The sequence below is a fragment of the Nitrospirota bacterium genome (genome assembly GCA_030645475.1).
GTDB lineage: Bacteria > Nitrospirota > Nitrospiria > Nitrospirales > Nitrospiraceae > Palsa-1315.
Window position 1 is genome coordinate 57,672 of sequence record JAUSMA010000068.1, and the last position, 57,671, is coordinate 115,342.

Below are 57,671 nucleotides of genomic sequence, written 5' to 3' on the forward strand. Positions count from 1 at the left end.
CACCCCACAATCGGACCTGGTCGATCTCTCGTTACAGGGCCGAGCAAAAGATCTGGTTCCGTTACTTCTTTGAAGCCAGCACCAGAGGAAGAAGCTCTTCCAACGTTCGAATGACGTGCCCGCCAGACGTCTGAGCGCGGCCGGTACGATCCAGCAACACACCGGTCAGCCCGGCCTTGGTCGCACCCTCCTGATCGTCCCGGACACTGTCACCGACATGTATCGCTTCGTCCGGATCGATGGCATGTTTCTCCAGAGCAATTTCGAAGATTTTTGCCGCCGGCTTCGCTGCTCTGGAGAGGCTCGCAATCGTCACCGTATCGAAGAGCCGGTCGATGCCCAGTCCCCGTATCACCGGAAAAAGACGGGAATCGAAGTTCGACACGATTCCCAGCTCGAACCCCTCTTCACGCAACCTCGTCAGCACGGCATGGGTTTCAGGGAACAGCGTCCAGGAACGAGGATCTTCAAACAGCTGAAAGACCTCCTCGAAGAATTCATCGAATCGCTCGAACATCCCCACGCGATAAAACACGTTATGGACGATGTCGAACCACCAGAGCCGCTCGCATTGCTTTAACTTGAGGGGATCCGTGACGGCAAAAATCGGCGGCGCGGCATCATGAAAGGCACGCTGAAAGGCTTGTCCGATGGATACCAGAGAGTCGGGTTTCTGCCGAAACCCATACTGAAGCGCACGCTGCAAGTAGATGTCCGCCACCGAACCGTTAATATGAAAAAGTGTTTCGGCTGCATCGAAAAAAATGACGTGGATTGGGCTCTTCATGGGTTATAGCGATCCTCTTTCTGTCGAATTAGAGTCAGTCCAAACATTCGAAGTCGCAACAGGTACCGATCATGCGATTTCTTGACAAAGAATACCCCCACTGCTAGCTTCGAGATAGTTCAATAACATTGGAGGGTTAGGTGGCTTCTACCATCTTTATCGTCGACAGTAGCCCCGCTGTCCGTCGGTTGGTCGAGCAGATTTCCACGCCGGAAGGCTGTGATGTCGTGGGATTCCAGGATGCTCCCACCGCCTTAGAAGCGGCACGCCGAATGAGCCCCCATCTTATCATTGCCGACTATCATATAGAGAACATGACCTTTTCGGGATTCTGCAAGGAAATCTACAAGCTGGATAACTTGGCAGAAACCTCTATTGTCTCCCTGATCAGCCCGTCTGACCGCGTCGATGAAACCCACTTACGTTCGCTGGGCGTGAAGCTGTTCCTCAAGAAACCCTTTCAGTCAGAAGACCTCATCGATGTGATCAAGAGTCTGGAAGCACAGCAGGCATCCAGGACGAATGGAACAAAGAAGAAATCTCGTTCCTGGCCGCCGGTCTCAAGCGCGACAGACTCGGATGATGAGGACGAATTCAACGGCGACAGCGCGACCGAAGAAGAAGAGGAACAAGCGATCGCACCCCACCCTCAACCGAAAGAACCCCCTGTGACCACAACCACTGCCGCGCAGGTTTCGACACCCGAGCCTGAAGAGGCGATGAAGGGCCTCTTCGGTCAACTCCTTCAGTCCATATCAGAACGGACGGAAAAAAACATTGCCGACCTGCTTCCCCAGATGGTGGGGAAAGATCTGGCCACCCTCGTGGCCAAGGCCGTGGAAACAGAGGTGCAGCGCAACATGGGCGCGGCGCTCACGAAAGAGCGGCTGACAGAGGTGCTTGAACCGATGCTCATCGCAGCGCTCCCGAAGGTCCTCTCACGAGAAACGGTCTTGCTCGAACCCGTCATTCGACAAGGCATTTTCGATATCGCGAGCCCCCTGATCAAGGAACGCATCGATCAACTCGTCCGGGAACAAGCCAATACCGTGCGCACCCTACTGCCCGATATGATTCGGGAACAACTCGGATCGATTGAGGAACTCGTAAAAGAAGAGATCCAACAGGCTGCCGCTAAGCAAACTGCTGGAATAGTCGACACCCTCGTCAGGACGACGGCTCGAGAGCAGGTGGAAGAGGCTGTTCAGCGTCTGGTCCCCGACCTGGCTGAAGAGCAGATCAAAGCAGAGATCACACGTCTCACACAAGCCGTATAGAACCTTCTCCCCCCGGTCCGACTTAGCCCTTCTTGGTCTTCTTGCCTCGTTTGGCGTTTGCCAAGGCCTTCACGCGCGCCATGCTCTTTAAATGCTTCTTTCTTGTCTTACGGTCTTTTTCACGGCCTGTGGCCATAGTCTCTCCAAATCGTCAAAAGTGGAAGCGGAACGAACCCTTCGCCCTCGCCTTGTGCGAGTCTGTATAACACACGGCTCGGCACCCCTCAAGCTATCAGTGCACCCATCATTCCTTGAGAGGGCACCGTTCGCATGTTAAGATGCGCCTCATTTTACGCAGAATGCTGAAAAAGTCCGCCAGTCCCGCCCCTCTCGTGCGGCGATTGTGCCAACTGAGTTCATCCACAGCCTACTAGGACACCGTGACTGAATGAGCACCCCCCAACTCGACAAAATTTACGATCCCAAGGCAGTCGAAGCGCGCTGGTATGAGATCTGGACCAAACAAGGCTACTTCCACGCCTCGCCGACCCATCCAGGACAGCCCTACTCCATCGTCATTCCACCACCCAATGTCACCGGCTCACTCCACGTTGGCCACGCGCTGAACCATTCGATTCAGGACATCCTGATACGCTGGCGACGGATGCAAGGCCGCAATGTGCTCTGGCTACCCGGCACCGACCATGCCGGGATTGCCACGCAAAACGTCGTAGAAAAACAACTCATGGCCGAAGGCGCTTCTCGGGAATCTCTGGGGCGAGAACGCTTCATCGAGCGCGTCTGGCAATGGAAAGCCACCTCCGGGGATACCATTATCCGTCAACAAAAACGGCTGGGTGAGTCCTGCGACTGGGAACGTCTACGTTTTACGATGGACGAAGGACTCTCGAAAGCGGTGCTCGAAGTGTTCGTCCGGTTACATCAGGAGGGACTGATCTATCGGGGGGAACGGCTGATCAACTGGTGCCCCCGCTGCCTGACCGCCCTCTCCGACATCGAAGTCGAGCACGAAGATATTAAAGGCAAACTGTACTCGATTGAATACCAACTGGAACAGGACCCGACAATTCGCCTCACGGTGGCCACGACCAGACCAGAAACCCTGTTCGGCGACACCGCCGTGGCCGTGCATCCTGAAGATCCACGGTACAATCGTCTGATCGGGCAACGAGTCCGGCTCCCCCTCACCAATCGCACGATTCCTATCGTCGGCGATGCGATCCTCGTTAACCGCGAGTTCGGCACTGGGGCGGTGAAGATTACGCCGGCACACGATTTCAACGACTTTGAAGCGGGCGAACGGCATAACTTGCCAAGACTTCCCATCTTCGACTATCAGGCCTTGCTCGATCGACAAGGCCTGGTCGCCGCCGACGTCGAACCAACCGTCATCGACGCCATCGCAACCCTTCCCGCCATCAAAGCCAGGGCCAAGACAGAGCAACTGCTGAAAGACCGTGAGCTCCTTACAAAAGTCGACGACCACAAGATGGCCATTGGAAAATGCTACCGCTGCAAGACGGTGGTCGAGCCATACCTGTCGCCGCAATGGTTCGTAAAGGTCAAACCGCTCGCCGAGCCTGCCATCCAGGCAGTGGTCGACGGCCGCATCCGTCTCCTCCCTGAAGGCTGGACGAACAACTACCTGGGATGGATGAGGGACATCAAAGACTGGTGCATCTCACGCCAGATCTGGTGGGGGCACCAGATTCCCGCCTGGTATTGCCGGACGTGCAACAAGGACTTGATCGTTGGAGGAGCCGCTGCGACGGCTTCAGCGACGCTAGCCCCACGACTGACGATTCTCCAAGGCGCCACACCGATTGTCGGAAAATCTGCGCCCACGACCTGCCAGACATGTGGAGGCGATGATTTCATCCGCGACCCCGACGTCCTCGACACCTGGTTCTCATCGGCGCTCTGGCCCTTCTCGACCCTGGGATGGCCCGAACAGACGGTGGAGCTCAAAACCTACTACCCGACCTCGACGCTCGTGACAGGGCTCGACATTCTCTTCTTCTGGGTTGCGCGCATGATCATGATGGGTCTGAAATTCATGGGCGATGTGCCCTTCCGGGATGTCTATATCCATGCCCTCGTGCGGGATGCCGAAGGGCAGAAGATGAGCAAATCGAAAGGCAACGTCATCGATCCTTTGCATGTAATGGAGCAATTCGGCACCGACGCCCTCCGCTTCACGTTGGCCGCGATGGCCTCACCAGGTCGAGACATCAAACTCGCGGAAGAACGGATTGAAGGCTATCGCAACTTCGCCAACAAGATCTGGAATGCCGCTCGTTTCAGCCTCATGAATCTCGATGGGCCACGAACGGCCAACGCACCGATAGAACGGACCTTCCCCGACCGCTGGATTTTGAGTCGTCTCAATCAAACGATTCAGCTTGTGACATCAGAGTTAGAGGCCTATCGGTTCGATCGCGCGGCCAATGCCCTGTACCAATTCATCTGGCACGAGTACTGCGACTGGTACCTCGAACTGATCAAACCGACATTGCAAAACCCCGCGAGCCCGGACGCGCCAGGGACCAGGCAAACGCTCGTCGACACATTTGAAACCACGATGAGGCTTCTGCACCCGTTCATGCCTTTTCTGACGGAAGAGATCTGGCAGACGCTTCCACACCAGGGTGAGAGCATCGTGGTTCAGCAGTACCCCACCGCTGAAGCGACCTGGACTGCGCCGGAAATGGATCGCCGGTTTACGTTGCTCGAACAGACCATCGGTCTGGTCCGCTCGTCCCGCATGCTCTTGAACTATCCACCGGGACAACAAATTACGTTCTACGTCGCGCACGATGAACCGACGCGGCAGGGACATCTGGATCAACTCCGGAGCTACCTCGCCCATCTCGGTCGCGGCACGGTCGATCTGACACCGGCTACGACCTGGCCGACCAACAATCTGCTCCGGCTCATCACCGAAGGCTTATCCGTCGGCATCGTGGTGGCAGGCGATGTGGATCTCAACAAAGCACTGGACCGTCTGCTCAAGCAACAATCAGAGCAGACGAAGGAGATGGATCGGCTGGAAGGAAAGCTGCGCAATCAGGAATTTACTGCCAAGGCTCCACCGGAGGTGATTACCGATCACCAGGATCGCCTGGCAAGCCTGCGCCGGGATCAAGCCATGCTCGCCAACAGCGAACAGCAATTGCGCGCCATGTTGGGAGCATAACCCATGGTCAGGCCTCCGGTTGCCGACATACGGCGCGCCGTTCGACTAGCGCTCCAAGAAGACCTCCCGCACGGCGACGTCACGACCGCCGTCCTCTTTCCCTCTGAGGTTCCGGCGCGCGCACGCATCGTCGCTCAGCAATCGCTGGTGGTCGCAGGCCTCGCCGCGGCCATTCATGTGTTTCGCGCCATCGACCCGACGCTCGTCCTCTCCATCCACCGCCAGGATGGGGACCGAGCACAGGATGGAGACTGCCTCCTCCAGATCGAAGGCGATGGGCGATCCATCCTCACGGCGGAACGAGTCGCCTTGAACTTTCTCCAACACCTCTCAGGCATCGCCACCTTGACGAGCCAATTTTGCGATGCCGTTCTCGGATACCCCGTGACGATCCTCGATACAAGAAAAACCACCCCTGGGTTACGCGCCCTACAGAAATGGGCGGTCCTCCTCGGCGGAGGCACGAACCATCGCCCGTCCCTGAGCGACGGCATCCTCATCAAGGACAATCATCTGGCGCTCCTCAGCCGAACGACCATGCCTATCAAAACTGCCTGCCGCAAGGCCAACGCCAAGGCCCCCAGCGGCATGACGGTGATTGTGGAAGTGGAATCATTAGAGGAGGTGAAACAGGCCCTCGCAGAGCCAGTCGATATCATCCTGTTGGATAACATGACCCCGACCATGGTGCGTCGCGCCGTCAAGTTGATCAAGAGTCATGCACTGGTGGAAGTCTCCGGTGGAATCACCTTGAGCAATGTGCGGGCGATGGCAGCGGCAGGCCCGGACCGCATTTCCATCGGAGCCCTCACCCATTCAGCTCCCGCCGCAACACTCAGCCTGGAGCTCGAACTTCGCAGAGCTAGCAAGCTAAGCAAAATCCATGATAACAAGCGAGCTCGCTGAAGGTCTGAACCTGTGCAGCACAAGAAGTTCTCACTGGATGCTCAAAACGTTCGTCCAACAAGGCCGCAGGCGAGTCGAAACCGGCGGCGTACCCTCAAGGGTACGTTGAGGATTTCGATGAGCCGAGAACGACGTTGGCTGGCGTTTTCAGCATCCTCTTAGGTGACCAGTGCAACCCTCGCCGCCCCTCACTCGCAATACGATCCACAGCACCCTGTCGACCACCTGGCTGGGGCGTCGCATCGAACTGTTCGACGCCATACCTTCAACAAATCGAGAAGCGGTTCGCCTCGCACAGGCAAACGTGGAACATGGTACGGTCGTCGTCGCCGACAGTCAGTCCGCTGGCCGCGGGAGGCTCGCCCGAACCTGGTTTTCTCCGGCTGGATCGAATCTCTATTGCTCTGCCATCCTCAAAGCCGCCCGCCCACCGGAACGCCTCACAGAATGGCTCTCCTGGCTCCCGCTCATCTCCGCGCTGGCCGCCGCCGAAGCGATTGAAGCCGTCTCGTCCCTCCACGTCTCCGTGAAATGGCCGAACGATCTCCTCATCTCGGAACGGAAAGTCGGCGGAATTCTCTGTGAGAGCGGCGCAGGGACAGGCTCAGCGCCATTCCAGGTCATTGGGATCGGGCTCAACGTCAATGTCGAACAGCAGGATTGGCCGGAAGAACTTCGCGAAACGGCCACGTCGATCTGGCACGAGCAACAACGAGTCGTCGACCGCAATCGGCTCCTTGCCCAACTCCTCCTCGAACTTGAACATTGCATTGAGGAATTGGCGCTCCACGGAACCAGTCGGCTTTTGTTGGCCTATCACCAGCGCTGCTCGACCATCGGACAGCGAGTCAAGGCCATCTTGGCCAATGGAGACCTCTGCGTGGGAGTCGCCGAAGGGATCGGCCAGGACGGAGCCTTGATGCTACGGCCGGACGAGACCCAACCAGGCTCAAAGGAGCCGGCAATCCTGCATCTGCGCGTCGCTGACATTATCCACGTAAGAACCTAACAGGCTGCTGAAAAAGTCCGCAGCTTCGTTCTCGCAACGTTCAGACCCTCCACGTACCCCAGAGGGTACGCGCCGCCCCTTCACTCGCTGCGGCCTTGTTGGACGAACTTTTTGAGCAGCCTGAAAATCGTCTCTCGATATCCAAACATACAAACTTTTGAATTTCAGGCAAACCGGCATTGTTTTTTTCGCAACCTGCTAGCCAAATCCATTACCCCAAACGTACAATAGGCCCATGCTCCTCGTCGTCGATATCGGCAACACCAACATTGTCTGGGGGGTCTATGAAGACCGCACCCTGGCAGCGCATTGGCGAATCGCCACGGACGTCAAAAAAACGTCCGACGAATACGGCATTCTCTTTGCCAGTCTCCTCGCGGCAGCAGGAATTCCTACGCAACGTCTCACCGGCGCCATCGTCTCCAGCGTCGTCCCGGCGTTGACCGGAACTGTCGAACAGATGCTGGAAGAATACTTTTATCAGCGCGCCCTGGTGGTCTCCTCGAATACGGACACGGGCCTCACCCTCCGTTACGATAATCCAAAAGAAATAGGCAGCGACCGGCTGGTCAACGCCGCCGCCGCCTATCATAAATATCGCCGAGACCTCATCATCGTCGACTTTGGAACCGCCACCACCTTTTGCGCCATCACGGCAGAAGGCCAATACCTCGGAGGCGTCATCGCCCCCGGCCTCGGAATCTCGGCGGAAGCGCTCTTCGCACGCGCCGCCAAACTGGCCAAAGTAGAATTGATCAGGCCCAAGACCGTGATCGGTACCGACACCGCCAGCAGCATTCAAGCAGGGCTCTTGTTCGGCTATGCCGGACTGGTCGATACGGTCGTCCGGCGAATGGAACAGGAACTCGGACGGTCGGCCTATGTCATCGGCACCGGAGGGCTTAGCTCCATTCTGGCTTCGGAAACGACTTCAATCCAAAAAATCGAACCACTCCTCACGCTAGAAGGCCTTGAACTTCTTTATCGACGAGCTCAGGGTGCTCCATTGCCTTCCCTGCCGGTCTAACCGCCATCCCATGCACAAGTAATTAATTTTTCTGGGCCCCGTTGACTTTATGGGGCCTGTGGCTATCTCCAGACGGACAGAGGAGTCTTTCATGGCTGAAGAACAGCAGAACGTGAATACAATCGACGACTTGGATCCTTTCTCTGAGGGCACCGCCTCCACCGCAGAGAAACCCATCTCAGTCGCAGAGCTCCAGCAGGCGCTCACGGCAAAGGCGGAAGAGGCGAAGGGATTGAATGACAAGTATCTTCGGCTCGCAGCCGAGTTCGACAACTATAAGCGGCTGACCCAGCGGGACCAGCGGGACCAGATCCGGTTCGGCCATGAGTCCTTGCTCAAGGAACTCTTACCGGTTGTCGATAATCTCGAACGGGCCATCAAGGCCTCACGAGAGGGGGGCAGCAGTGATGTTCTCATCCAAGGCGTGGAGCTTACCCTCAAGCAGTTGACAGGAGCCCTGACGAGATTTCATGTCACACCCATTGAGACGATCGGCAAGCCGTTCGATCCCGCCACTCATCAATCCGTGACCTCCGTCCCGTCCGAGAAAGTTCCGGAGCAGCATGTGGTCGATGAGTTTCAGCGGGGTTACCTCCTCCACGACCGTATTTTACGGGCGGCCATGGTGAGCATCTCGACGGGACGAGCCGACAGCTGAACGGAAACAGACGAGACCATCAATTCATCGTAACCACATCATCAAAGCCAGACTTAGTTAGGGAGGAGTAGGCACATGGGCAAAGTGATCGGCATCGACCTTGGAACCACAAACTCCTGCGTATCCATCATGAGCGGTGGCGAACCGGTTGTGATTGCCAACGCAGAAGGCGCCCGCACGACACCGTCCGTCGTCGCCATCACCGAGAAGGGCGAACGTCTCGTCGGACAGATTGCGAAGCGGCAGGCGATTACCAATCCGGAGAACACGATTTTCTCCGTGAAACGCCTCATGGGCCGCAAGTTCAACAGCAAGCAGGTGGCTGACGCCGCCAAGCGCCTGCCCTATAAAGTGATCGAGGGGGACAACGGCGACGCCTACGTCGAATTGCGCGGCAAGCGCTACAGCCCGCCGGAAGTCTCCGCCATGATTTTGCAAAAGATGCGGCAGACCGCAGAAGACTATCTCGGTGAAAAGGTCACCGAAGCGGTCATCACCGTCCCGGCCTATTTCGACGACAGCCAACGTCAGGCCACTAAAGATGCGGGCCAGGTCGCAGGCTTGACCGTCCTCCGCATCATTAACGAACCGACCGCCGCAGCCCTGGCCTACGGTCTGGACAAGAAGAAAGACGAGCGGGTTGCCGTCTACGATTTGGGCGGCGGGACATTCGACGTCTCCATCCTTGAAATCGGCGACGGTGTCTTCGAGGTCAAATCCACCAACGGCGATACCTACCTCGGTGGCGACGACTTCGATCAGCGAGTCATGGACTGGCTGGTCGATGAGTTCAAAAAGGATCAAGGCATCGATCTCCGGAAGGACCGTATGGCCCTTCAACGCCTGAAAGAGGCGGCGGAACGCGCCAAGATCGAACTCTCCTCGTCACAGGACACCGAGATCAATCTGCCGTTCATCACGGCCGACGCGACCGGCCCCAAGCACCTGGTCATGAAGCTGACCCGTGCAAAGCTTGAGCAATTGGTCGACGATCTGATTAAGCGGTCCATCGAGCCCTGTAAAAAGGCGCTCTCCGACGCCGGTGTTTCGGCACGCGACATCAACGAAGTCGTCCTCGTCGGCGGCATGACCCGCATGCCGAAGGTCATTCAGGCCGTCAAAGAATTCTTCGGAAAAGAGCCACACCGGGGTGTGAACCCTGACGAAGTGGTCGCCATCGGCGCCGGCATTCAAGGCGGCGTACTCAAAGGCGAAGTCAAGGACGTGTTGCTCCTCGACGTCACGCCGCTCTCGCTGGGCATCGAAACCCTCGGCGGTGTCTTCACGAAGTTGATCGAGCGGAACACGACCGTTCCGACGAAAAAGAGCCAGGTCTTCTCGACGGCGGCCGACAATCAAACGGCGGTGACCATTCGAGTCTTCCAAGGCGAACGCGAGATGGCGAACGACAACAAACTCCTGGGACAATTCGACTTGGTCGGCCTGCCTCCTGCGCCCCGCGGGATGCCGCAAGTTGAAGTGACGTTCGACATCGATGCGAACGGCATCGTCCATGTCTCGGCCAAAGATTTGGCGACACAGAAGGAACAGTCCATCAAGATTACGGCCTCCAGCGGCTTGAGCAAGGAAGAAGTCGAGAAACTGGTGAAGGATGCCCAGGCCCATACGGATGAGGATAAGAAGCGGCGGAAGACCGCGGAAGCTAAAAACCAGGCCGACACTCTGATCTACCAGACGGAAAAGAACCTGAGCGAACATGGCGATAAAATCGCCGCTGAGGACAAGACCAAAGTCGAGGAAGCCGTGACCGCGCTGAAAAAGGCGATGGAAGGAACGGACCCCGAGGCGATCGAGTCTGCCACCCAGGCCTTGACGACGGCATCCCACAAGTTGGCTGAGGAAATGTACAAAGCCGCCTCGGCATCGGCGGCAGCCGGAAGCGGCGCCAGCTCCGAAGGCGGAGCCGGAGCCGGCGAAACCAAGACGGATGAAAAGGTCGTCGACGCAGAATTCGAAGAAGTAGACAAAGAAAAGAAGTAAGTTAGACTATCGTCGGTGAGACCGAGCTTCGTCGAACACGAGGCTCGGTCTTGCTGTACGTTCACCCAGAGAGATCGCGACCGTGTCCAAGCGTGACTACTACGAAACCTTAGGCGTCGAACGAACCGCCTCCGAAGACGAACTCAAGAAGGCCTACCGCAAGATGGCCCGTCAGCATCACCCCGATCTCCAGACGGGAGACGCTCAGAAGAAAACCTCAGAAGAGAAGTTCAAAGAAGTCAACGAGGCCTATGAGACGCTGAGCGACCAAGAGAAACGCAAACGTTATGACATGTTCGGCCATGCCGGGGCACAACAGGGCGGCGGGCCTGAAGGATTTGGCGGAAGCGGATTCGGCGACGCCTTCAACGATATCTTCGAAGATTTCTTCGGGGGCCAGCGAGGCGGCAATCGAGCGGAGCGCGGCAACGACCTCCAGTACAATCTGGAACTGACCTTCGAAGAAGCCGTCTACGGAAAAGAGGCCAAACTTAAAATCCCTCGTTGGGAAGTCTGCTCCGACTGTAAGGGAAGCGGCGCCAAAAGTGCAGCCTCGGTCAAGACCTGCCCGAGCTGTAAAGGGGCCGGCCAGATGCGGTTCCAGCAAGGCTTCTTCAGCATCAGCCGTCCCTGCGGTCAATGCGAGGGAGCGGGACGGATCATCACAGAGCCCTGTCCCGCCTGCCAAGGCCGTCAACGCACCTATCGAGAACGCACCATCGCCGTCCATATCCCTGCCGGCATCGAGTCAGGCATGCGCCTACGCCTCTCGAATGAAGGGGAACATGGAGTCAACGCAGGGCCTCCCGGCGACCTCTATGTGGCAATCACCGTTAAGCCACACCCGGTCTTTCAACGCCAAGGGCACGACATCCTCTGCGACGTCCATATTCATGTCGTCACCGCCATGCTCGGAGGAAAGATCGAAGTCCCCACGCTCAAAGGCAATACCATCATCAAGATTCCTGCCGGCACACAACAAGATAAGATTCTGCGCCTCAAGGGCTTGGGCATTCCCAGCCTCAAGAGCCAGAATACCGGCGACCAGCTCTTTGTCATCAAGATCCAAATCCCCACCAAGCTGACCGCTCGTCAGAAAGAATTACTCACGGAGTTTGCCAAAGAGAGCGGCATGACGATGGAAGAAGACGGCGACGGATTCTTCGACAAGATGAAAACCTTCTTCGAATAGCGCCGGCGGTTATCGCCCGGCACCTGCACTATGTCCACGTTCTTCGTCGCTCCTGACGCCGTCACTCCCCCCACGATCCGCATGACCGGTGATCTGCTCCATCATCTGCGCGATAGTCTTCGCTTGCATCCTGGCACCCTGCTCACCCTGAACGACGGATGCGGAACCCGCTATCGCGTAGAAGTGACCCAGGTCTCCTCGCAGGCCATCGACAGCCGCATCATCGACCAACACACCGAATCGGGTCGCAAGATCTCGCCGATCGTGCTCGGGCAGGCCTTGATCAAAGGCGACAAGATGGACTGGGTGATTCAGAAGGCAACCGAGCTCGGAGTCGATACGATCGTACCCATCCAAAGCGCACACAGTGTCATCAAGCTCAACCCGGAACGTCTTGAGCATCAACGATCCAGATGGGAACGCATTGCGCGAGACGCGGCACAACAGTCGGAGCGGTGGACGATTCCCACCGTCGCAGACCCTCTAGACCTCGCACAGATCTGCCGCCACTACGCCTCGGCATCTGTGAAAGGCCTACTCGCGGAACGCTCCAGCGGCCCTTCGCTCGCCACCATCCCGTTGCCACAGGACCATCAGCACCCGATTGTTTTGTTGATTGGACCGGAGGGAGGATGGGCGCCAGAGGAGCAACGTCTTGCACAAGAGCAGGGCTTCATCCCGCTCACCCTTGGGCCACGAATCTTGCGGGCCGAGACCGCAGCGATCGCCGCGCTCAGCATTCTCCAGTCACGACTCGATGAGTTGGGTTAAGCCGGCCAGATACAGGATGCTCAAAAAGGCCGTCAGCAAGGCCGCAGCCGATGATAGCACCGGAGGCGTAGCCTCTAGGCTACGTTGAGGATGCTGTCGAGGCGAGAACGAAGCTGGCGGACTTTTTCAGCATCCTGCCAGCCATCAGCGGTTGGTGCTCAACCGAACAATCGTGCCTTTCTCTCCACCGGCCCAGCCCTGCGTGCCATCTGAGAACGAGAGACCGAACAGCGAGGCCTTGGCGATCGCACCCTGCTCAATCCAGGTAAATCCGCTATCGATGGTCCGGTAAACCATACCCCGTTCTCCCACAATCCATCCGTTCTGAGGGTCCGTAAAGCGGACACGTAAGAGATCGGTCAGCTTCGTACAGGTCAGGGTGCAGGGTAACGTGCGATCGATCCATAGATTGCCGCCATTGGTCGTTTGGAAGATGGCGCCGGCATTCCCGACGACCCAGCCGGTCGAAGCGTCAGAATAATACACATCGAATAGAGTGACCGCCCCCTGCATGTCTTGTGCAGTCCAGGTGGCTCCCCCATTATCCGTCATCAACACAGTCCCCACCGCTCCAACCGCCGTCCCATGCTGCGAGGTAAGAAATTGAACCGCGTAGAGGGCGGCGTTCGTCTTGCTCGCTTGATCGCCCCAATGGGCTCCGCCGTCTGTCGTATGAAGAATGGTGCCGTTGCCACCGACCACCCACCCCTCGTTGGGCGACACGAACGAGAGGCCGTAGAACGATACTTGCGTATCCACGAATTGCGCATGCCAAGTATGGCCCCCGTCTTGGCTTTGGCGAATCGTGCCATTGGCTCCGACGGCCCAGCCTAACTTCTCGTTCATAAAGAAGACACCAGAAAGGGTTGCCGTGGTCCCGCTCACGATCTTCTTCCACCGCTTCCCACCGTCAGACGTCTTCAGGATGGTGCCTCCAGCCCCGACAGCCCACCCCAATTGAGGCGTACGAAAATACAGCGCCATCAGCGTAGTTTCAGTATGACTTTCTTGAGGAGTGATTGTCAGAGGAGAGTCAGCAGCCCAGGAGGAAGAGGCACATAACCATGCCCCAAACGTGATGGCGATCGCCATGTGAGCAACAGGGGAAAGAACGAACCGCTGCCATGATCCTGACCACCCGTATCTCACTGGTTGGTGTTCGCGTCAGGGCGGTTGTTATTGAAGTACCCGGGGTCTGGCATGCCCTTGGCTTCAATCGTGAACGTGCCAGCCTCCAACGTCAGCCACTTTTTCTGGGTACAACAGATACCATCCGGCTGCACATCCCAGGAACCGCGCCGCACGATCAGCGGACCGGTCGCCAACTCATTGAAGAACTCATTGCGCTTCCCGAGGCCGTACAGATTTCGATGCGGCACTCGCACGACAATCTCCGTATCCGTCCAGGACATGACCTGCGCAGCCACATTGCTGAACAACACTTCCGTCCGCGAGACGTTCTCACCTAATTCGATATCTTCTCGTCGCTTGTAGGCCCCCTGGTTGAGACCCAAGTAGGCATGCTCAGCCGTTTTGAGGAATGAACCGAATCCGGATCCTTTAATCGTAATCAGCTCATCGAGTCCGCCAGTTTGAGGGCTGAAGGAGTCGATCTTCGGCGTCACGAGCGTAAAGACCCCTGCCTCCGTCTTCAAGACTTCCTTCGTCGCACAACATGAACCATCCTGGTTCGGCTTCGTCGCGCCTCGATAAATCACGACCGGCCCGCTCTTCGCGCTGAAGGGCACCCATACGTCGATACGATCGTCTTGCCAGCGATAGATAACGGCGCGAACTCCCCCGATGTCGACCCGATTCTCTCCCGTATTAAAATCGGTAAAGGCATACGGAGTCGATCCACTTTCTGAGTAAAATCCAAAATGTTCTCCGCTGATTCTGAGCAGCGTACCGATCGGAGCAGCGGGAGGCGTCACCGCGATGACTTTCGGCATGTGAACCGTAAAGGTCCCGACGGTTCGATCACGCCCCTGCAGGGTCAGAACAACTGGTCCGGTCTCGGCATCCATCGGAAGATGCACGACGATGGCGGTGTCGGACCATTGGGCGATCGTGGCCAGGTGTCCGCCGAACGTGACCTTATCGCCGGCGGCCTTCGTGGCGCCGAAGCTCTGGCCAAAAAACACAACCTTCGTCCCGACCGGCCCGCTCACAGGATCGACACGAATACTCGGAATCAGTTTCAGCGGAACGGCATTGCTCACTTTGTATTGGACCGGAGCGCAACAGGACCCGTCAGGCAAGGGGTCGGATGAAGCCAATCGAACCACGACATCGCCCGACGCCGCGTTCGTGGGAACATCGACTTCGATCAGCTCGTCTTTCCACCGGCGCGGCCTGACGATGACACCGCCGATCATCACATCATTCACTCCGAACATGGTATTGGGGTCGCGGGGACCGGCCGTGGTACCGAAGTGCGCGCCGGTGATCTGCACGGTATGGCCTGGTTCGATCTCTGCCGGCGTCACTGCGGAAATCGTCGGCTGCATCACTGTCAAGATTCCGGCAGACAACTTCTTCTTCCCGGTCATGACTTCAACGGGACCGGATTGCGCCTGAAAAGGCACCTTCACTTCGATCAGATCGGATTCCCATCGCTGAATCAACGCAGGGATCCCTCCAACAGTTACGCGATTCACTTGCACAGATCGAAATGCACCGAATCCCGTCCCGCCGATCGACAGGGTGGCGCCAGGAACCGCCGTTGACGGATGGAGTTCGACCGCAGCAGGAGCCGCCGCAAACGAGGCAACGCTGAGACTCGCCCACAAAGTCATCGTACTCACGCCCGTCACGAACGCATTCATGGATAGACTCCTGTCAGGCAAGAAAAAGGTACGGTCATCCTGCATGTGGCACGAAAACGCCTCGCGCCAGGCTCAGAAGAGGTACACCGTGGTGACCACGAAAAACGAAGAACTGAATGAACTATAGCAAGCGGTTTTTTGGAGAGTCAAGCCGACAAACCCGTACCAGTTGGGCATTCCTGACTAGTGCTGACGCACCATCAGGAGACGGAGAAAATCACTTCGATTTCGACCGCCGCACCGCGAGGCAACTCAGCCGCTCCCACAGCTACGCGCGCATGACGACCAGCCTCTCCAAAGATGGCGACCAGGAGGTCCGAGGCCCCATTGAGAACTTGGGGTTGCTGGACGAATCCTTCCGCCGACGCCACATGTCCAACGACCTTCACGATACGCGTAATACGGTCCAACGTCCCGAGTTCCTGCTTGGCAATCGCCAGCGCGTTCAGGAGCGCGAGCCTGGACGCTTCCATCCCCTGTTCGACCGTCAAATCTCGACCGAGTTTACCGGAAAACGCCAACTGCCCGTCTCGCATGGGAAGGACGCCGGATAAGAACAACAGATCTCCGGCCCGGACTGCCGGGACATAGGTTGCCAACGGTTGCGGCGGTAGCGGCAACTCCAGATGCAATTCCTTCAGTTTGCGTTCGTATGACATCGTCTGTACCCAGCTTGCGTCCTTTATGTGTGACGACTCACGCCCTATCCAGCGCGGAGCGCATCGAGAAAACTCTCACCCACAGGAAGTTGATCCCCTTGCAAGGCTTCCAGAATGGTATGTCCCAAATCGGCAGCAGACGATCTGATACCAAGGTTGACACCCTGTGCCAACTTCGGCCCAGTCGCTAAAAGAGGAACATATTCCCGCGTCGGGACCTGATCCGCCTTTGAGATATCCCGCCCATGATCGCCCGTCAGCACGAGCAGGTCGCCTGGACGAAGTTGCTCCAATAACTCAGAAAGCCGTCGATCAAAGTCATGGAGGGCCGCGGCCGACTGCGCCGCATCCGATTCCAGCACATCAAGACCGGCAACAATCAATCCACGGGGAACGGTTTTCAACATCCCTGTTACTTCGTCAAGTAACGCCGTCCAATGCCCAACGGGAACGGAACGAGTCAGCCCACGGCCACTAAACAGATCGCCGACCTTGCCGACCCCAACCAGAATCTGGCTGGCACGGTTGAGCACATCGAACATGGTCGTCCCTGGTGGCTCAATCACGAACTCACGGGGTTGTGGGCTGAACTGCACCGCACCGGCATCGCCCACGAGGGGATGGGCTGACACACGCCACACGCCCCAGGGATCCTTGAGTACTTTTCTCGCATCCCGGCAGCGCTGAAAAAACTCATCCCGCCTCATCGCATTCTCATGCGCCGCCACATGGCAGGTCCGCCGGCCATCTGTCCAGACGATCAATGCGCCAGACGACAGATGTTCGGCTTCACATTCGCGCAGCATGGCTGCTCCAGACGAACGGCGATTGCCGATGCTCTTACGGCCAAAGGCCTGTTCGATCACCGACACCATGTCAGGGGGAAATCCGTCGGGATAGAGCGGCCCGGCATCATCTGTCACATGACCGGCCATTTCCCAATAGCCAACCATGGAGTCTACGCCCTTGGAGAGAAACCCCAGCCGACCGAACGATCCTTCAGGCTGCCCCATCACCCGCACACCTTTGATCTCCGTGATGTGGCCAAGCCCGAGCGCTTCGAGCGTGGGAACGTTGAGTCCCCCCACGGCATCGGCCAGGTGAGCCAAGGTATTGGACCCGGCATCGCCATACTCCGCCGCATCGGGCAAAGCCCCGACGCCCAATCCATCAATAACCAATACAATGACGCGAGTAATCATGGGCGCACTATAGCATAGGTGTTCAGGGACAGTAGGGCGAGAGAGGCGGCATCTTCATACCGCACTCTGCTTCGCCACCTTGAAGAAGAAAGTGATTTAACCATTCTTTCGAGTCATTAAGAATGACCAGAAACTCAACTCCAAATTCCCGCCTGGTTGCCCAACAGATCCTTCCGAGCTCCACACGTATCGCCGCCGAGAAACCAGGCTCCATGATCTGAAGGCTCACAGTCTCTCCTTCTGAGGCCATCTCGTCACTTTCAATCGCGCAGCCCCCACGCGACAAACTGAACGTCCTTCCTTGATACGCTGCGTCTTCCAACGCATAGGCGACAGGGCACCGGACCGGAAACCGGGTGTCCTTACGCGCCATCATAATGGCTCACCCCTTCCCTCTTGAAACAGACCACTCCGCCACAATCGCAAGGCTCGCGCTGGTCCCGATCCGATCTGCGCCAGCCTCCAGCATCGCCAAGGTGGTCTTCCAATCTCGAATTCCGCCGGACGCTTTGACCTTGGCGCGACCAGCCACCGTATCTTTCATCAGCCTGACATCCTCCACCGTAGCGCCGGCAGAAGCGAACCCCGTCGAAGTCTTCACGTAGTCCATCCCTGCTTCAACAGCCAAACGGCAGGCTGTGATTTTTTCTTCTCGCGTCAGGCAGCAGGTTTCCAGAATGACTTTATGCTCAACCCCCTTGGTCGCTTTCACGACCTCAGCCATATCTCCCCTGACAAGATCGTAGTCACCGGACTTGAGCCGGCTCACGTTGATGACCATATCCAGCACCGTGGCTCCCCGTGCGACGCCTTCAATGGCCTCCGCAACCTTCGTTGCCGTCGTGTGGCCACCCAGCGGAAACCCGACAGGAATCCCGACGCGAATCGTCGTACCGGCCACTGCCTCGACCGCCTCATCGAGGTAACAGGGCGGCACAAAGATCACGATGAAACCGAACTCCCTCGCCTCCTGGCAGAGCCGCAGCACGTCTGCCTTCGTTGCGTCCGGACGCAACACGGTATGGTCGATCAACGCCGGCAGGTTCCAATTCTGTGTTGTCATCATGCCACTCTTATAACAAGTCTTCGGTCAGAGATGAAGAGGGAAAGACTGGGAAAGCAGGACGAGTGATTACATGTGCGGGAGAGAAGCCCGTCTAAACGGCCTCTTTTGATACTTCTCTACGGCCTGATTATGCTCGATAAGCGTCGCAGAGAACTGGTGGGTTCCATCGTTCCGCGACACAAAATACAAGGAATGGGAGTCGGACGGATAGAGTGTCGCACGAATCGCCTGAATACCTGGGTTGGCGATCGGCCCAGGCGGTAGGCCCCGGACCCGATAGGTGTTGTAGGGACTGGGATGAGACAAGTCTTTCTTGTGCAAGTTTCCGTCGAATGCCGGCAAGCCATAAATGACGGTCGGATCGCTCTGTAACGGGATATGCTTCTTGAGACGGTTGTGAAACACCGCCGAGATCTCCGACCGCTCGCCGCCAGACCCGGTCTCCTTTTCAATGACGGACGCAAGCGTCAACACTTCATGCATCGTCATCTTGAGCTCCTGCATCCGCGCAAGAAGATCCGGTCCGACCACCTGCCGTAGCTGCTCAACCATCGCCACTAAGACCTCACGCGTCTTCACGGTGCGAGGAAACTTATAGGTATTGGGGTAAAGATACCCTTCCAAAGTCTCGGCCTTAATGCCAAGCGATGCAATGAATGCCCGATCTTTCGTAAGCCGGATAAACTCTGCGCGATCCGTCACGCCCTGCTGCGAGAGCAGGTCGGCGATTTGGATGAGAGTCAGCCCTTCGGGAATCGTAAACGGGTGAAGCACCACCTGACCGCTGAGCAGTTTCGAAAGGATCTCGGACGGCGTCATGGCGGGGCTCAGCTCGTACTCGCCCGCATGCACTTTCCGGTCGACAGACTGCGATTTTCCCAGGAGCACAAAGGCGGAATGGCTCCTGATCAAGCGTTCTCGCTCGAGCAGCGACGCCACAAATTGGAACGTCGAGCCATCCGGAATGACGATGATTTTTGAAGGAGGGCGCTCCTGCGCAGGAATGATCGGGCCTTCAGCCCAACGAATCGTCTGATAGGCCGCGACGCCAAGTCCGACCATTACGACCAGCAGAAGTCCGAGCACGATCCGTAGATTCATGAGGTGGTTCTACCGTTTCTTGCTCCGAAGCCCCATCCGCCCATGCGTCCGGCTCCCTCTTCGGTTCCGGTTCAAGACTCGCCAGGTAACTTTGGAGCAGAATCGATGCGGCGATGCGATCCACCACACCCTTCCGCTTCTTCCTGCTGACATCGGCCGCAATCAAGAGGTCTTCCGCCGACTTCGTCGTCAAGCGTTCGTCCCACAAAATAACGGGAACGGATACGCCCGCTTCTAACCGGGCCTGAAACTCTCGCATCGCTTGGATCGCCGGACCCTCGCGGCCATCCAACTGAAGGGGAAAGCCCAACAACACTTGCCTGACTTCATACGTCCCGACGAGGGAGGCGATATGCGCAATGTCCCGATCCAATGTACGCCGTGTGAGCGTCTCCAGTGGTTGAGCGGTCCAGCCCATCTCATCACTAAGGGCCACGCCGATCCGCACCGTTCCGTAATCGAGCGCGAGCACTCGTTTACCATCCTCCATCAGTCTACCGCTCCAACATCCGTTCGACCAGCCCAAAGACATTTTCCAACGCCGCATCCAGCTTGGCCGGATCTTTCCCGCCGGCCTGCGCCATCTCAGGCCTGCCGCCGCCGGTCCCACCGACTTCCGCCGCCATCGCCTTGATGAGGTCGCCCGCTTTTAATCGAGCGATCAGATCCTTCGTGACCACAACCAGTAATGACACCTTGCCATCGTTCGCGGCGCCGAGAGCCACGACACCACTCTTCAACTTGTCCCGCAACTGATCAGCCAACGCCCGCATCCCGTTCACATCCAGGCCATCCGTTCGCTGCACATGCACCTGGATACCAGCGATCGTTTTCGCCGCAGACTCGACGGCCGAGCCACTGGCCATTTTCAATTTCAGCTCTTCCAGTTCGCGTTCTTTATCTTTCAACTGCGTGATGACCTTACGGGTTTTGGCGACCAACTCGGACTGGCCGACCTTGAGCAAGTCCGCAAGTTCCCGAATATCCGTTTCCAGTCGCTTCATATGCGCGAGCGCCCCGCTCCCGGTTTGGGCTTCAATGCGGCGCACACCAGCCGCGACACCAGTCTCTGACTCAATTCTGAACAGACCGATGTCTCCCGTCTGCCGGCAATGCGTGCCGCCGCAGAGTTCTTTGCTGAACGACTCAACCGTCACCACCCTTACTTGTTCCCCATATTTATCGCCGAAGAAGGCCAACGCGCCCTTGGCGACCGCATCCTGAATGCTCATCACCTCGGTGGCGACTCGTTCGTTCTTTCGCACCTCGTTGTTCACGACCAGTTCGATCTCATCGATATCGCGAGTCGTCAGCGGCCTGAAATGGGCAAAGTCGAATCGCAAGCGATTCGGTCCGACGAGCGACCCATACTGTTTCACGTGAGGGCCGAGCAAGTCGCGCAATGCGGCATGGAGCAAATGGGTGGCAGTATGGTTTCGCTGAGCGGCCTGCCGCGTCGTCGCATCAACGGTCATATGAAGCGATTCGCCTTCGCGAATCCGCCCCTTCGTCACGATGCCTGTATGCAGAATCACAGTCGGTACCGGCCTCGTCGTTTCCTGAATCTCCACCTGCCCATCAGGGCCCATCAGCATGCCCCGGTCACCGACCTGTCCACCGCCTTCCGCATAAAACGGCGTCATATCCAACACAAGTTCAACCGCATCGCCCTCCGCCGCTTCTTTGACCAACCGGTCGCCCTTCAAAATCGCAAGGACGACGCTGTCGCTTTCCAGCCGGTCATAGCCGATAAACTTGGTTGCCCCCAGACGACCAGCCAGCTCCGCAACTGCAGGACGAGTGGTTTCTTGTTCAAAGCCCCCGGTTTTGCGCGCGCGAGTCCTCTGCTCCTCGATGGCCTGGTCGAACCCCGCCTCATCGAGCGTCATCTCCTGCTCGCGGCAAGCCTCCCCCATCAAGTCCATCGGAAACCCATAGGTATCGTAGAGCTTGAATACGTCGGAGCCCGTAAGAATCTTGCTCCCGGCCGAACGCGCTTTCGCAATCAACTCATTCAGAATCGGCAAGCCTTGATCCAGCGTCGCGATAAACCGCTCTTCTTCGCCTCTGGTCGCCTCAGCAATCGTCGCGGCAGCACCACGGATTTCTGAATAGACCGGACCCATCTGGCTCACGACCGCCGCGGTCAATTCGTGAAGGAAAGGCTCGACGATCCCCAGCAGCCGTCCATGGCGCGCAGCCCGGCGCAGAATCCGGCGCAACACATAGCCGCGTCCTTCATTCGAGGGCAAGACCCCATCGGCCATCAAGAACGTCATCGCGCGAAGATGGTCCGCCACCACACGCATCGATCGATCCGTTGTATCCTGCGCCCCATACTGAACCCCGGCTCTGGATGCCACGGCGTCGAGCAAGGGGGTGAACACATCGCTGTCATAGTTGCTGTACTTGCCCTGAGCGACAGCCGCCAGCCGTTCGAGCCCCATCCCGGTATCGATGCTCGGCTTGGGAAGAGGATGGAGCGTACCAGCCGCATCCCGGTTGTACTGCATGAAGACGAGATTCCAAATCTCGATGACGCGGTCGCCTTCCCCATTAGGACGATCGTCGCCCGGCACCGACGGCCCCTGGTCGAAATGGAGTTCCGAACAGGGTCCACAGGGGCCAGTATCTCCCATCTGCCAGAAGTTATCCTTCTCTCCGCACCGCACGATGCGGGAGGGCGACACACCGATCTTCTTCCAGAGCAGATCGGCTTCGTCGTCGTCGCGGAAGACGGTGACCCACATCCGGTCCTTCTCGAGACCGACCGTCTTGGTCAGAAACTCCCATCCGAACAAGATGGCCTCTTCCTTGAAGTAATCGCCGAAGGAAAAATTCCCCAACATTTCAAAGAACGTATGGTGGCGGCGCGTGTAGCCGACATTCTCCAAATCGTTATGCTTGCCCCCCGCACGAAGGCACTTCTGGACAGTGACGGCTCGCTTGTAGGCACGCGTTTCCTCACCGAGGAAGACCCGTTTAAACTGATTCATCCCGGCATTGGTAAAGAGCAACGTGGGATCGGCCTGAGGAATCAAGGCAGAACTCGGCACGGCCTGATGACCATGCTGTTCGAAATATCGGATGAAGGCCTGTCGCAATTCGTGAGTGCTGTTCTTCATGCTACCCTATGTATCCTCTCGCATCAGAGGCCCCATCACTGTCTCAATCGTCTCTTCGTCAAAGCCACGCTGGCTCAACAGTCTCGCGACTCGACCCAGCGTCTGAGTCGAGCTGGTCCGGCCAGCCGTCGTGACCACCTGCATGGCCAGATCCTGTTCACTCACCTTACGGTAAGTGGCCCTTACGGTCGCCAGCACGATTTGTTCGGGACAACCGGTAGCCAGCAGCTCTTCTTGCAGACGTGCACGGCCCATCGGCATGCGGGCCAGTCGCCGATCGACCCACCGCACGGCGAACGCGGCATCGTCGAGATAGCGTAACGATGTCAGCCGTCGAACCGCGGCTCGTATCTGTGAAGGAGTTGCCCCCTTCGCCGCGAGTAATCGTTCGATCTGGGCCGTCGTACGATCGCTACGGGCCAATGCCCGCACCGCAAGTTGCAACCACTGATCGGGAGACGATGCTGCCGTGCTGATGCCTTGCCGCCTCACCACCCTCCGACTGGCAGCCTGTTAGGCGCCAACCTTGTGCGGTCGCCGTTCCTCACGCTTTTCATCGGTCTTTTTCTCGTCTTTAACGGGCACGACCGGCTTCTCAGGCGTACGTCCCGGCAGACCGGCAATGTCACGCAACTTCCCCTCAATTTCACGCGCCAACGGCTGATTGCTCAGGAGGAAATCCCGAACCGCATCGCGTCCCTGCCCGAGCCGCTCGCCCTGATAGGAATACCAGGCCCCGGACTTCTCCACGACTTTCTTCTCGACCCCGAGATCGACCAACTCGCCGGTTTTCGAAATGCCCTGTGCAAACATGATGTCGAATTCCGCCTGTTTGAACGGAGGCGCCATCTTGTTCTTCACCACCTTCACACGCACGCGGCTGCCGGTGACTTCCTGCCCTTCTTTAATCGACTCGATGCGCCGGATATCCAGACGCACGGACGAGTAGAACTTGAGCGCGTTGCCGCCCGTGGTCGTCTCCGGATTGCCGAACATCACACCGATCTTCATCCTGATCTGATTGATAAAGATCAGGGTCGTCTGCGACTTGGAAATGGCCGCCGTCAATTTACGAAGCGCCTGCGACATGAGCCTCGCTTGCAGCCCCATATGGGCATCGCCCATTTCGCCTTCGATTTCGGCTCTCGGGACGAGGGCCGCAACAGAGTCCACTACAATGACATCGATCGCGCCGCTCCGGACGAGTGTCTCGGCAATTTCCAACGCTTGTTCGCCGGTATCGGGCTGCGACACCAAGAGATCGTCCACCTGCACGCCCAGCTTCTTGGCATAACCCAAATCCAGCGCATGCTCCGCATCGATAAAGGCCGCTGTCCCGCCGGCCTTCTGTGCTTCCGCAATCACATGCAGCGTGAGCGTCGTTTTACCCGAGGACTCAGGACCGAAAATCTCGATTACCCGGCCGCGGGGAACCCCGCCGACGCCCAGGGCAATATCGAGTCCGAGGGATCCGGTCGAAATCGCGGGAATATCCACCGGGGCATCCGCGCCTCCCAGCTTCATGATCGCCCCCTTCCCATATTGTTTCTCAATTTGGGACAGGGCGAGATCCAGCGCACGCTTCTTGTCGTCTTTTTCAGCCATAGGTACTCCTCTGGTAATAGAGAGATCGGGGGCATTATACCCAAGTTGAGAGACGGAAACCTAGCAGAGAAACTCCGGACAAATAGGCCGTAAAGACGGGAAGCCTCCACCTATTTACTCGATTTCATTGACGGACGATGAAGATGACGCTACAAGTGACCCTATGCCTTCGACTCTTGTTCCCGATACCACCGACCATAAACCGACGGTCTTGATCGTCGACGATGAGGCCGCCCCCCGCGCAGCCCTCACACAGATACTCAAACAAGACTTCCACATTCTCACTGCGGACAATGCACGGGCAGCCCTGGCAGTGCTGAACGATCACGGCGTCGACCTCGTCACGCTGGACTTGAAATTACCCGATCGTTCAGGGTCGGACCTCTTGACGGACATCAAACGCGAGCATGCCGAGATCGAAGTCATCATGGTGACGGCCTACGGCAGTCTACAATCGGCCATGGACTGCATCCGCCATGGCGCGGCGGGCTTCCTCCTAAAACCGTTCAATGCCTCTGAGTTATTGGCAATTTCATTACAGACCGCCCAAAAGAAACAAAGGCTGGATCAACTGCGCCCGGTCCTCACTAACTCGACCACCCTCTGGGGCCCGGAGCCTGCCTGTACCAAAGCCTGGCAGGCCCTCGTCGAGGACTACACCGCCATGAACCGCACAGGATCACTGTCCTCGTCGCATAGCGATGAGACCTCGCCCTTGGTCCCCCTGATCTCCGACCTCTTGGAAGCCAAGGACCGCCACCTGCTCAACCATGGAAGCCGCGTGAGCTTTTATTCGACGCTGGTGGCCAATCGACTGAGCCTTCCCATTGCCGAACAACAGTCGCTCGCACTCGGTGCGCTCGTACATGATCTCGATTTGATCAGCGCCCCCGTCAGTCACGTGCTGAGCATCGAATCAGACCCGCAAGTCCATCGGCCCGACCTGGGCGCCAGAATGGGCCGCGCGATGGGACTGTCACCGGATGCCGTACAGATTATCGCCCTCCATCACGAACGATGGGACGGAACGGGATACCCATTCGGCCTGCGCGAAGAAGGCACGCCCCTGCTCGCTCGCATTGTCGGCATCGCCCAGGCCTTCGACGACCTCACTGCCGAAAAGCCAGGACGAGCCTCGCTTCCTGTCCATGAAGCCTTAGAACAGATCGAACAGCAAGCCGGCACAGCCTTCGATCCGACGCTCACCGAACTCTTCTGCCGGACGATGCGTGAACAGCCCCCGCAACATTGAACGAGACGCCCTCAGCAATGTGCCCGCCTCACATCCTGACGTCCTCCTAGCTATCTCAAGTTCACCGCCTCCGTTACCGACCGAATGCTGCCGGAATTGATCTATCCTGGATGACTTACTGCTATGCTGTCCCCCAAGTCCCAGCATACCTGTCAGCCTCGGCCAACTACCTATGGCGTTGAATGGACGATGAAGATCTACGAACACAGCGACCCAGATTCCATGAGCCCTCGGTCACACCCTTGGGTCGATAGTGAATCCAATCCGGCACATCGGTATTATAATTTTAGACGCAGCCCGGAACTCATCCGGTCCTCGATTGAAGATATGCAGGAATGGAGCGCGTACCCTGCAACCGAGACCTTCTATCGACTCCTTGAATGGCTCAATGGCCCCGAGTCGGTCTTTGAGTCCAATGACTGTGCCTTTAGCGGCGCGGCATTGAATGCCCAGACCTCCAAGCGTCTGCAATGTTCCGGTCGCCTGATGATGCTCTACCGGAACCTTGCATTAAATACCTCTCCAAAGCAGATACATTGGTTGACCACCGCCGCTGCGCACGCCTTGGATCAAACCGATCCCGCATTCGAAGGAGGCGCCATCGGCGCCACGATTATGTCGGTCAGATTTACGACCCTGCCGGGGCCGCCGGAACGGCAGCGGGGTCAGCAACTGATGTTATCGTTCTGGGCTTGGGGAGAACAGGAGACTGAGGTGATGACGAACCTTAATCGCACCTTTCGCAATGTGACAGTGGCCCTTCGAGGTCTATCCGATGAAATCCGCCACTCTCCGCCAGTCACCACAGCGGACGATTAACCCCGCAACCGCACGTCCCACAGCTTCGTGTAGACCGAACCAGTCGACTTCAATTCACTCTGCATCAGCACAACCGACGCTATCGCCAGGGAACCCAATGAAAACTGGCGATCCAGCACTCCGCTTTTGGCAAGCGCAACTCCGACGTGCCGTTCCCCCATCTTGATTCGTGCCAAGGTCAAATGAGGACTGAAGGGTCTCGGCTCGCGAAGAAAACCGAAGCCTTCACAGGACTGTTCAATTGCGCCACGAATCTCAACGACTCGCTTCGCCTCCTCACCCCTCTCCCAATGCTCTGACGGTCCGACCCACAACAGCCTCGGACTCTGCGGATTGGGAAACACACCGAGTCGCTCAAGCGGCACAGTCACAGCCGCCTGCCGTTCGATCGATGTTTCAATCGCGCCGCGCAACGGATCAATGACCTGCTCATCCATATCACCGAGAAACTTGAGCGTCAGATGGATCGAAGCCGGCCGCGCCCAGGAGATGCGCGTGCCACGCTTGATCTCCGGTTCAATTCTACGCTTCAATTCCTGCTGGATGGTGGCAAGCTCAGCACGCAGCTCTTGAGATAGTTCTACGGCAAGGAAGGCCCGGATCACTTCGACCCCTGATCGAGCAACCAGCGGCGAAGGAGATTCAATGCGGCTTGCGAGGATCGTTGCTTGATGACCGTCCGATCACCGTGAAATCGAAACTCTTGTGTAATCGGCCGGCCGGTTCCATCATTCAGCCCGATATAGACCAAACCAACCGGCTTGGTCTCGGTCCCGCCGCCCGGCCCGGCGATACCGGTCACGCTCAGTCCCACCGACACATTGGCGCGCTCGCGAATGCCCTTCGCCATGGAGGCGGCGACTTCCTGGCTGACCGCGCCATGTTTCACGATCAGATCCGCTGGCACGCCCAACATCTCCGTCTTTGCTCGATTGCTGTAACAGACCGCTCCACGATCCAGATAGGCAGATGAACCGGCCACTTGTGTCAGACGATGACCGATCAATCCACCGGTGCAAGACTCCGCAATCGCCACCATGAGCCCTTGTCTGGCGAGTTCCCGCCCGACGACCTCTTCCATCGTGTCGCGCCCTTCGGCGAAGAGCCAGTTACTGAGTCGTGCCCGAACATCGTTCGCCAGCTGCTGGAGCAGATCCTGATGCTTCTTCGGGGCAGATTGGTTCCCCTTCGTCGTCAGCGAAACCAACACTCCCATCGGCGATGCAAGCAACCCCAGATCAACGGGCGTTCCTTTCGGAATAAGCCCTTTGAGTGTGGCATCGACGTCCGCCTCTGCTAGGCCGAACGTATGAAATACCTGACGAATGATCGGGGTACGTGGAGGCAGGCCTGATGATGCACCGGCTGCGCGCAGCAACGGCACAACTTCCTGCAGCATCATCTCCTCCATCTCACGCGGCACGCCAGGCAAGGAGATGATAGATGCCTTCTTCCAGATCAGAGAAAATCCCGCCGCAGAGCCAACCGGATTCTTCAGCACGGTCGCACCGGACGGAATCAGAGCCTGGCGCAACTGTGCGCTGTTCGGTACACGACCCCATTGTGCGAGTCGAGCCGTCAGACCTTCCAACGCCTCCTTGCGACGACCAAGCCGCCGTCCTGTCGCCTGGGCCACCGCCTCTCTTGTGCAATCATCCACGGTAGGGCCAAGCCCGCCGGTCATAATGATGACCTGTGCTCGCTTCACGGCCGTGTGAATGGCCGAAACAATATCCTGCCGCTCATCGCCGACGACCGATTTGAAGCGAACGGCAATACCCAATTGGCCAAGCTGATCCGCAAGGAATAGAGAATTGGAATCGGATCGGCCCCCGATCAACAGCTCAGTGCCGATCGCGATTGTTTCTGCATCAAGCGAAGGAATTACATGTAACTTAGCCATAGGAGAAGAGATATTCAGGGTAGACCGAATATTTAAACGGGCCGTAGCAAACTATCACTCTACATAAGGAGTGGCTGGGATGATCCCTACTGAGCGCGTCCAACGAGGGCCTTCTGAAGCCGCGCGTTGCGCGAGCACAGGGATCGTTCCAGCTACCCCGTCCCTTTTCCAGCATCCCGTTACTGGATCTCGGAAAAATCCAGACTAAAACTCGACTCTCCCCCGTTCGCCGGAAAAACCGTGATGGTCGTTTTGGCATTCGGATCGAAGTCAGCATAGTTGAATGACGCGATGACTTTCGCTTTGAATCGCGGGCTTTCCGGCCAGGCAGCACTGCGATTGGCAAACCCATCGAAGCGGATGGTCAGAGGCTTGATGGTTTTTCCTCCCTGATCGAACACCATATAACTGTCCACCGCGAAGTTGGGGGCGTTCCCGAAAATGACGATACTGACCAGCATGGTCTGGCCCTCCAGCACCTGCATCACATCGGTCTCGCTCGACTGAATCCCCCGTAGAGCCATATGTGTCGCCATGACCGACAGACCACCGAGTTTCGTAATCAAAAACCCGCTTGGATGGAGTTCATCGATCGCGCCGAATCGAACATAGAATGTATCGGGAGGGCTTCCCTTCTGCGCCGCCTCTTTTCCCTGATCGAGTGCCGCCTGAATCTGCTCCGCAGTGGGATGCACCTCAATGGCATGGGCAGTCACAGGCGAGACACAACTCAATACGACAAGGCCCCCACATAGGAGCAAAGTCCTCATCCCATAGACCGATACAATCCACATGGGCATGCCAGTACCAGATCACTTTTCGCCTGTCAACGAATGGCCCAAACGAGCTGCCGTCGGTTGACAACCGCAAAGATGAAGTGATAAACAACCGAGCCGCTACTTAGCGTGCCTTTTCAAGAAGTTATACGGAGGAGTTTCAATGTCGACCCCTGAACAAACCCCGGCGCCCACCGCACCCCCAGCACCCAAACGCCAGTATGTCAACTTCGCCTTCTACAAAATCGACCCGGCCTGGCGACGCCTTCCCGAGAGTGAGCGGACGAAAGGCAAAGAGGAATTCCAGCGCGCAGTCGAAGAATACGCCGGCAGAGTACTCGTGGTGGCCTACTCCTCGATCGGCATCAGGGGCGATTGCGACATCATGTTGTGGCGGATCAGCTATGAGCTGGAACTTTTCCAGGATATGACCACGAAGATCTTGGCCTCTGGTTTGGGACAGTACCTCACCACTCCCTATTCCTATCTCGCGATCACCAAACGTTCGGTCTATGTGGATCACCACACCCACGAGAACCAAGAGAGCAAGCGCCTCACCGTCGTGCCAGGTAAAGCCAAGTACATTTTCGTCTACCCGTTCCTCAAGACGCGCGAATGGTTCCTGCTGACGAAGGCTGCGCGACAGGGCATGATGGACGAGCACATCGAAGTCGGCCATCGCTTCCCCTCAGTGAAGCTGAACACGACCTACTCGTTCGGATTGGACGACCAGGAATGGGTGGTGGCGTTTGAAAGCGATAAGCCAGAAGACTTCCTGGACCTCGTGATGGCACTCCGCGAAACCGAAGGCTCACGCTACACGTTGCGCGATACACCGATCTTCACCTGTATTCGCAAGACTCTCAAGGAAACGCTCGACACACTCGGCGGCTAAGACCGCATAACAGAGAAGCTTTGAACACGGCCTTCGGTCTCACGATCGAAGGCCGTGTTTTTTGAGAGAGCTTCCCTACGCTTAGACAAGAGGGGGAGGCATCCCGACAGAATGCTCAAACAGTTCGTCCAGCAAGGCCGCAGCCGACGAACGCACCGGAGGCGTACCCACTGGGGCGCACGGTGCGACGAATAAGGAGCACCACGTTTGTGCGCGCCGCCGAGTGGTGAGGCGGCCGGGTCCCCGTTGAGGATTTCGATGAGGCGAGAATGAAGCTGGCAGGCTGTTTCAGCATTCTGCTGCGGACTCACCACTTTGACAGCCGATTCACCCGTATGATACCTCTATCGAATGAGAGGCGGACATTAGAGGAATAGCGCCTCGACACGAGCCATGGCTGACAATAACGCACTGTACGCAATCCGATTTCCCGACGGATCGTTGAGCTTATACATCGACGAAGACTACGCGATTGAACGCGGGGTGGACCCGGCTACCCTCACGCGCGTAGAAATCCCACGGGACATGTTCGTCAGCGGGACCATTCAAGAGATTCGCGAATACGTCGCCCTCTATCTGGAATCGCGCCATTCCGGAACCGCATAGGGGCTCCAATGACCACCACCGCTTCACCAGCTTCCCTTCTGACCGCTGACATCATCCGATCCGTCATCGATGCCATGCCGATGCAAGGCCGGATCATGCTCCGCCTGATCATGCTCCAGCACTTCGACGTGACGGACGAAGAAATTCTCTACATCGTGGCAGACCGGCCGGACCCTCGCTGCGTCGCCGGGACCAAACCCACGAATACCAACATGACGAAAGAAGCCATTAAGGCCGTGACGGATCGGCGCGACCAATACCGCCGACAGGTGCGACTCAAGCGAGAGCGAACCTGGCTGCAATGCGAATCTCTCGGGAGACTCGCGCGCCTCCGTGAAGACCTCGCTGCCCGCGCCTGCACCATCCTGACCGAGCGATTCTCCGTCTCCGCCGAAACGCTCGACGCCTTGCAGGCCTCCGCCAGAACCGTGCTGCCGAGGCCCGCAATCCGCCAGCTGGAGCAACGGTGGGACGCCGATGAGATCACGGCTGAAGAATATCAACAGCAGCGGCTGAGCATCGAATACCAAACCCAACTCCGCATGGCTGAGAAATACCACAAGCGACTCAACCTGGCGGAACGCGAGCGGCAGACCGCCATCTATGCGCCGCTGCAGGACCACGAAATCGGCCACGTATGGGGCATCCCGGCCGGCAGTCTTGCAGCCCGCAAAGTGAAGTACCTCACGCAATATCTGCAGGCGCTCCAGATGGCGTTACGGGCCAGTGCGCCTGACGCAGCCGCAACGACGTCGCCTTTGGACTTATGGAAAGAAACCTTCACCGTGCTGGCCGAACAGCCGATTGAACGTTCGCTCTCGACCTACGACGGATTGGAAAAGACCGAGTCCGCGCTTATCGACAAATTGACCTTGATGGTCTGGGGCAGCCTGGCGGAAGAAAGCGAAGTCAAATTCTGGACCTCGCTCGTCTTCGGAGCCAGCTCCAACGCTATGCATTCGGAAATCACCAGAAACCTGTTCGGGCTGCAGCGGCTCATCGCTATCCTCAACGACATGGACACCTCGCGTGAGGCGCTGGACGAAGAATTACTCAAGCGGACCGCACCAAGGCAGAAGCTCGAAGCGGGCGCACTGGAAGGTTCTTCCGAACCTGCCGTGAAAGAATTGAGCGAAATGCAGGCTCAGATCCTCAATAGTATGCGCGGCGAGGATGCAACCGGCAGAGCCTCCGATAAGTGGTAACGATTGCGCTTTGTTCCCGGTGAGGTATAATACAGCCACATCATGGTCACACTGTTGAGCCATCACACAGCGCGTCGAAGCAGCAGAGCCTCATGTGCCCTGGTTCTGCTAGCCGCTTTACTCTCACTCATCTCGCTCCCATTGCTGGTCCAGGCCTCCAATCTTCTAGAAATCGCTGAGCTGCTCACCCATCCAGAACAGTATGACCGCCAGGAAGTCGTAGTCACCGGACAGGTCACCAACGTCCAGCTCGCGACGAATCGGCAAGGCCAGCCGGCCTACGGATTTCTCTTGAAAGATCAGGCCGGCACGCTGAAGGTCATCAGCCTCGGACAGATCGAAGTTCGGGAAGGCGACCAAGTGATTGTTGAAGGAGTTTTCTCACGCCTTCGCCAGGCAGGCCGCACGATCATTTACAATGAAATCAAAGCGCTCTCGATCAAGCCCATGAATCGGCTCAACCCCGATCTGGTCGGCTAACAGCGCCTCCCCGTCTCGTTCCACATCACCTCGTCTCCTACCCTCTTCGGGCTGAACCTTTGCGCGGATAGTTTAGTGCCAGGGTCAGCAAGGTATCTTGCATGCGATCCGGCAACCACTTCACCATCCAAGCTCGTAACTTGGCATCGTTCCCCACGAGATAACGGGTTTTCGGGCAAGCGGCCGTCAGCGCATGATGCACCGCTCGAACCACCGCATCCGGTGAGATCGCCCGCTCAGCAGACTGGGCAACCGCTTCACGAACTCGACTCACCGCCTCACCATAGAGAGCCTTAGCCTCATCGCCCGCCAAGGCTTCAAGCTCCTGTGCTGCCTTGCCTGATTTCTCCCATATGGGTGTGGCAATGGCTCCCGGTTCGATAATCGACACCTGGATTCCCCAGGGTTGCAGCTCCATTCGTAACGCGTCCGTCAGCGCCTCGAGCGCATACTTCGAGGCCGAATAGGGACCCAACAAAGGAATGGTGCCGCAACCGGCAATCGACCCCATGTTCACGATTCGGCCATGGCCCAGTCGGAGCAACGGGAGGAACGCCTGTGTCACGGCGATCTGCCCGATCACGTTAACCTCAAGCTGCGTCCGGAGTTGCGAGAGAGGAATCACTTCGAGCGGACTCCCGACAACGATCCCGGCATTATTGACGAGTCCACCAAGACCAGCCTCGCCGACAATCCGCTGCACCACTTCAAGAGATCGTGCGATCGACGGCTCGTCTGTGACATCGAGTAGGATCGGGACAAGTGACGGGCCAACCTTCGCAACCAACGCCTCCCCTGCCCGAGGATCGCGCACTCCGGCAAATACCGTCATCCCACGACTAGCGCAATCGAGAGCACAAGCCGCACCGATGCCGGTCGAAGCACCGGTCACAACAACAGTCATCTGGTTGATTTGGTTCATCTGGTTTCTCCGGTTGATCTGGTTTGTCTGGTTATTTGGCTGAACAAAGCTAACTGATGAACCAGTCAAACAAGACAGGCGAGAGTACCATGACGGCCCGAGAGAGGGCAGCGCACCAGGATGTAACCAAGAATTAACCCTCACAACCTTGACAGGCCACTGCCAGTTCATTATGGTTTCTGACGCCCTTGCAGACCCTGCCCTACTCATTGCATTGGCGAAGAGATTTCCGTCTAGCCGGTGTAATGAATACAGACCAGTGCGCATGGAATATCAAAACATCAACATCGTGAACACATTCATGTTTGCTCCGTAAATACTTGTTTTACTGATATTATTTATCATGGCAAAGATTGCCGTCATCGACATCGGAACGAACTCCATCCATATGGTGCTGGCAGAGATCCAGCCGGACGCCAGCTACAAAATCCTCGATCGCTTCAAAGACATGACGAGACTCGGAGATGGCGCCTTCTCGACCCATCGCCTGTCAGACGTGGCCGTCACCCGTGGACTCGACGTCATTCGCCATCTCGTCACCCTCGCCAAAAATAAAGGCTACGATCGCATGATTGCCGTGGCCACCAGCGCCGTGCGTGAGGCCAAAAACGGGGGAGACTTTATCGATCTCGTCGCCGAACAGACAGGGCTGACCGTTCGCGTCATCAGCGGCACAGAAGAAGCCAGACTAATCTTCCTGGGCGTCAAAAATAACGTCCCCATGACCGAGCAGCCAACGCTGTCGGTGGATATCGGCGGAGGATCGGTCGAGCTCATGGTCGGCAATCGGGACCAGCTCCTGCATGCCAAGAGCCTCAAACTCGGTGCCATTCGGCTGGCGGATGAATTCCTCAAGCGCACACCACCCTCCGAGGGGATGCTCCGTTCCCTCGAAGACACTGTGACAACCCAGTTGAAGGCTGCGCTCGACTCGTTCAAGACGAAGCGATTCGACTCGTTGATCGCCACCTCCGGCATGGCCGGCAATTTGGCGGAAGTTATTCATCTGCGCCGAACGAATCGCCCGCTTCCCCAAATCAATCTCGCCACGGTGTCACTCAAAGACGTCAAAGAAATCGAGCAGGCACTCCGTCAATCGACCATCAAAGCCAGACTGGCAATCCCCGGGCTCGACCCCAAACGCGTCGACACCCTCCTGCCTGCCACGATCGTCCTGCGCCGTCTCATGGAGCTCTCAGGGCGAGATGAACTCATCCTCTGCGACAAGGCGATCCGAGAAGGCATCATTTACGATTTTATCCAGCGCCATCGCGAGCGACTCAAAGCCGAAGCCGAAATCCCCGACTTGCGGCGGCGTAACGTCATCGCCTTGGCCCGCCGCTGCCAGGCTCCTGAAACCCATAGCCTGCATGTCGCCAGCTTAGCCCTACGCCTCTTCGATCAGACGACCCGCCTCCATCGCTTGGGACCCACTGAGCGAAACTGGCTGGAATATGCCGCGATTCTGCACGACGTCGGCTACCTCATCAATGAGCGCCAGCACCATAAACATGCCTACTACCTGATCACCAACAGCGACCTCGGAGGATTGTCCGGCGAGGAAATCCAGGTGGTGGCTAATGTGGCACGCTACCACCGGCGAGCCATCCCACTCTTGAAGCACGAGGGCTTCGGCAACCTCTCCCCCAAACACAAACGCATCGTGCGAATCCTGTCCGCGCTGCTTCGAATCGCCGATGGCTTGGACCGAACGCATTTCTCGGTCGTCCGTACCCTGGATGTCAAATACACCACCGCCACCCTGACGATTCACCTCCATGTCACAGGCGATGCGGAACTAGAAACCTGGGCCGCAGCAGGGCGAGCGGATCTATTTGAACGTGTATTCCGCCGCCGCCTGAAGTTTTCCGTCATGGCACAGGACGATGCAGAATGAGCAACCAACCACCTCCACTGATGACGCCCCATCCCTACCCGGGCAAACTTATCATCGTCGAGGGCATCGACGGTTCCGGCAAGAGCACACAACTCCTCCTGCTGCATAAGTGGCTGGAGTCGAAAGGCCACAAAGTCTTCTTCACGGAGTGGAACTCCTCGGAACTCGTCAAGGACACGACCAAGCGGGGCAAAAAGAACAAAAGCCTGACGCCGACCACGTTCAGCTTGCTGCACGCAACCGACTTTGCCAGCCGTCTATACCACGACATCTTGCCCCCGCTCAAAGCCGGCATGATCGTCCTGGCCGACCGTTATATGTATACCGCCTTCGCGCGTGACGTAGTCCGCGGCGTGTCACCCGAATGGATTCGTAAGCTCTACAGTTTCGCGATTACCCCGGACATGGCCTTCTATTTCAAAGTGCCGATCGAAGTCGCTATCACGCGGCTCCTCGGCGGCACGCGCGGACAATTCAAATACTACGAAGCCGGCATGGACATGAACCTGAGCCCGGACGTCACCGAAAGCTTCCGTCTCTTCCAATCGAGCATCCTGTCGCAGTACGAGAAGATCGTCGATGAATGTCAGCTCATCACGTTGGATGCGACGAAAGACATCGAAGCCCAGCAGAACGACATGCGCCGCCTCGTCGGAGAGGCGCTCACAGACTACAAACCAAGACGGGGCACCCATGGTCGACGCACAGTATTTTGGCGACGGTTTGACGTACCTAAATCCGAGTGACCTCAAAGGGAAACTCATCGCCATCGAAGGTACCGACGGCGTCGGCCGCTCCACGCACATCGAGATGCTGCAGGAATGGCTGGAGGTGCAGGGCTATGGCGTGATCACGACCGGCTGGACCCGTTCCAACCTCATGTCCAAAACGATCGAAATGGCCAAAGAAGGCAATATTCTCGACCGATGGTCGTTCAGTCTGCTCTACGCCACCGACTTCGCGGACCGCTTAGAACACGAAATCATTCCCGCGCTTCGCTCGGGCTTCATCGTCCTGGCCGACCGGTATATCTACACCGCCCTCGCGCGAGACTTTGTACGCAGCGGGAACCGCCAATGGGCCAGAGACGTCTTTGGGTTTGCCTTAGTTCCCGATCTCGTCTGTTATATGCGGATCGACGTCGAAACACTCGTGCTGCGCGTCATCGAAACCAAAGGCATGAACTTCTGGGAATCGGGAATGGACCTCCGGCTGGGCAACGATCTCTACGATAGCTTCAAGAAGTATCAGTCTCTCCTGATCAAGGAGTTCGACAAGATGGCGGAAGAGTTTCACTTCGAAGTGATCGATGCCAGACAATCGCCGGATGAGATTCAGGAGGAACTGCGCAACAAGATTCAGCCGCTGCTGACGACAAGACTACGAAGTCCTAAACTACCATCCGACCACCTGATCCATCCGGCCTAAGAAGAACGTTGTTTGGTTGAACAAAACCAACCATATAATCCATCCCCGTCAGCCTTTGGTCTTGAGCCCTCCCATCGCCCTCAATTGACCGGGCGTCAGCCACCAACGAAGTGCTCCTCGTCCCGGCTTCACAGGGGCGAACAGCTCGATCAGACAGGCCCCGGCTTTCTTCAAAGGAAACGATTCGGAAGTTCGCCCGGAGAGAAGGACACCGGCCGTCAGGCCCAACTGCGGTTCATGCCCCACGCAGATGACGCAGGACTCCGATGAGCAACTTCTCAGCAGGTGGAGCAGGTCTGTCGGCGACGCCTCAGGCAAGAGTTCATCGCGTAATTCCATGCGCGAGGGCCTCGCTAAGAGGTCGTGCAGCAACTGCGCCGTGTCGACCGCACGTCTCGCAGGACTCGCGTAGATCACCGTCGGACGTACCGCCAGTCGGCGCAACCCAGCAGCGACTTGACGAACTCGTCGCACACCCTCCTCCGTCAGGGGGCGATCGACATCCTTCCCGTTCCATTCCTCTCGCTCAACCGCGATCCCATGTCGAACGAACAGACAATCCATCGAGACTCCACTCCTACGTCAATAGTCAATCAAATGATGCCCGGAGAATAACTGAACAACACAGGCCGGACAAGCGAGATCAGCGGAATCATGGCTTGCTCGTCGCGCCTGTCGCACTAGTCGTGCCCCTCGGCTGTCTGCTGCACCTAATCCGATTCCACTTCAATCAAAAGAGATTCACTCCTTCACGAAGAGTCTCATCAACAGTGCGACCTCACCATTCCGATCGCATACTTTTCACATCAAGAAAACAGCTGGTTAGGACAAACAGTTCGATGATCCTATGCGCAATCAATCTGGCATATCACTTGCTCAAGAGGACCAACAAGAAAGAATGCACGTAGGACATCCGAACAAGGAGGGAATCGAGATGGACTTTGCCGCAACATTAATCGTCTCCAACACCCTCATGGCTGCCGTGATCTATCTGGTTGTGACCTGGATCTGGGAGGATTAGCAGGATGCTGAAAATGCCATCCAGCGGCATTCTCGCATCGCTCAGGCCCTCAACGTACCACAAGGGTACGCCTTCGGCCCTTCACTCGCTGCGGCCTTGCTGGACGGACATTTTGAGCATCCTGCGAGAAATAGCTTCTCAAGTTCCAGTCACAGGAAAAACGAAGCAAGACGTAATCTCGCAGGGTACTGAGCATAGACATGAAACAAGAACTTCTAGCAGCCATAACGCAACCCCGAACAATGGCGAGACGTGGATCCGGCCCACCCTTCATCTGGCTGCCAACCGACAACAGCCCGATGCCCCCTCAGGTGTTGAGTCCTCTCACCCAGAGCACAGCGGCCGGCTACAGGTCTCCCCAATGGGCCGCGTTTTCAACAACCACGAAAACGCGGCCCTTCTTTGCGTATGTCTGGTTCACCTGGATTCACGAGTGTATTCGGTTGGCCCGATTAAACAAAAACACGAGACAACGAGATAAACCAGATAGACCAGATCAACCGTTGGCCGCGGATCGAACAGGGAGGCAGAGCGATGCACGGAGTAATTTTGGTGGTCGATGATAATGACGACCTTCGAGAAACCACGCTCCTCACGTTGAGCCGACAGGGCTATGAAGTCTGGCTCGCCCCTGATGGCACCAGCGCGAAGAAACTGTTAGATCAGCCGGTACTGGCAAGCGCCGTGTGCACCGTGATCTGCGACCTGGCTATGGCAAACGGAAGCGGAATGGACCTCATCCATTATCTCCGGAAAGATCATCCGGCGATCCCCATCATCGTCTACAGCGGGACCGACGACACAGCCTTCCTCCAAGGGATTCTTCAAGACGGTGTGAGCGACTGGATGCGCAAGCCCGTGTCACGGGACACGATGCTGCAAAAAGTCCGAACCGCCGTCCATCTCTTCACACTCAGGAAACAGCAGGACTCGGGCAACGAGCCTTCACCGACGCCGGCCACGCCACCAAGAACGGTCTCCTCCTCCGATATCGAGACCCTTCAGGAGTATCACGACAGGAATACCGAGCGATAAACCAGACTTCTCACCGCACCAGGTGAACGATCCTCGCGCCGCAGTACACCCATGACTCTTCAATAGAGTCGCGCTCTGAATCCAATTGGATTCTCCCTCAATCCAATTAGATTCAGCCAGAATCCGTCAGGGGCATCTATGGGGCATTCCATACCGGCGTCTATTCATTTGAAATCAGGAAAAACCTGCCATTTCGAATACATTCACGAAAGGCTTCTTACAGGAGGCTCTAACTGCTGCTGGCACATCCATTGCGATACTCCTTGTCAGAAAGGCGCGAAACGAGAATCGAACAGGAGTGTCGCTTCAGTGACCGCCGAAACTGGCACTCCTTCTTTTTGTTGATTTCCTCCTGAGGAAAGGCTCAGTCAATCAATGAAAGAGCATAGAAGCAACGGACGATTCTTCTCCCTCAAACCAAGATTGTTGCGATGCGCTGGGCCGAACCAAGCAATCATTCCACGAGACATCAACTCCACTCGCTCAGATAGACAGAGGACAACAGTCGTGGGAGCCACACCCACTCAAGCCACGGGAGAGCCGATATCTCGCGGGAACTGGGAGCACTAATAGAAGAGCTTCACGAGCAAGAGCGGGCGGATGGCTCTCGATAAATGGGATCAGCGAGCAACACCGAGAAGAACGGCGGGAACATCGCAGGACGGAAAAAGGAATGGCAACAGATCAGGATTCACGAGGGCGGGGTCGAGGCCGCGCAGCGTGGAAACGGAGCCACCATTCGTGTGAAGGGAGACAGATCCGTCCGCGTTCGTCGAGAGTGTAATCGACGAAGCCGATAATTCGCTTCCTGCGGGGAGCAATAAGAAGGCATCTGAACTTTTAGCGCCTGAATGACCAAGAGCCGGTTGAAAGATTTCCCCATGAAAGAACAGAGGAGCGTGAGAACTGGAAGCGATCGAAGCAGACGCAAGTGGGAGAGCTGTTCCGAGAGGGGCATCGTGAAGGCCAACGCTCAGACAACTACTAAGCGACGCAATAAAGATGAGCACGCACAGAATACGAAAACCAACAGCCACCGGCCCCTCCCCTCAGACAGATAGATATCTATCGGAAGGGTTTCGGATTGGCTTAAGTAGGAAGAAGCGTCCTATTCGAAGAATGAGCGCTACTGCAGGTTGTAGTGGACATAATCATGAGCCACATCATCCATGTATGTGCAACTAAAGAGGTATTGAGAAATTCTTGTTGGAAGCCTAGCTAGAGGGCACCAACCAGCAATCGGTGCATAAGTCCACGGTTGGATCGGTCGAATGCACGACAAGGAGATGCCACGGATGGCGCCTCAGACTCGCCTGAACAATCGGTTCCTTTCATTTTCCCACGATTGCATCACGCTGGGCGCACCCATCCGCGTAAAGAGCGGAAAGGTTCCTGGCACCTTTTCCTCGATCGGAGCATAGTGCGGATAACTTGGGAGCCGCCGCAAAGGGGATGAGGATGGACCTGCGCAATCGTGAAACGGCCAGAGTTGTACTAGCAGCAGTCTACCTGAGCACATTTAGTACAGCCGTGCCGCACACTTATCCTTCGACAGAGACAGCATGGGCCCAGCCGACTACGGAAATCGAACCACCGACACCATTACCGCCGCTCCAGCCGCCCGCACTGGCCAATCCGCTGCAGGCAGGAGAACTTAACAGACTGCGGACAATCGCCCTCGAAGCTATTCAGAAATCCCCGATCCAATCCAAAACGGTTGTAGGGATTCACCACGTCCGACTCAATCCATTTGTTGTGCAACAGGTACTCAAGAGTAATCCTGCCAATTCGGCGCCGAAAGTTTTCGTTGAATTGCCGAATAAGCAATCGGCCGTCATTGTCACGGATAGTCTTCAACCAGCACAGGACAGCGTGATGTGGAAAGGGCATGTCGAGGGTGTTCCAGGCAGCCGAGTCCGTTTCATGGTAAACCCAACGACCAACGCGATTTACGGATCAGTCGAGAAGGGTCGGTTCATCTATGAAATCAGGCCATCTCCCAGCGACACAAGTGTTATAGAAATCCTCGCCATAGATCCGAGCGGTTTCCCCCCGGAGCACGGAGCGCTCATACGGCAAGCGGCAGGCATGTCATCAGTGTTGAGGATGTTGGATGACCGAGTGAGTGGACCGTTAAAATTGACCGCCGGAGGCGACCCTCCAATGATCGATGTGATGATCTTGTATACAACGGCTGCAAGAGACCAGGATCCCAACGGCATCGCAGCTATGGCCTGCCAGGCTGTTGAAGATCTCAAAGAAGCATTTGCTAACAGCGGCATCCAGGCCACGGCCAGGCTGGTTCATCATGGCACAGCCGATAAATTTACGGAGGCAACGAGTCGGAGAATCAATGACAACCTCGATGCTTTACGGGATGCAGGCAACACCGCGAGCAACGACATTTTCGAGCTTCGCAAAGACCACAAGGCGGATGTTGTCAGTCTGTGGGTGAGCGACGCCCTCGGAACCGATTGTGGCATGTCGCCATACCTCGATAATAATCTGACCCCCAATGCCAATTTAGCCTTTTCCGTTGTTGTCCGTAAGTGCGCGCTCAGTAATCGCTCCTTCGTCCACGAGGTTGGCCATGTTCTCCAGGCGAATCATGACCGCTACGTGGAGCAAGCTCGGAACAAGCCGGATTATAACTACGGATACGTGAAAGCCGACGAGGGATGGATGACCGTCATGTCATATCACCGGCCCGATTGTCCTCTTGAGGACATCCTCGACAAAAATGGCGACCCGGTCATCGAGAATGGGGTCAAGCAGCAGCGTCATGCTTGCAATCGCCGTCTCCATTGGTCGAACCCGTCTGTGGACGATCCAGTATGGGGAGACCCCATGGGTCGGACGCAAGGCTTTCCCATTCCTGCCAATGCGTGCACGGATAATGAACAGACACAATGGGATAAGTTTCAACAACAAAATCCTGTGATTAACTGCGACGGACCAGCTGACAACGCAAGAATTCTGAACAGCACGGTGACAACCGTAGCGAACTTCCGAACTGGCGGCATCCTTGGCAACGTGTCATGTGTAGCCAATAACACGCCTGATCCGCCACCGGCAGCCCCGACCAATCTTACAATTCAATGACACGATGTGGAATCAAGAACGACCATTCAAGGTTAACGACAAGCGTGCATCGCAACAGCAGATTGCACCAATGCGTTTCGCACCTTAACTGAGGAGGGATTATGAAATTACAGTTTATGGTCCGGCTTGCGGTCATGACCGCTCTCACTCTTGCTGTCGCATCCGCGGCTCACGCGGACTACACCATCACTGTCACCATCGGCGACACCACGCTGGACGCCGTGACTAACGGCGCGGTCACCATTCCAGCTCGCACCTACACTCACGCTGCCACAGGGGGTTCTGTCACCATTGCAAATTCTGGCGGCACGGCACAGGTCGAATTCCCGAGTTCCAAGAGCGACGGCGCCGAAGACTCCCTCAGGCTTGTTAACACAAGAATCACGGCGAGCAACGCCTACGTCAACAATTTCCCAATCATCTTCCAAGGCCAAATGGAACCCAATCCGACTACCCCCCCAACGATGTACTACAAGATAAAGGCGGTAGGCCTTTTCCAACAGGCAAGCGGAAGCTCCATCCTGTCAGGCATGTATCTCAAGAATCCGACGAGTGAGGGGTTTACGTTTCTGAATCAACAGCAACATACGCCGGGTGCCTTGGCATTTACCATCAACCCTCCCGGGACTGGCTGGCCACCCTCGGGCCATGTCGATCTTGGCGGAACGCGCATCCTGCGTGTCGACACGGCGATCAAGCTGGCAAACGGGAAATTCCTCGATTTCAACACATCGGGAAACACCCGTTTTATCGAAATGTACTCCTCTGGAATACCAGATAAGGGAAAGTCTTGTGACCCTGCAGATTTAACATGCCAGGAAGAAGATGTTCCGGGCCTCTATCTCCCGAGCCTCCTACAGTGGAACGAGGGGCATGGAAGACAAAATTGGTTCTGCAGAGCCTTCGGGTTTTTCTGCCGAAACTGGCCTTAGAGAGTTGCCTCTTTGCACGCTCTAGGTCCTGATGGAATTCGAGCGCGGCGCTTTGATTTTTTGATGACTAAGGGGGAATTATCATGAGACACACCCAGTCTCCAATTCGAATAACACGAGGGACCGCCTTTTCTGTCTTTGTGTTTCTTTGTTTTGGACTCTGGGCTCCATCGTCTCAGTCTGTACACGCTGGCACGGCAGTCTCCCCGACTGGCGGGACAGGCAGTCCCGCCAGTCTTGGAACGATCGTCACCTCCGGAACCTCTGCCACTCCAACAAACCTGTGCACCGCAAACTGCGTTATCACGGGCGGGACCAAATCGGGGAACAACCTGTTTCACAGCCTAGGAGAATTGAACCTCGCGTCGTTCGACAACGCCCGGTTTCAGACAGGACTCGCAAACCCGATTCCTGACGCAACTGTGTCGAACATACTCGCCCGAATCACCGATCCACAGCCATCCAGTATTTTTGGAACCGTCGACAGCGCTAGCTTCTATCCCTCGGCAAATCTTTATCTCTTGAACCCTAACGGCATCGTGTTCGGTCCAAATGCTTCACTCAACGTTGCCGGTTCAGTCACCTTCACAACGGCAAACTACCTACGCCTCGCAGAAGCCGACGGCTCAAACGCCGGCATTTTCCACGCAAGCCCGGCGATACCAAGCGTGTTCACAAGCGCACCTGTTTCCGCATTTGGTTTCCTTGGATCGAACCCGGCCGCCATCCGCGTTGAAGGAAGCACCTTGTCGGTTCAAGCTGGGCAATCAATTTCCCTTGTGGGTGGGAATCAAGGATTCACCTATGTCAACCCAGATACGGAAACGACCGTCTCGGTGCCCGCTGGTGTTACAGTTGGTGGGGGAGGCCTTTTCGCTTCGAGCGGACAAGTCAATATGGTAAGCGTCGCTTCTGCTGGCGAAGTGTTGGCTGCCGAGTTCCTGCCCGCTAACGGGCTGGCCATGGGGAACATCAGCCTCTCTCAAGGAGCCACGCTCGATGTTTCCGGCGATCCAGGAGGCACCGTCAGAATTCGAGGTGGTCAGTTTGAAATGGACCAGGCCTATATCTTTGCCGGATCGTCAGGCGACATCGACGGTGCCACAACAACTGTCAGCGTCCACGCGACTGAAGACATGCTGGTCAAAAATCAAAGCACCGTTGACGTGACAGGATTTGGAGCAGGCCGGACAGGCAACATTGAGATCGAGGCAAGAAGCCTGATGCTCACGGATGGTTCCATCATTGCAAATCAAGGCTTCGGCAATGCACCGGCCGGAAATATCAGTCTGACAATTGAACAATCGCTCACTATGGAGGGAATTGACCCCTTTGGGAATGGCAGCTTGCTGCAAACCATTAACGCTGGGAGTGGGACAGGGGGAACCATTGCTCTTACCCCCCTGAACACGCAAACCTCCCCTACTGTCACGATTGCTGATGGTGGAAAGGTCCTGACTCAGGCTGGAGGTCAATCGGCCGCAGGCGATATCACGATGAACGTCACGAACCTCATAATTGCCACTGGCGGTTCTATTCAAACCCTAGGTGGTGATACTGCTTCGTCGGGGAACATTCATCTTATCGCCACAGGCGAAGTGTCACTTATGGGGCAAGGAGACTTCGCAACGCGAGTCCTCAACCAGAACAGCGGACCCGGCGGAACTGGGTGGATCAAAATCGAGCCGGGAATCCTGTCGCTCACAAACAAAGCACAGATTCTCAGCGAAACGACATCGATTCCTGGCAATCTTCCGCCTACCGATCCAAAAGTCTTGATTGCGGCTACCGACTCAGTGACGATCGCGGGGGGAAGCAGAGTTGATCTGAGCAACAACGCAAGCAGTGTCGGCTCCCTTGATATCAGCGCAACAAACACCATTGCCGTTTCGGATCTCGGATTGATCAACACAAGCACGATCGGCCAGGGAAACGCTGGCGCCATCAACCTCACGGCGCGTAACGTATCCATGACAAGCGGCGGCCAGATCAATAGCCTCACGCAGGGCACCGCAGCCACTGGCACGGGAGGCGACATTTCCATCGTCGCAACAGAAAGTATTTCGCTTTCCGGCAGGGGAACGAACTCACTCGGAACCGTCACACCCACTGCTGTTCAGAGCGGCAGCCTCTTTAACTCGCGCGGGAAGGGCGGTGACATTAACATCACCGCCGGGCAGGATATACGGCTCACCAATACTGCCTCTGTCTCGGCGAGCAGTACGGGAACCGGAAACGCGGGCAACATTACGGCTTTGGCCGGCGACGATTTCATGATGCAGAATAGTTCGATCACGACGCAGGCGACGCAGGCCTCCGGCGGCAACATCAAAATCGGCGCTGCGGATCAGATCGTGATTCGAAACAGTCTCATCAGCGCATCGGTCATGGGCGGGAGCGGCAGCGGTGGGAACATCAGCATCGATCCGAATGTGGTTGTGCTACAGAATAGCCAGATTCTGGCCCAGGCCATCCAGGGCAACGGCGGGAACATCACGATCTTCACTCCCCTCTTTTTAGCCGACTCCAGCAGCCTAGTGAGTGCCTCGTCACAATTCGGCTTGAATGGAACGGTCACGATTCAGAGCCCGACGTCTAATTTGAGCGGCGGCTTGGGAACCTTAACGTCAAAGCCCCGTCAGGCACAAAGTCTTTTGACTCAACGCTGTGCGGCCTTGGCTAACGGTCAGGCCAGCAGCTTCGTCGTCGCCGGACGTGAGCAGTTGCCCGCCGACCCAGGAGGCTGGCTGGCGAGCCCGCTCGCATTCGCTTCGTTAGACGAGAGCCTTGTCGCAGGCCATGCCGTTGGCTCTATCCCAACAATCACGGCGATACCTACCCATGACGACGGCACGGTCTCGCTCCGCCGGTTCACGCCGGCAGGGTTTTTAATGGCCAACTACGCCGATAGTGAGGCTACTGGGTGCCATTCGTAAATCCATGCGCTCCTCGATCTATTGCCGACCAGGCAATCCATCGAGCGGCACGATGGCTCATATTCTTTGGGGGCGCCATGCTGACCGCGTTGGCAGGAACCTCATCGTATGCGCAACAGGCCCTCCCTCCGATCTTCGATCCAACCGGGCGATCGGGTGAGCCGCCTGCGCCGCTGAAGAAAGAATTCAAGGCTCCCCCCGCAGCTCCCCTCCCCACCCTTCCGATCGTGCCCATCCCTCCAGCGGGAGATGGGAAAAGTCCGCTGGGCCAGATCAGGGTCTTTGCCAGCTATATCCATGTGATCGGCAATACGGTCTTCACCGATGAGGAACTGGCAGAAGTCACCACTCCCTACAAGAACCGGGTCCTGACGACTGAAGATCTTGAACGCCTCCGTCTCGCACTGACCCTCCTCTATGTGAATCGAGGCTACATCACCTCCGGCGCAATCATTCCCGATCAGGATGTCACGTTCGGCGTGATTACCGTCCAGATCATCGAAGGTACCTTGTCCCGGATCGACATCGAAGGCCACGATTGGTTCCGCGCCGGTTATCTACGCGACCGCGTCGAGCGAGGCACACAGACGCCGCTGCGGCTTGAGCCATTACAAGAAAGGTTGCAGTTGCTGCAACAGGATCCGCGCATCGAACAGATCAATGCCGAACTCCGTCCCGGCGACAAGCGTGGTGACAGCCTCTTGCACGTGAGAGTAAAGGAAGCCAGTCCCTGGAAGGCCTGGCTGGACTTCAATAACTACCAAACCCCCGTGGTTGGAGCCGAACGAGGCCTGGCTACCATCGCGCACCAGAATGTGACCGGCAATGGCGACGCCTTCAGCTTCACCTACGGCAAGTCGCGTGGTGTCAACCCCATCATCGACACCTCCTACTCACTCCCCTTGAATCGCTACGATACGACCTTCATCGCCTCCTACCGGCGCAACGATTTCCTCGTCGTAGACAATGCCTTTCGCTTTCTCGACTTGAATGCGGAAGCGGAAATCATCGGCTTCACGCTCCGGCAGCCGATCTATCGAACCGTCTCCGATGAGTTCGCCATCGCGATCACCGGCGAACGGCTGTACAACAAAATCACCTCGATCTTCGACGATATCCCCGGACAGCCGCTTGAGTTCATACCCGGTTCGACGAATACAGGGGTGAACACGGTGAGTGCGCTCCGTTTCACGCAAGAATATACGCACCGCACGCCTTCTTCCGTTATCGCCGCTCGATCCCGCTTTAGCCTAGGCATCGACGTTCTCGGCGCCACGATCAATAGCGGACCTGTTCCGGATGGACAATTCTTTTCATGGTTAGGACAGGTTCAAGCCGTGAAGCGGATGGACGAATGGGGAGGACTCCAAATCCTTGGCCGCATGGACATGCAGTTGGCGAACGACCGGCTCTTTCCCTTGGAACAGGTTCCAGTGGGCGGACGATTCAGTGTGCGCGGATACCGCGAAAACACACTCATACGCGACAACGCTTTCCTCGCGTCGGTCGAGACGCGTTATCCCCTCATGCGTTATGCCAGCGGAGAAGATTTATTGCAGTTCGCGCAATTCGTGGATATGGGCCGGTCCTGGAATGCCAAAGGCACGACGCCCGATCCTCAAACATTGGCGAGTGTCGGACTGGGTGTGCGATGGAACATTCTGCCGCGCGATCGTGCGCGCTTCGAACTCTACTGGGGTGTGCCGCTGAATCATGTTCCTCACCCGCCGGGGAACTTGCAAGACCATGGAATTCATCTGCAGTTGGTCATTCAGGTGTTGTAACGAGATAGGTGGATAGGCTGAAGGCGTTCAGGGGTTAAGCATGCGTGACCATACAAAACTTCCAGCATTCAGCCTTCAGCCTAAACCCCTTGTATGCCTGTTACTCAGCGCACTACTTCTGATTCCCTCCATGACGGCGTCTGGTTCAGGGGCCGGCTCATCTGCCGACGGCGCGATGACAGAAGGCACGCAGGCCTTTCAACGTGGCGCCTACGAAGAGGCGTTAGGACTGTGGAAAGATGCCGCACGGCAGTATGAGGGACAGGGCCGATCGCACGATCAGAGTCGCGCGCTCGTCTCTGCAGCACGAGCGGCTGAGTCGCTGGGCCAAACCAGACAGGCCCTCCAACTCCTTGAACTGGCCTTGGCTCTTGCGCAGCAGGCAGCGGACAGTCAGTGGGGGGCCACAGTCATGGCACAACTGGGACATACCTATCTGACGGCACGCCAGCTCGATGCCGCCTCGACTCATTTGACGAAAGCCCGTGAACTCATCAAGGAGAAATCATCGCCGGCGCTTGAGGCTGCTCTCCTCAACGACCTCGGGATTCTCGCTGCGCTCCAGAACCGTCCAGAAGAAGCCCTCACTCACTTTACGAACACCGTCCAGTTAGCCCAACAAGCAGGGCTGTCCCTTGTCGCACTGCATGCACGGCTGAATGCAGCACGAACAAGTTTGCAACTCCATCAGCCGACGAACAGCCGCATCTGGATCGACCAAGCCCTTGAACAAACCGATGCCTTGCCGGCATCTCGTGAGAAGGCTATTGCCCTAATGAACATCGGGCTGCTGTATCGCAATCTGCTCCCCTCCCTCCCGGACTTCCGTAGCCCGCTGACCCTCAGAGCGGCAGGAGCCTTACAAGAAGCGGCTGGCCTGGCTGAACAGATGGGCGATGCGCGCACCCTGTCGTTCGCCCTCGGACATCTCGGCCATCTCTATGAGTTGGAGGAGCGGCTGGACGAAGCCCTGGCCTTCACGAGACGCGCGATCTTTTCCGCGCAATCGGTCGATGCACCGGAGTCGTTGTACCGTTGGCAATGGCAACTCGGGCGACAGTTAGCTGCCACAGGGACGCTCGACGAGGCCATCGCCTCCTATCGACAAGCCACAAGCACGTTACAACCGATTCGTCAGGCCGTCGCCGTGGCTGCGGCAGACGCCACCTGGTCGGATGAGAATCCGATACGCCCATTGTTTTTTGAGCTGGCAGATCTGCTGCTCCAGCGGGCCTCGCTGACAGAAGCGCAGCCGGCTGCCACGCAATACCTGTTAGCGGCCCGCGACGCCATCGAAGCCTACAAGGCCGCCGAACTGCGAGACTACTTCAAAGACGAATGTGTCGATGCGCTACAGGCCAGACTCACGAAATTCGATACCCTGGCGGCGAACACGGCTGTCATCTATCCCATTCTGTTCCCGACCAGACTGGAACTGCTGGTGAGCCTGCCCACAGGCCTCACCAGATTTGCCGTGCCGGTCGGTGCGGACATGCTCACGAAAGAGGTCCGCCTCTTTCGCCGCACCGTCGAAAAACGCACTACGCGGGAATATCTTGCGCATGCCCAACAGCTCTATGACTGGATGATTCGCCCGATCGAAACAGCACTGGCCCGTGAGCATATCACCACCCTGGTCTTTGTCCCGGATAGTTCACTCAGGACGATTCCCATGGCGGCCCTGCACGACGGTGCCACATTTCTCATCAATAAATATGCCGTCGCCGTCACGCCAGGGCTCAACTTGACCGATCCACGTCCGATAGACCGGGAGCGGGTGAGGATGTTATCCAGCGGACTCACAGCAGCCGTGCAAGGATTTCCTGCCCTGCCATATGTCGCGGGTGAAATGAGCACGATTCAAGACCTCTACCGCGGGGACCAGTTGTTGAATCGAGACTTCCTCACCACCAGACTGGAACATGAATTGCGGGATGGGCAGTATGGGATTCTTCATATCGCCACCCATGGACAGTTCGCCACCGATGTGAATCAGTCCTTCTTACTGACGTTCGACGGAAAACTGACCTTGAACCAACTGGATCGGCTCATCGGATTATTCCGGTTTCGTCGAGAGCCGCTCGAATTGTTGACCCTCAGTGCCTGTCAAACAGGGGTAGGAGACGATCGAGCTGCCTTGGGTCTCGCTGGTGTCGCCATCAAGGCCGGCGCCCGCAGCGCGTTGGCGACGCTCTGGTTCATCAACGATGAGGCTTCGTCTGAGCTGGTCACTGAATTTTACAAGCAATTGCGCAACCCTAAGCTGTCAAAGGCACAAGCATTGCAACTCGCACAGCAGAGGCTCTTAGCAGATCGGGTCTATGAGCACCCGGCCTACTGGTCGGCGTTCCTCTTGCTGAATAACTGGCTGTGATTGGCATCATGAGCATGCTAGAGTACATCGGTGGACGCCCCTCACCGCTTCAACGACAGAGGTTCGGCGTGAAGACATCGGTCATCGTCAACAGCGCATTGCTCATCATCCTCAGCCTGCCTGGCTTCAATTCAGGCGTAAACGCCACGTCTATCGCCGACCGGCCCATCGTCGCCCAATCCGATCAACGGGAAGAGCCGACGATGCCGTTCTATACCCCTCGGAAAAAGACCACACCCCGCGCACGAGTCGGAGGAGGCTTACGGGGAACGGATGGGAAAGACCCTGAAATCGTGGCCCTGGTTCCCGACCATGTCGGCCTCACGGTGAAACAGGCGCCCTCCTTAAACTGGTTCCTCTCCAAGCCGACCTCCTTGCCCATTCGGTTTACACTCATCGACACCCGATCGGTCAAACCGTTGCATGAAGGCCTGATTCCCACACCGAATCATGCGGGCATCCAATCGCTAAATCTCAAGGATCTCGGGTTGACCCTCGAACCGGAAGTGCAATATCGCTGGTATATCTCCGCCATTCGCAATTCGGAATCCCCGTCGCAGGATATCGTCGCCGGCGGGATCATCGAGCGCTGTGAATTCAACGCTTGCCTGGTGGAAACGGCCGTCGACCTCACCTGCGACCGGCAAAGCATTCTGCGAAATGCCGTGCGAGGATTCTGGTACGATGCCATGGCCTGCCTCTGTGAGTTAATCGACGCGAATCCATCCGACCAGATCCTCCGGAGACAACGTGCCGCGCTGCTCAAGCAGATCGGTCTCCATGGGGTGGCAGACTGGGATCTTCGTTCAGCTCAAACCCCCATCCGCTAGCCCTGCCCTCATCACCCCGTTATTTGCTTTCTCTCGTGTGTGTGGTTGAACCAGATCAACCCTTTCCCGTCTCTTCGATCCGGTCAATCCAATTGGATTCAGCACAGAATCCTTTTCGATTCAGGCAAACCATTCATTCCTTCTACGACAGCCGCGCAAGATCTATTTCTCGGCTAAAACCATCAACAACGATAGAAGCGCTGTACCGTCCTAGCAGGCACACAGCTTGCTGGATACTCATATAACTAATGGCAATTCCAGCAATGAAGGGAGGCGCGACGATGACACAGGAGATCATTGTGTGGGCGCTCCTTGCCGGATTGGTCGGCCTCATCTGGGTCATCGCAGTCAGTATCCTTAGTACCGACCATCCCTCCCAGCACAACCAACAAGGTGGTGCTCAGCCGGAGCACCGTAATGGATACAAACCACATGAACAGACAGCCCAGCATTCCAACACCCCAGCCTGACAACGGAACCTCTCATCCTCATTCTTCCTCTAGCCGCATAGAGCAGACACGACTATCCGTCGATCATCCCTCCCTCAATGGAAACCTCCGAGAGGTCCGGCCCTCTCCCCATTCGGAGAAACAGCGAGTCACCATCTCCATTCCCACCCCTCTCATTGAGCGCCTCAGAAATGCGGTGTATTGGACAGGACATGGTCCTCTAGTGGCCCTCGTGGCTCATGCAATCGAAGACATCGTGATCCAGATGGAGGAGGTGAACGGAGGAGCCTTTCCCCAACGTGTTGCCCCCCTGAAGGTAGGGCGACGACAAGGACAACGCTCCCCTCTCCGCCCCGCCACGGGCCACAGTCCCACATCAACATTCCCAGACAGACCGTAGTGATGAATCGAACCGGCTAGCAGGCTGCGGAAAAACTCGGTGTATGCGAAAAACACGGTTGAACTACTCCGAACGATATCGAGGTCTGAGTTACCACAGGATGCTCAAAAAGGCCGTCCAGCAAGGCCGCAGCGAGCGAAGAGGCGAGGCGTACGCATCGGTACGTTGAGTCTCTTCGTGAAGCGAGAACGCCGCTGGCGGACTTTTTCAGCATCCTGCGAGAGGACGCCGATGAAGGCATGCGAGAGTTTCGAGAGTTCGAGCCTCGGCACAACCAGCGCATTCAAGCAGGATGCGCAATGGTTGACGTATCGGGACCTGAACGATAGACACAGGGGACAGTTATCGCGATCGTATTCTGTTTATAATACACAGAGCGCGCAACCGCGCGATGACTCCGACCACTCGAACCGCTATGGTCGCTGAGGCCTCAATGGTCACTGCAGCGAGTCGCCACTCCGTGCTCGTCGTGGAAGATAACCCGGACCTCGTGATCGGGCTGCGAGATCTTTTGCTCCATGATGGCTACGCCGTCACCGTGGCCGGCACCGTCGCCGGCGCCATCGAACTCATTCGAACCCATCGCTTCAACGCCATCCTCCTGGACTTGGGCCTTCCGGACGGCGATGGGATCGATGTCTTGAAAGAAACTCAGCGCCTGGACCCGTCTCTCCCCGTCGTGATCGTCACGGCCCATATCTCGCCGGACCGCACCGTGGGATCCCTGACAGAGGGAGCGTTTGCCTATCTGACCAAGCCCTATCATCGGGAAGAGCTCAGACAAACGCTGCGGCGCGCGATCGGAGTCAAGGAACTCAGCGTACAGGCCGAGCTGACAGCGCATCTTCTCCACGAAAGCGAAGCCCGCTTCCGCTCGCTGGTCGAGTCGGCCACCGACGCGATCCTGGTAGCCGATGGGCGCGGGGTAATCATTTCCTGGAATCGATCTGCGGCGGGGCTCTTCGGATATGCCAGCGAGGACGCAATCGGCACACCCCTGACCCTCCTCATGCCGGAACGGTACCGTTCCGCACATGAAAAGGGTCTCGCTCGCATGGAATCCACGGGAACGAGCCGCGTGATCGGATCCGTGGTGGAGTTACACGGACTGAGGAAGAATGGCACCGAATTCCCCATCGAACTCTCGTTGGCAACCTGGAACACGACTGCCGGAAACTTCTACAGTGGCATCATTCGGGATATTTCCTCGCGAAAGAAGACCGAGGACGCACTGCGCCGGAGCGATCAGATTCTGCGAGAAGTGGCCGACAACACCACAGCAGTCATCTACGTCAAATACGCCGACGGCCGGTATCTCCTGACGAATCGACGGTTTGAACAGATCTTCAACCTGACAACCGATCAGATCGTGGGCCATACCGATCACGAGATCTTCCCCTCACATATTGCAGACAAGTTTCGCACCAACGATCTGGTCGTGCTGGAGCAGAAACGCACGGTCGAGTATGAAGAAGAGGCGCCACACTCGGATGGCGCGCATACCTATATCTCCATCAAATTCCCGCTGTGCGATCACACCGGCACAGCCTACGCGGTCTGCGGTATGTCGACCGACATTACCGAGCGCAAACAGATCGAAACCGCCCTCCGCACCCATGAAGAGCAGCTCCGCCTGGCCCTGACCTCGACAGAAGTGGGCGGCTGGTCCTGGGACTGCCAAACCGGACGAATCTATTGGTCGCGGCAAGTCGACGACATGCTTGGCGTCTCGGAGCGCTTACGGCCACATACCCAGCAGGAATGGCTTGCGCTGATGTACCAGGATGACCGGCAGACAGCCGCGCAGGTGATGAGTCGCGCCATGGAACAGCCCGGCACAGAGGTGTTGTTTGAGCATCGGGTCATGCGAAAGGACGGCAGCCTCCGATGGTTCGTCTGGACCGGTCACATTATTCGAGATCGTGACGGGAACGCCGTGCACATGTTAGGGATGGTCCGCACCACACAGGCGACGACAGTCTGATGAGCACCATTATTGACATCGAGAAGCCCGTCTGTTCAGCATACGCCGTCACGGCCTGGGCAGTGGCAAGACTCGTCTTGTGGCTGGGACTCTCTTCCCTCTTCGTCTCCGAATCCGCCGCGATGGACATCGCGATCCTCCAATCTTCGGACATCGCGGCCTACCACGAGGCGATTGCTGGCCTAAAGGCCACCGGCCCGATAGGCGCGATCTATACCGAATACGATATGCAAGGCGACCTGGACCTCGGCAAGAAGCTCGCGCGTAAGTTACGCGCATCCAATACATCGCTGGTGGTCGCCGTGGGGCTCAAGGCCGCGCTGGCGGCAAAATTAGAAATTATCGAGATTCCGATCGTCTACATGATGATCCTGGACCCGCTCAAACATCAGCTCACAGCCGGCAACATGACCGGCACATTGCTGGAGGTCCCCGTCGACCGGCAGCTCAAGATCATGCGGATGTTTTTCCCGACCCTCCGCCGGCTCGGGACGCTCTACGACCCCGCCAAATCGTCCTCGCGGGTGAGGGAGGCTGTGCGGCAATCCACCAACGCCGACTTTCAACTGAAGGGGCTTCCCGTCGAGAGTGAGAAAGACGTGCCGCAGCAGTTGCGTGTCTTACTCTGGGATGTGGAAGCCCTCTGGCTCATGCCCGACTCCACGGTACTGACGAACGAGTCCGTGCAATTCATCCTGGAATCGTCATTGGCGCGCCAGATACCTGTGATCGGCTTCTCACCGGAGTTTACTCGTCTGGGAGGGCTGCTGAGCATGTCCGTCAACTATGGTGAAGTCGGTCGAGAGACCGGCCTGCTCGCCAAACGTATTCTCGATGGGGAACGGCTGCTGCCGCTCAACCCCGTCCCGATCGAGCGCATCAAGATCACGATGAATCTTAAAACCGCCAAGTTCCTGGGCCTGACGTTTACGAAAGAGCTAACGAGTCTCATCGATGAAACCTATTGATGGGGACAGGCATATGAATCGTCCAGACACGGCAGAGGGCCCCATGGGTCCCAGATCCTTCCCGGCGAACCGGTTCTTCAGCCTACGCTCAAAGTTTGTGCTGTTTTTCAGCCTCATTCTGATCGTCGCCTGTTCAACCTTGAGCTGGTACTTCGTGGAAAAGAGACGCGAGGCGATGATCGACAACCTTCAGCAATTGGGCGCGATCCTGCTCACGAGCGTGGTGCACAATGATCACTTTCGATTTGCGGGTCTTGTCGCAGAAGATCGCGCCACGCTCCAGCAATTCACGGAAGGCCTTCTGGCGGTTCAGGATGTGGTGTATGTCGTCATCACTCGGCCAGACGGTACGGTGCTCGCCCGGCAGACGAAAGGCACCCGCCCATCCTCTGGCAGCCTTGCACGGTCCATCGACCGTCCCCTGTACCCGGACCCCGACATCGCCACACAGTACGTGCATTCTTCCAGCAACATTCCTCACATGACCCGCCTCTCCATCTCCAACTCATTGGGCAATCGATTCGCCTGGGAAGAACAGGTGTACGACTTTGCCATGCCGGTGCTGCGGAAAGGCCATGACGCCACCCCGATGCCGCCCTTTTCTATCCTGCTGGATGAAGGGAACACGAACGCCTCGACGACACTCCTGTCCGGTGTCGTCCAGATAGGATTGACCGACGCGCACGTGAAGCACGAGCTCGCGACGATGATCAGAAACATTTTTCTCCTCACCGCGCTCATCATCGCCGCGGGCATGTTGGGCGCCCACCTCCTCACCCTCCGAATCACGAAACCATTGAGGCGACTTGCCGACGTGGCGAGACAAGTCGCTGAGGGCCAGTCGCCCATGCCCCTCACACCCTCCACGCGCGACGAAGTCGGACAGCTGACGAGCATGTTTAACCTCATGACCCGTTCGTTACAGGAACGAAGCCTCGCCATCACCGGAAACCTCGCTACCATTAAACATCAAGTCGGCCAATTGACCACGTTGCATGAGGCAAGTGCGGCCATCACCAGAACATTGGACCTAGACGAGCTCCTCAACACGGTGCTCCAACTCCTGATGGCCAACCTGGGTTTTACACGGATGCTCTTGGTATTGCGGGAGCCCGAGCGAGACTCCGCATCTGTGGCTCAAGTCGCAGGTGTCACGGCCGACATTGTGGAAGCGGCCCGTCATCTTGAGGTGCCCATCCAGAACGATGGCAGTCTCCAGGCGGATCTGTTGATTCACGGCAAGCCCCTGCTTATCCTGAGCCTCGATGTCGTGTCGAATCGCATGCACCCATCGGTGCTGGCGTTAGCTCGCCGGACAGGAGTCACATCCTTCGTCGCGGTCCCGCTCCAGAGTCACAACCAGATACTCGGATACCTCGCCGCCGACCGTGGATCGCAACCCTGCACGGACGAGGATCTCCATATGCTGCTGACGATTGCCAGCCATGTGGCCGCAGCCATCGACAATGCCAGGGCCTATTCGCACCTCGAAGAACTGACACAGCACCTCGAACAACGCATCACGGACCGCACCATGGAATTATCGATCGCCAACGAACGGCTCCAAGAGCAGGATCGGCGGCGGTCGCTGTTTCTCTCCGTCGCGTCTCACGAATTGCGCACCCCCATGACCGTGATCCGAAGCTTTGCGGACAATATGCGCGACGGGATCGCAGGGCCTGTGAGCGACCAGCAAGTCACCTATCTCACACGTATCGAGCACAACCTGAATCGACTCACCCGAATCATCAATCAACTCCTCGATTGGTCGCGCCTTGAGTCACAGAAGGAAGTCCTCTGCCTCAAACCGGTCTGCGTTGAAGCCACGGCCCTCCTGGTGGCCGATAGTTTGCGCACCGTGGCGGCTGAAAAAACGATCGCCATCGAGATCGTGCATGAGGATGGGCTTCCTGCGGTCTTGGGCGACCCCGATAAACTGGAACAGGTTCTCTGGAACCTGATCGGCAACGCGATCAAATTCACCCCGCCCGGCGGCCGCATTACCGTCGACTTCCAATCGATCCCCGAAGGCTTCGTCCAAACCTGCGTCGCTGACACCGGCTGCGGAATCGACCCGGCTCATCTCGAAAAACTCTTTCAGGAGTTCTCGAAAGTGCCGTCGGCGATCCCCGCCGCTCAGGGCGCGCAGCTCGGCCTCTTCATTACAAAAAGCCTGGTGGCGATGCATCGCGGAAGCATTTGGGTCGAAAGCACACCTGGAGCCGGCACGCGCTTGTATTTCACGATGCCGGTCGCGTCCTCGCAAGAAGAAACCCGTGCTGAGGGCGGCGTATGAGAGAGAGGAGTATATTTTCTCGTGCCTAAGGTCTACACTTTCACTAGAAATCCACTATCGCGGCTGACACCATGCGCGCCAAAATCCTAATCGTCGACGACGATCGCGATATTCTTCTCGGACTCGAGAATCGTATCACCTGGATGGGGCATGAGCCTGTCACAGCCGACAACGGCAAGGACGCGTTGCGTCTGATCGAGCAGGGAGAATTCGATCTTGTCCTCCTGGATCTGGAGCTGCCGTTCCTCTCCGGTCTGGAAATCCTAGAACGGGTGAGAGCCAGCTCGCACAGCGAGCAGCGGACCGAACGGGCCACCAGCACAGCCTACACCACACCGCTCATCGTCATCCTGACCGCCTTCGGCACCATCGAGCGTGCGGTGCATGCCATGCAACTCGGCGCATTCGACTTCTTGGCGAAACCGTTCAGCGCCGACCACCTCACTGTTGTCGTCCAAAAAGCTCTCGCCACCGTGGCGCTGCAGCGTCAAGTCGATGTGCTCCGTCAAGAAGTCGACGATCGCTATGAACATCTCGTAGGGGCCAATGCCAAGATGGCCGTCCAACTCACGATCGCCAAACAAGCATCCACGTCCGACGTGACCGTCCTCCTGCTCGGGGAAACCGGAACGGGAAAGGAAGTCGTCGCCCGCGCCGTTCATCGATGGAGCCCGCGCCGTTCCAAACCCTTTGTGGCGGTCAATTGTGCGTCCCTGCCGGAACAGCTCCTCGAGAACGAACTGTTCGGCCATGAAAAAGGCTCGTTCACCGGAGCGATCAAACGGGAGCCAGGCAAGATCGAGGTGGCTGAGGGCGGAACGGTGTTTCTCGACGAAATTGGAGATATGCCGCTGCTCTTGCAAAGCCGCCTCCTGCGGGTCCTCCAGGATCAGACTTTCTATCGTGTGGGCGGAACCCAGCCGGTTCACACCAATGTGCGTTTCATCGCGGCCACGAACAAAGATATTCGTCGCGCGATCCAACAAGGCACATTTCGTGAAGATCT

General features: G+C 57.1%; 49 protein-coding genes and 1 pseudogene (2 of these 50 cut by a window edge). 33 read left to right on the plus strand and 17 right to left on the minus strand.

Translation table 11 applies throughout. The features are described 5' to 3' along the window. Nucleotides 1–73: the 3' end of an NAD-dependent deacylase gene (locus Q7U76_14615; protein MDO8357617.1), read on the plus strand. Its footprint begins 653 nt before the window's first position; only the last 73 of its 726 coding nucleotides appear in the window; its start codon lies beyond the left edge, outside the window; its stop codon occupies nucleotides 71–73. On the opposite strand, the gene Q7U76_14620 is transcribed toward Q7U76_14615, so the two are convergent. Next, the gene (locus Q7U76_14620; protein ID MDO8357618.1) at nucleotides 62–787 is read right to left on the minus strand and encodes an HAD-IA family hydrolase; all 726 of its coding nucleotides are present in this window, start codon (nucleotides 785–787) and stop codon (nucleotides 62–64) included. The genes Q7U76_14615 and Q7U76_14620 overlap by 12 nt on opposite strands. Nucleotides 788–927: 140 nt before the next feature. On the opposite strand from Q7U76_14620, the gene Q7U76_14625 reads away from it, so the two are divergent. The 9 genes from Q7U76_14625 to Q7U76_14665 all read left to right on the plus strand — a co-directional run bounded on the left by Q7U76_14625 (nucleotide 928) and on the right by Q7U76_14665 (nucleotide 12,785). Beyond that, on the plus strand, nucleotides 928–2,064 hold the full coding sequence (locus Q7U76_14625; protein ID MDO8357619.1) for a response regulator: 1,137 nt from the start codon (nucleotides 928–930) through the stop codon (nucleotides 2,062–2,064). Nucleotides 2,065–2,452: 388 nt separating this feature from the next. Further along, nucleotides 2,453–5,221 carry a valine--tRNA ligase gene (locus tag Q7U76_14630; GenBank protein MDO8357620.1) on the plus strand — a complete coding sequence of 923 codons (2,769 nt, stop codon included), beginning with the start codon at nucleotides 2,453–2,455 and terminating at the stop codon, nucleotides 5,219–5,221. Between the two features lie 3 nt (nucleotides 5,222–5,224). Beyond that, nucleotides 5,225–6,127: a carboxylating nicotinate-nucleotide diphosphorylase gene (gene nadC, locus Q7U76_14635; GenBank protein ID MDO8357621.1), complete on the plus strand. Its 903-nt coding sequence runs from the start codon at nucleotides 5,225–5,227 to the stop codon at nucleotides 6,125–6,127. Nucleotides 6,128–6,296: 169 nt separating this feature from the next. After that, complete coding sequence (locus tag Q7U76_14640) at nucleotides 6,297–7,136, plus strand: biotin--[acetyl-CoA-carboxylase] ligase (GenBank protein MDO8357622.1); 840 nt, start codon at nucleotides 6,297–6,299, stop codon at nucleotides 7,134–7,136. 235 nt (nucleotides 7,137–7,371) lie between these two features. Continuing rightward, nucleotides 7,372–8,163, plus strand: coding sequence for a type III pantothenate kinase (locus tag Q7U76_14645; protein MDO8357623.1), 792 nt, complete (start codon nucleotides 7,372–7,374; stop codon nucleotides 8,161–8,163). Nucleotides 8,164–8,254: 91 nt separating this feature from the next. Next, nucleotides 8,255–8,821 (plus strand): nucleotide exchange factor GrpE, encoded by a 567-nt coding sequence (gene grpE / locus Q7U76_14650; protein ID MDO8357624.1) that lies wholly within the window; start codon nucleotides 8,255–8,257, stop codon nucleotides 8,819–8,821. Between the two features lie 75 nt (nucleotides 8,822–8,896). Further along, the gene (dnaK, locus tag Q7U76_14655; GenBank protein MDO8357625.1) at nucleotides 8,897–10,822 is read left to right on the plus strand and encodes a molecular chaperone DnaK; all 1,926 of its coding nucleotides are present in this window, start codon (nucleotides 8,897–8,899) and stop codon (nucleotides 10,820–10,822) included. 82 nt (nucleotides 10,823–10,904) lie between these two features. Then, nucleotides 10,905–12,014 (plus strand): molecular chaperone DnaJ, encoded by a 1,110-nt coding sequence (gene dnaJ / locus Q7U76_14660; GenBank protein ID MDO8357626.1) that lies wholly within the window; start codon nucleotides 10,905–10,907, stop codon nucleotides 12,012–12,014. 30 nt (nucleotides 12,015–12,044) lie between these two features. Further along, a complete protein-coding gene (locus Q7U76_14665) occupies nucleotides 12,045–12,785 on the plus strand; it encodes a 16S rRNA (uracil(1498)-N(3))-methyltransferase (GenBank protein MDO8357627.1) in 741 nt (246 codons plus the stop codon). Between the two features lie 144 nt (nucleotides 12,786–12,929). Here the strand turns inward: Q7U76_14665 and Q7U76_14670 are convergent, their stop codons facing one another. The 10 genes and pseudogenes from Q7U76_14670 to recA all read right to left on the minus strand — a co-directional run bounded on the left by Q7U76_14670 (nucleotide 12,930) and on the right by recA (nucleotide 24,371). Continuing rightward, nucleotides 12,930–13,769: a YCF48-related protein gene (locus Q7U76_14670; GenBank protein MDO8357628.1), complete on the minus strand. Its 840-nt coding sequence runs from the start codon at nucleotides 13,767–13,769 to the stop codon at nucleotides 12,930–12,932. Between the two features lie 161 nt (nucleotides 13,770–13,930). Next, nucleotides 13,931–15,613, minus strand: a complete 1,683-nt coding sequence (locus Q7U76_14675) for an IPT/TIG domain-containing protein (protein ID MDO8357629.1) — start codon at nucleotides 15,611–15,613, stop codon at nucleotides 13,931–13,933. A 200-nt stretch (nucleotides 15,614–15,813) separates the two neighbouring features. Then, nucleotides 15,814–16,272 carry a RidA family protein gene (locus tag Q7U76_14680; protein ID MDO8357630.1) on the minus strand — a complete coding sequence of 153 codons (459 nt, stop codon included), beginning with the start codon at nucleotides 16,270–16,272 and terminating at the stop codon, nucleotides 15,814–15,816. A 44-nt stretch (nucleotides 16,273–16,316) separates the two neighbouring features. After that, on the minus strand, nucleotides 16,317–17,474 hold the full coding sequence (locus Q7U76_14685; protein MDO8357631.1) for a phosphopentomutase: 1,158 nt from the start codon (nucleotides 17,472–17,474) through the stop codon (nucleotides 16,317–16,319). A gap of 382 nt (nucleotides 17,475–17,856) precedes the next feature. Then, on the minus strand, nucleotides 17,857–18,537 hold the full coding sequence (gene deoC / locus Q7U76_14690) for a deoxyribose-phosphate aldolase (GenBank protein MDO8357632.1): 681 nt from the start codon (nucleotides 18,535–18,537) through the stop codon (nucleotides 17,857–17,859). 69 nt (nucleotides 18,538–18,606) lie between these two features. Then, a complete protein-coding gene (gene mltG, locus Q7U76_14695; GenBank protein MDO8357633.1) occupies nucleotides 18,607–19,641 on the minus strand; it encodes an endolytic transglycosylase MltG in 1,035 nt (344 codons plus the stop codon). A gap of 82 nt (nucleotides 19,642–19,723) precedes the next feature. Beyond that, a pseudogene (gene ruvX, locus Q7U76_14700) lies at nucleotides 19,724–20,131 on the minus strand (Holliday junction resolvase RuvX). A gap of 4 nt (nucleotides 20,132–20,135) precedes the next feature. Further along, the gene (alaS, locus tag Q7U76_14705) at nucleotides 20,136–22,766 is read right to left on the minus strand and encodes an alanine--tRNA ligase (protein ID MDO8357634.1); all 2,631 of its coding nucleotides are present in this window, start codon (nucleotides 22,764–22,766) and stop codon (nucleotides 20,136–20,138) included. A 6-nt stretch (nucleotides 22,767–22,772) separates the two neighbouring features. Further along, the gene (locus Q7U76_14710) at nucleotides 22,773–23,258 is read right to left on the minus strand and encodes a regulatory protein RecX (GenBank protein MDO8357635.1); all 486 of its coding nucleotides are present in this window, start codon (nucleotides 23,256–23,258) and stop codon (nucleotides 22,773–22,775) included. Between the two features lie 21 nt (nucleotides 23,259–23,279). Then, nucleotides 23,280–24,371, minus strand: a complete 1,092-nt coding sequence (recA, locus tag Q7U76_14715; protein ID MDO8357636.1) for a recombinase RecA — start codon at nucleotides 24,369–24,371, stop codon at nucleotides 23,280–23,282. 163 nt (nucleotides 24,372–24,534) lie between these two features. On the opposite strand from recA, the gene Q7U76_14720 reads away from it, so the two are divergent. Continuing rightward, nucleotides 24,535–25,623: a response regulator gene (locus Q7U76_14720; GenBank protein ID MDO8357637.1), complete on the plus strand. Its 1,089-nt coding sequence runs from the start codon at nucleotides 24,535–24,537 to the stop codon at nucleotides 25,621–25,623. Nucleotides 25,624–25,812: 189 nt separating this feature from the next. Further along, entirely contained in the window at nucleotides 25,813–26,442 is a 630-nt protein-coding gene (locus Q7U76_14725; protein ID MDO8357638.1) for a hypothetical protein, read from the plus strand. On the opposite strand, the gene thpR is transcribed toward Q7U76_14725, so the two are convergent. The 3 genes from thpR to Q7U76_14740 all read right to left on the minus strand — a co-directional run bounded on the left by thpR (nucleotide 26,439) and on the right by Q7U76_14740 (nucleotide 29,145). Continuing rightward, nucleotides 26,439–27,047 carry an RNA 2',3'-cyclic phosphodiesterase gene (gene thpR / locus Q7U76_14730; GenBank protein MDO8357639.1) on the minus strand — a complete coding sequence of 203 codons (609 nt, stop codon included), beginning with the start codon at nucleotides 27,045–27,047 and terminating at the stop codon, nucleotides 26,439–26,441. The two genes, Q7U76_14725 and thpR, sit on opposite strands and share 4 nt — an antisense overlap. Then, nucleotides 27,044–28,345: a competence/damage-inducible protein A gene (locus Q7U76_14735; GenBank protein MDO8357640.1), complete on the minus strand. Its 1,302-nt coding sequence runs from the start codon at nucleotides 28,343–28,345 to the stop codon at nucleotides 27,044–27,046. The genes thpR and Q7U76_14735 overlap by 4 nt, the downstream gene beginning before the upstream one ends. A gap of 179 nt (nucleotides 28,346–28,524) precedes the next feature. Beyond that, entirely contained in the window at nucleotides 28,525–29,145 is a 621-nt protein-coding gene (locus Q7U76_14740; protein ID MDO8357641.1) for a hypothetical protein, read from the minus strand. 139 nt (nucleotides 29,146–29,284) lie between these two features. On the opposite strand from Q7U76_14740, the gene Q7U76_14745 reads away from it, so the two are divergent. The 4 genes from Q7U76_14745 to Q7U76_14760 all read left to right on the plus strand — a co-directional run bounded on the left by Q7U76_14745 (nucleotide 29,285) and on the right by Q7U76_14760 (nucleotide 32,307). Then, the gene (locus Q7U76_14745; protein ID MDO8357642.1) at nucleotides 29,285–30,016 is read left to right on the plus strand and encodes a chlorite dismutase family protein; all 732 of its coding nucleotides are present in this window, start codon (nucleotides 29,285–29,287) and stop codon (nucleotides 30,014–30,016) included. A gap of 393 nt (nucleotides 30,017–30,409) precedes the next feature. Then, entirely contained in the window at nucleotides 30,410–30,622 is a 213-nt protein-coding gene (locus tag Q7U76_14750; GenBank protein ID MDO8357643.1) for a hypothetical protein, read from the plus strand. A gap of 8 nt (nucleotides 30,623–30,630) precedes the next feature. Further along, nucleotides 30,631–31,827, plus strand: a complete 1,197-nt coding sequence (locus Q7U76_14755; protein ID MDO8357644.1) for a hypothetical protein — start codon at nucleotides 30,631–30,633, stop codon at nucleotides 31,825–31,827. 42 nt (nucleotides 31,828–31,869) lie between these two features. Beyond that, nucleotides 31,870–32,307 carry a cytochrome c maturation protein CcmE gene (locus Q7U76_14760; GenBank protein ID MDO8357645.1) on the plus strand — a complete coding sequence of 146 codons (438 nt, stop codon included), beginning with the start codon at nucleotides 31,870–31,872 and terminating at the stop codon, nucleotides 32,305–32,307. A 37-nt stretch (nucleotides 32,308–32,344) separates the two neighbouring features. On the opposite strand, the gene Q7U76_14765 is transcribed toward Q7U76_14760, so the two are convergent. Beyond that, a complete protein-coding gene (locus Q7U76_14765) occupies nucleotides 32,345–33,229 on the minus strand; it encodes an SDR family oxidoreductase (protein MDO8357646.1) in 885 nt (294 codons plus the stop codon). A 343-nt stretch (nucleotides 33,230–33,572) separates the two neighbouring features. Here Q7U76_14765 and Q7U76_14770 point away from each other — a divergent pair, with 343 nt between their 5' ends. Genes Q7U76_14770 through Q7U76_14780 form a run of 3 tightly spaced genes read left to right on the plus strand, consistent with a single transcriptional unit; the run spans nucleotide 33,573 to nucleotide 36,554 of the window. Next, nucleotides 33,573–35,126 carry a Ppx/GppA phosphatase family protein gene (locus Q7U76_14770; protein MDO8357647.1) on the plus strand — a complete coding sequence of 518 codons (1,554 nt, stop codon included), beginning with the start codon at nucleotides 33,573–33,575 and terminating at the stop codon, nucleotides 35,124–35,126. Beyond that, nucleotides 35,123–35,872, plus strand: coding sequence for a dTMP kinase (gene tmk, locus Q7U76_14775; GenBank protein MDO8357648.1), 750 nt, complete (start codon nucleotides 35,123–35,125; stop codon nucleotides 35,870–35,872). The genes Q7U76_14770 and tmk overlap by 4 nt, the downstream gene beginning before the upstream one ends. Further along, nucleotides 35,820–36,554 (plus strand): thymidylate kinase, encoded by a 735-nt coding sequence (locus Q7U76_14780; GenBank protein MDO8357649.1) that lies wholly within the window; start codon nucleotides 35,820–35,822, stop codon nucleotides 36,552–36,554. The genes tmk and Q7U76_14780 overlap by 53 nt, the downstream gene beginning before the upstream one ends. Before the next feature lie 48 nt (nucleotides 36,555–36,602). On the opposite strand, the gene Q7U76_14785 is transcribed toward Q7U76_14780, so the two are convergent. Beyond that, complete coding sequence (locus tag Q7U76_14785; protein ID MDO8357650.1) at nucleotides 36,603–37,118, minus strand: histidine phosphatase family protein; 516 nt, start codon at nucleotides 37,116–37,118, stop codon at nucleotides 36,603–36,605. 334 nt (nucleotides 37,119–37,452) lie between these two features. Between Q7U76_14785 and Q7U76_14790 the strand changes: the two genes are divergently transcribed. The 3 genes from Q7U76_14790 (at nucleotide 37,453) to Q7U76_14800 (ending at nucleotide 39,410) form a co-directional block, all read left to right on the plus strand. Beyond that, entirely contained in the window at nucleotides 37,453–37,575 is a 123-nt protein-coding gene (locus Q7U76_14790) for a hypothetical protein (GenBank protein ID MDO8357651.1), read from the plus strand. 534 nt (nucleotides 37,576–38,109) lie between these two features. Further along, nucleotides 38,110–38,610: a response regulator gene (locus Q7U76_14795; GenBank protein MDO8357652.1), complete on the plus strand. Its 501-nt coding sequence runs from the start codon at nucleotides 38,110–38,112 to the stop codon at nucleotides 38,608–38,610. 614 nt (nucleotides 38,611–39,224) lie between these two features. Further along, nucleotides 39,225–39,410 (plus strand): hypothetical protein, encoded by a 186-nt coding sequence (locus tag Q7U76_14800; GenBank protein ID MDO8357653.1) that lies wholly within the window; start codon nucleotides 39,225–39,227, stop codon nucleotides 39,408–39,410. A gap of 802 nt (nucleotides 39,411–40,212) precedes the next feature. Here the strand turns inward: Q7U76_14800 and Q7U76_14805 are convergent. Next, nucleotides 40,213–40,500: a hypothetical protein gene (locus tag Q7U76_14805; protein MDO8357654.1), complete on the minus strand. Its 288-nt coding sequence runs from the start codon at nucleotides 40,498–40,500 to the stop codon at nucleotides 40,213–40,215. A 273-nt stretch (nucleotides 40,501–40,773) separates the two neighbouring features. Between Q7U76_14805 and Q7U76_14810 the strand changes: the two genes are divergently transcribed. From Q7U76_14810 to Q7U76_14860, 11 genes are all read left to right on the plus strand, one after another. Continuing rightward, entirely contained in the window at nucleotides 40,774–41,712 is a 939-nt protein-coding gene (locus tag Q7U76_14810; GenBank protein MDO8357655.1) for a M12 family metallo-peptidase, read from the plus strand. Between the two features lie 101 nt (nucleotides 41,713–41,813). Further along, entirely contained in the window at nucleotides 41,814–42,644 is an 831-nt protein-coding gene (locus Q7U76_14815; protein ID MDO8357656.1) for a hypothetical protein, read from the plus strand. An 83-nt stretch (nucleotides 42,645–42,727) separates the two neighbouring features. After that, on the plus strand, nucleotides 42,728–45,580 hold the full coding sequence (locus tag Q7U76_14820; protein ID MDO8357657.1) for a filamentous hemagglutinin N-terminal domain-containing protein: 2,853 nt from the start codon (nucleotides 42,728–42,730) through the stop codon (nucleotides 45,578–45,580). Beyond that, nucleotides 45,568–47,364, plus strand: a complete 1,797-nt coding sequence (locus Q7U76_14825) for a ShlB/FhaC/HecB family hemolysin secretion/activation protein (GenBank protein ID MDO8357658.1) — start codon at nucleotides 45,568–45,570, stop codon at nucleotides 47,362–47,364. Before Q7U76_14820 ends, Q7U76_14825 begins: the two co-directional genes overlap by 13 nt. 130 nt (nucleotides 47,365–47,494) lie before the next feature. Further along, the gene (locus tag Q7U76_14830; GenBank protein MDO8357659.1) at nucleotides 47,495–49,738 is read left to right on the plus strand and encodes a CHAT domain-containing protein; all 2,244 of its coding nucleotides are present in this window, start codon (nucleotides 47,495–47,497) and stop codon (nucleotides 49,736–49,738) included. An 8-nt stretch (nucleotides 49,739–49,746) separates the two neighbouring features. Continuing rightward, nucleotides 49,747–50,568, plus strand: coding sequence for a DUF928 domain-containing protein (locus Q7U76_14835; GenBank protein ID MDO8357660.1), 822 nt, complete (start codon nucleotides 49,747–49,749; stop codon nucleotides 50,566–50,568). 281 nt (nucleotides 50,569–50,849) lie between these two features. Beyond that, the gene (locus tag Q7U76_14840; GenBank protein MDO8357661.1) at nucleotides 50,850–51,038 is read left to right on the plus strand and encodes a hypothetical protein; all 189 of its coding nucleotides are present in this window, start codon (nucleotides 50,850–50,852) and stop codon (nucleotides 51,036–51,038) included. 812 nt (nucleotides 51,039–51,850) lie between these two features. Beyond that, nucleotides 51,851–53,401 (plus strand): PAS domain S-box protein, encoded by a 1,551-nt coding sequence (locus Q7U76_14845; protein MDO8357662.1) that lies wholly within the window; start codon nucleotides 51,851–51,853, stop codon nucleotides 53,399–53,401. Continuing rightward, complete coding sequence (locus Q7U76_14850) at nucleotides 53,401–54,369, plus strand: ABC transporter substrate-binding protein (GenBank protein MDO8357663.1); 969 nt, start codon at nucleotides 53,401–53,403, stop codon at nucleotides 54,367–54,369. The genes Q7U76_14845 and Q7U76_14850 overlap by 1 nt, the downstream gene beginning before the upstream one ends. Nucleotides 54,370–54,412: 43 nt before the next feature. Further along, complete coding sequence (locus Q7U76_14855) at nucleotides 54,413–56,665, plus strand: ATP-binding protein (GenBank protein MDO8357664.1); 2,253 nt, start codon at nucleotides 54,413–54,415, stop codon at nucleotides 56,663–56,665. 71 nt (nucleotides 56,666–56,736) lie between these two features. Next, nucleotides 56,737–57,671: the 5' portion of a sigma-54 dependent transcriptional regulator gene (locus Q7U76_14860; protein MDO8357665.1), read on the plus strand. Its footprint extends 511 nt past the window's final position; only the first 935 of its 1,446 coding nucleotides appear in the window; its start codon is at nucleotides 56,737–56,739; its stop codon lies beyond the right edge, outside the window.

Excerpts from the sequence above, each read along its gene's own strand:
- Q7U76_14620 (MDO8357618.1), bottom strand. The coding sequence starts at position 787 with ATGAAGAGCCCAATCCACGTCATTTTTTTCGATGCAGCCGAAACACTT.
- Q7U76_14630 (MDO8357620.1), top strand. The coding sequence starts at position 2,453 with ATGAGCACCCCCCAACTCGACAAAATTTACGATCCCAAGGCAGTCGAA.
- nadC (MDO8357621.1), top strand. The coding sequence starts at position 5,225 with ATGGTCAGGCCTCCGGTTGCCGACATACGGCGCGCCGTTCGACTAGCG.
- Q7U76_14645 (MDO8357623.1), top strand. The coding sequence starts at position 7,372 with ATGCTCCTCGTCGTCGATATCGGCAACACCAACATTGTCTGGGGGGTC.
- grpE (MDO8357624.1), top strand. The coding sequence starts at position 8,255 with ATGGCTGAAGAACAGCAGAACGTGAATACAATCGACGACTTGGATCCT.
- dnaK (MDO8357625.1), top strand. The coding sequence starts at position 8,897 with ATGGGCAAAGTGATCGGCATCGACCTTGGAACCACAAACTCCTGCGTA.
- Q7U76_14665 (MDO8357627.1), top strand. The coding sequence starts at position 12,045 with ATGTCCACGTTCTTCGTCGCTCCTGACGCCGTCACTCCCCCCACGATC.
- Q7U76_14670 (MDO8357628.1), bottom strand. The coding sequence starts at position 13,769 with ATGGCGCTGTATTTTCGTACGCCTCAATTGGGGTGGGCTGTCGGGGCT.
- Q7U76_14675 (MDO8357629.1), bottom strand. The coding sequence starts at position 15,613 with ATGAATGCGTTCGTGACGGGCGTGAGTACGATGACTTTGTGGGCGAGT.
- Q7U76_14680 (MDO8357630.1), bottom strand. The coding sequence starts at position 16,272 with ATGTCATACGAACGCAAACTGAAGGAATTGCATCTGGAGTTGCCGCTA.
- Q7U76_14685 (MDO8357631.1), bottom strand. The coding sequence starts at position 17,474 with ATGATTACTCGCGTCATTGTATTGGTTATTGATGGATTGGGCGTCGGG.
- deoC (MDO8357632.1), bottom strand. The coding sequence starts at position 18,537 with ATGACAACACAGAATTGGAACCTGCCGGCGTTGATCGACCATACCGTG.
- mltG (MDO8357633.1), bottom strand. The coding sequence starts at position 19,641 with ATGAATCTACGGATCGTGCTCGGACTTCTGCTGGTCGTAATGGTCGGA.
- alaS (MDO8357634.1), bottom strand. The coding sequence starts at position 22,766 with ATGAAGAACAGCACTCACGAATTGCGACAGGCCTTCATCCGATATTTC.
- recA (MDO8357636.1), bottom strand. The coding sequence starts at position 24,371 with ATGGCTGAAAAAGACGACAAGAAGCGTGCGCTGGATCTCGCCCTGTCC.
- Q7U76_14720 (MDO8357637.1), top strand. The coding sequence starts at position 24,535 with ATGCCTTCGACTCTTGTTCCCGATACCACCGACCATAAACCGACGGTC.
- Q7U76_14725 (MDO8357638.1), top strand. The coding sequence starts at position 25,813 with ATGAAGATCTACGAACACAGCGACCCAGATTCCATGAGCCCTCGGTCA.
- Q7U76_14735 (MDO8357640.1), bottom strand. The coding sequence starts at position 28,345 with ATGGCTAAGTTACATGTAATTCCTTCGCTTGATGCAGAAACAATCGCG.
- Q7U76_14740 (MDO8357641.1), bottom strand. The coding sequence starts at position 29,145 with ATGCCCATGTGGATTGTATCGGTCTATGGGATGAGGACTTTGCTCCTA.
- Q7U76_14745 (MDO8357642.1), top strand. The coding sequence starts at position 29,285 with ATGTCGACCCCTGAACAAACCCCGGCGCCCACCGCACCCCCAGCACCC.
- Q7U76_14750 (MDO8357643.1), top strand. The coding sequence starts at position 30,410 with ATGGCTGACAATAACGCACTGTACGCAATCCGATTTCCCGACGGATCG.
- Q7U76_14755 (MDO8357644.1), top strand. The coding sequence starts at position 30,631 with ATGACCACCACCGCTTCACCAGCTTCCCTTCTGACCGCTGACATCATC.
- Q7U76_14760 (MDO8357645.1), top strand. The coding sequence starts at position 31,870 with ATGGTCACACTGTTGAGCCATCACACAGCGCGTCGAAGCAGCAGAGCC.
- Q7U76_14765 (MDO8357646.1), bottom strand. The coding sequence starts at position 33,229 with ATGAACCAAATCAACCAGATGACTGTTGTTGTGACCGGTGCTTCGACC.
- Q7U76_14770 (MDO8357647.1), top strand. The coding sequence starts at position 33,573 with ATGGCAAAGATTGCCGTCATCGACATCGGAACGAACTCCATCCATATG.
- tmk (MDO8357648.1), top strand. The coding sequence starts at position 35,123 with ATGAGCAACCAACCACCTCCACTGATGACGCCCCATCCCTACCCGGGC.
- Q7U76_14780 (MDO8357649.1), top strand. The coding sequence starts at position 35,820 with ATGGTCGACGCACAGTATTTTGGCGACGGTTTGACGTACCTAAATCCG.
- Q7U76_14785 (MDO8357650.1), bottom strand. The coding sequence starts at position 37,118 with ATGGATTGTCTGTTCGTTCGACATGGGATCGCGGTTGAGCGAGAGGAA.
- Q7U76_14790 (MDO8357651.1), top strand. The coding sequence starts at position 37,453 with ATGCACGTAGGACATCCGAACAAGGAGGGAATCGAGATGGACTTTGCC.
- Q7U76_14795 (MDO8357652.1), top strand. The coding sequence starts at position 38,110 with ATGCACGGAGTAATTTTGGTGGTCGATGATAATGACGACCTTCGAGAA.
- Q7U76_14800 (MDO8357653.1), top strand. The coding sequence starts at position 39,225 with ATGGGATCAGCGAGCAACACCGAGAAGAACGGCGGGAACATCGCAGGA.
- Q7U76_14805 (MDO8357654.1), bottom strand. The coding sequence starts at position 40,500 with ATGCCCTTTCCACATCACGCTGTCCTGTGCTGGTTGAAGACTATCCGT.
- Q7U76_14810 (MDO8357655.1), top strand. The coding sequence starts at position 40,774 with ATGATCGATGTGATGATCTTGTATACAACGGCTGCAAGAGACCAGGAT.
- Q7U76_14815 (MDO8357656.1), top strand. The coding sequence starts at position 41,814 with ATGAAATTACAGTTTATGGTCCGGCTTGCGGTCATGACCGCTCTCACT.
- Q7U76_14820 (MDO8357657.1), top strand. The coding sequence starts at position 42,728 with ATGAGACACACCCAGTCTCCAATTCGAATAACACGAGGGACCGCCTTT.
- Q7U76_14830 (MDO8357659.1), top strand. The coding sequence starts at position 47,495 with ATGACGGCGTCTGGTTCAGGGGCCGGCTCATCTGCCGACGGCGCGATG.
- Q7U76_14835 (MDO8357660.1), top strand. The coding sequence starts at position 49,747 with ATGAGCATGCTAGAGTACATCGGTGGACGCCCCTCACCGCTTCAACGA.
- Q7U76_14840 (MDO8357661.1), top strand. The coding sequence starts at position 50,850 with ATGACACAGGAGATCATTGTGTGGGCGCTCCTTGCCGGATTGGTCGGC.
- Q7U76_14845 (MDO8357662.1), top strand. The coding sequence starts at position 51,851 with ATGGTCACTGCAGCGAGTCGCCACTCCGTGCTCGTCGTGGAAGATAAC.
- Q7U76_14850 (MDO8357663.1), top strand. The coding sequence starts at position 53,401 with ATGAGCACCATTATTGACATCGAGAAGCCCGTCTGTTCAGCATACGCC.
- Q7U76_14855 (MDO8357664.1), top strand. The coding sequence starts at position 54,413 with ATGGGTCCCAGATCCTTCCCGGCGAACCGGTTCTTCAGCCTACGCTCA.